Raw genomic sequence first — 57,416 nt, forward strand, 5'->3', positions numbered from 1 at the left:
CAATGACGGTGCTCAGCCCGCCGACGATCAGGCTGCGCAGGGTCTCCGCGCGCACTGGCTCCGGATGGGCGTCGTATTTGAAGCTCTTGAAATAGTCGCGCTCGGCGATGTTGAGCTTGGCCGGCGGCGTCGAGTCGGCGGACCAGACGATGGCCTTGCCGTCGGCATCGAACAGCACGAGGTGGCCGAGGAACGAGACGCCCTTGGCCTTCAGCATCTGATGGACTTCCGGCGTCGACATCCGGGCGCGGAACTGCTCCGGCGAGGTGATGCTGGATATTTGCAGCTTGTCGATCATGTTCGAGGCGATGGTGTCGGAATCCTCGAACTGCTGGTCGAAATGGCGGGCGAGCAGCAGCACGGTGTTTTCCAGCTCGCGCTCGCTGTTGGCCAGCGCCCGCTCGCGGAATTCGCCGATCATCATGGTCGTGCCGACGAAGATCGCGGCGACCAGCAAGGCGCCGCAGACGGTCAGCCACAGCACCGGGCCGCGGATGGTCGACGCGATCCGCCGCCAGCTCGAAGCCTCTCCGGATAGGACGCCCACCTGCCCCTGCATCGGTCCACGCCTGCCATTCCCCGTTGCAATGCTTACGATGCAGAGTTCGCACAAGGCGTTAGCAAAACCGGTTACTCAACGCTTAATCGGCAGGTTCCTGTGCTGAGCGCGCTGGTTGTGGCTGCATTGGCGGTATCCCGTTGCATCCACCCTGGTCGTGACTAAGCTCGCGCGACCGGCAAGGGCGGCAGAACGTCCGCATCGAAAAAGGGAAGAACGACAATGAGAACACTGCTGACGACAAGCATTCTGGTGCTCATGCTCGCGGCGCCGCCGGCCCGCGCGGAGGAGGCCACCCGATTCGCGCCGCTCAAGGCCGAGGAATTGTCGCCGCCGCAGAAGGCCTGGGCCGACCTGATCTCGGCACCGCCGCGCAACGCCAAGTTCACCGCGCCGCCCTATCGCGCCTATATCCGCGATCCCGACCTGGCACCGAGATTGTCGGCCCTGTCCGAATATCTGCGCTGGAACACCTCGCTGCCGCCGCGGCTCAGCGAGATGGCGATCCTGATCACGGCGCGGCACTGGACCGCGCAATATGAATGGTCGGCGCATTACCCGCTGGCGATGAAGGGCGGGCTCGACCCGAAGATCGCGGACGCGATTGCCAAGGGCGCGCGGCCCGAAGCCATGAAGGATGACGAGGCCGCGCTCTACGATCTCGGCATCGCGCTCTATCGCGACAGAAAGGTCGACGACGCCGTCTACAAGGCGGCGCTGGCGAAATTCGGCGAGCGGGGCATCATGGATATCATCGGCATCATGGGCTACTACGATTTGGTCTCGATGACTCTGATCACGATGCAGGCCGGCGCCGCCAACGACAGCGTGCCGCCGCTTCCCGTGCTGGAGAAGTAATGCGGGCTTAGGCAAGGTAGATTGCGGCGAGCTTGCATACCGGGTGGCGACGCACCGACGGTGTTGCAACGTTTACAGTACTGCGCGTAGCCCCGGAACGCGCCGAGCCAGCAATCCGACGACCAGAAAGCTGGCGACCACGCCGACGAGGCTTGCCAACAGGAATTTCCATTGCGGGGCGACGGTCCAATCGTGCATCACGCGGGTCACCGCGATGAGCACAGGGGCGTGCAGAACGTAAACGCCGAAGGCATTCCGGCTCAGGAACCTGGTCACTGGACCCTGCCAGTCGAACAGGTCGCGATACAGCACCACCAACCCTAGGCTGAGCGAGGCGCACGTTGCCGATCGCCAAAAGTCCATGCCTGCCGCCTGCCAATGCCAACCGCCGCCGTAGTCGGCCAGCCGACCCTCGAGGGCTCCTCCGAAGACGACGATCGCTGCCCACAGCGCAATGCTCCCCACCAGCCCGCAAGCCAGCCAGCGCCGTCCCGCGCCGCTCGAAATCTGTCGCAGCCAATCGCCCCGCCACGCCGCGACCCCAGCGGCGAACATGAAGGGGTACTGCGGCGCGTCGTGAATGGCGATGTTGAGGATGGTGCGGCCTTCCGGCGCCAGCAGCCCCACCGCGAACGTCACGGCGCTCATCACGAGGACAAAGCCCAGCACAAGGGCGAGGCTCGGTACCGACCGGGCGGAGGGCTGGCCGATCGGTCGGAATCTGCACAGCAGGGCAAAGCAGCAGGAAAACAGCAACAGCACCAGGCAGAACCAGAGCGGGCCGGAGCCGTCGAGAAGTTGGCCGTTGGAGAGGTGGCGCAGCCAGTCCTCCGTGAAACTTCGGCGCGGCTGCGACCACCATGATCCCGCTATGTAATACTCTGTCAGCGGTCCAATCAGCCCGATATATAGGAGGAGGGGCAAGCCGAGACGATACAGCCGTTCCTGCATGAAGCCGACGACGCCGCGGCGGGCGACCATACCGGCGGCAAAGTATCCAGCGATGCCGAACAGCAGCCCCATGGAGACTGCGTGCTGAAACGTCTGGTAGGCCGCAAAGGCCACCTCGGTAATCCGGTCCAGCGGCGGATGCTCGCGGTAGTACCAGCTTCCAAACGGCGAGTAGATGACGGCGGCATGCATGACCACAACCATGCTGATCGCCGACCAACGTAGATTGTCGATATAGAGGAGCCTGTGGGTCGTCGGTGAACCGGGTTGCATCATGGGCATCTCCTGTGCGGGCATGCGAACATGATGGCCAGGGCCGAGCCGGTCGCGCCGAAAGTCGCGCTCAGGATCGCCGAAACCCGCAAAATCTGGCCGTTTCCGACAATCGGCGCGTCAGACCAGCTCCGCCAGGGCTCGTCTGCGGAATTCGCTTGGAGTTTCTCCGGCTTGCACCTTGAACGCCCGATTGAACGGGCCGATCGACTCGAAGCCGGCATCCAGCGCAATCGTCAGGATCGGGACACGCACCTGACCGGGATCGGCCAGGGCCGCGCGCGCCTCCGCCAGCCGGAAGGAGTTGATGAAGCGGGCAAAGTTGCCGTACCCGAGCCGCTGATTGATGAGTTGACGCAACCGGTATTCCGGCGTGGCCAGCCGTTTGGCCAGGCTCGCAATGGTCATGCTGCCGTCGCGGTAGGCCCGCTCCACTTCCATGGTCGTCAGCAAACGCTGATACAGCGCCGCTTCCGGCTCCGTCATGCCGAACGTTGATGGGACCGGCTCCGGTGCTGGTGGGGCGGCGGCGACCGCGGAGATCGAGCTTGCCCTATGCATGCGGAGCAGGGCAGCAGCAAGGGCGATGCCCAGCACGCCGGGAAGCGCAGGCGTCATCTCGACATTGCTTGCTCCAATCAGCGTGCAGCCCACGATCGTGAGGCCCAGACCCCATGCGAACACGACCCGATCCCGGCGGCGCGTTTCGATCAGGTCGTTGGCTCGGCCCAGCAGAACGCGACCGATCGCGACCACCACGAGCATCAGGGCGGAGACATGGGTAGCGAGCCAGGCCCATGATGCGTCGGCGACCACGGCCCAGATGGCAGGCAAGGCCATCAAACCCAGGGCTGCCCAACCAATCCATGGCGGCCTGGCCGTGTCGTCGAAGACCTCCTCGCTCCAGAGAACAAAGACAGCGGCCGCCATATTGCTCGCCACCCGCAAGAAGAGGATCCACGCTGCGTGGCTCTCGTGAAATTGCGGAGCCGTCTCAATGAGAAACGCAATTCCGCACAAGTCGAGAAGAAGGGTTATGCGGCCGAGCCGATTCTTGCGCAATTGCAAGAAGGCGTCGAGCGCGAGAAGCACCAGCAAAGCGAGGGCCCCACCGCGAAGACCTATATCCAGGAGCATCTTCATCACCAAACCGGTCGGCAGGCTCAAACTATGATCCACGGGCCCGCCAGGGTCGATGGCAATTTGACCGTTGTGGATCTGGATCGGACTGAGGGCCTTGCCAGGCATCGGCACGATCGAACCCTCGACGGTTGGAAAGCTCGTCACCGCCTCGCACGTCCGTGCGGGCGCATCTGATCCTTTCGAGGCAACGCAGCAATTCGCTATTGGTGCACAGAGGACTCTGGCGACCAGCCCATCCCCAGATTGACGAGTTCACGACCCAGCCCAAGCGAAGCCAACGGATGTATGAGTTCGGAATAATGGAATTGTGTCGCTGATTTGCCCGACGTGTCAAGTCGTCATGTCGGCCGCCGCCGGCGCCTTTGCATGGGGTTGTTTTCGATGTTTTGGCACTGCGCCCCCGCGGATGGCTGGCGGGGCGAGGTGAAGTGACTTACCGCCGGAAGCCGCTGGCGCGGGAATAGCCCTGGCGGCCTTCCTGGGCCGGGCGTGCGGCGAGGCTGGCGCGGCTCTCGCTGGCGACGGGGGTTGCCGGCTTCAGGTCTTCGAGGAAGATCGGCTTGGCGAAGTAGTAGCCCTGCGCGTAGCGGATCTTGGTCGCCGCCTGCAGATAGGCGAGCTCCTCGTAGGATTCGATCCCCTCGGCGATCACGGTCATGCCGAGCGCGTCGCTCAGGGATTCGATCGCCCGCAAGATGCCCTGGCTGCGCGGCCGCTTATGGATGTCGGTGATGAAGGAGCGGTCGATCTTGATCTCGTCGGCGGTGATGTCGGCAAGCGCCGACAGCGACGAATAGCCGATGCCGAAATCGTCGATCGAGATGCCGACGCCGATGCCGCGAAGGATCGGCAGGATCTGGTCCTGGAACTGCGATTTGGTGATGAAGGCGTCTTCGGTCACCTCGATCATGAAGCGCTGTGGGAAACCGGTGTCCTCGATCGCGCGCGCGAAGGGGCGCATGAATTCGGGATTGGCGGCCTGCTTGGCGGCGACATTGATGCTGATCGTGGTGGTCGGGCCGAACGTGTCATTGATCAGGTCGATCGACTTGACGATCTCCGCCAGCACCAGATGCGTCAGCTCATCGATCAGCCCAAGCTCGACGGCGAGATTGATGAAGGTGCCGGGCGCCTGGATCACGCCCTCGTCGTCGCGCAGCCGCACCAGCGCCTCGATGCCCTTGACCTCCTGGGTGCGGATGTCGACCTTGGGCTGGAAAGCGCAGCAGAAGCGCTTTTCGAGGATCGCGAGCCGCAGCGACTGCTCGATCTGCATCCGCGCCAGCGCCTCGCGCTCCATGCTGGCGTCGAAGAATGCGATCGAGCCCTTGCCGTTGTTCTTGACCCGGTACATCGCGATGTCCGCATTCTGGCGCAGCTCGTCGTAGCTCCTGCCGTGCGCGGGATAGAGGCTGACGCCGACCGAGGTCGAGGCGAAGATCTCGGACTGATCGATGAAGAACGGCGCTTTCAGCCGCTCCTGCATGATGTGGATGAATTCGGCGACCTCCTGGTCGCCGTTGATCGGGTTGAGCAGCAGCAGGAATTCGTCGCCGGAGATACGCGACAGGATGTCGGTGTCGCGCAGCGCATGGCCGAGCCGCTTCGACAGCTCGACCAGCAGCGCGTCGCCGATCGCGTGGCCGTAATAGTCGTTGATGTGCTTGAAATTGTCGACGTCGAGAAAGGCGAGCGCAAAATGGCCGCCGGAATCGTCGCGGATCAGGCCGTTGACCCTGTGCTCGATCACCCGCCGCGTCGGCAGGCCGGTGAGTTCGTCATAATAGGCGGAGCGGAACAGCTGGTCCTCGAACGCCTTCTGCTCGCTGATGTCGGTCGAGGCCGAGATCAGCAAATTGCGGCCGGCGATCCGCACCGGCCGGTGCGAGGTGAGGAACACGTGCTTGGCCGCGCCGCAGGTCAGCGCCTCCTCCAGCACCACCGGGCGGCCGCCGCGCAGCAGCTCGAGCGAGGCGGCGTGGCGTTCGTCGGCCGGCGCCTGCGGCCGGATGGCGTTGGCGGCGAGCTGCAGTTGCGCGGCGGCCGCCTCGTTCACCAAGATGAATTCGCCGTGCTCGTCCTGGACGGTCACACCCGCGGGCAGCAGCTGCAGCAGGTCACGCAAAACGCGCAATTCACTGCGGAAATTGTCGTCATGATCGGACGTTGGTGCGTCGGTTCGGAAATCGTCTTTGGTGAGATTATGCATCCGCGAAGCTTGGCAAAGTCCCTTGTAGTTTTGGTTAAGCGGACCTCTGAAAAGCCGTGACAGGGTGAGACGAAGGCGCGTTGCGCAGACGGTCGCAGCAATCGTCATTAACAGAGTATCAATGCCGCGCGGCATCGCTTGCGAAAATGATTGCGTTCGGTGCGGTTGCGATCTCGCGTCCGAAAATGGAACGCGGTCGCGTCAGCCGTTCGGAAGCTTGCACTGCATGGTGCAGTGGACGCCGGTCTTCAGGTAGCTGATCTCGGTCCTGCCTTCGAACGGCCGCAGCGCCGATTTCAACAGCTTGGTGCCGAAGCCGGCATCGCCGATCGCCTCGACCGCCGGTCCCTCGGTTTCATCCCAGATCACATTGAGCCGGCCGTCATCGACGGTCCACGACACCTGCAGGAATCCGCGCGGCGAAGAGAAGGCGCCGTATTTCCCGGCATTGGTCGCAAGCTCATGGAAGATCAGCGCCAGCGAGACTGCAAGCTTGGCCGGCAGGAACAGCTGCTCGCCATTGAGGTTGAACCGCACATGGCCGTAAGGCCCGAGCTCCGAGCGCAGCAAATCCCTGATATCGCAGCCATAGCCATCGACCCGCGCGATCAGATCGTCGGTTGCCGAGAGCGCGCGGATGCGATGGTCGATGCGCTGCCAGACATCGGGCCGATCCTGCAATACCTGATGCAGCACGGCATGAATGGTCGACGATTTGTTCTTCAGCCGGTGCTGCAACTCGTCGACCACGAGCTTGCGGTACTGCTCCTCCTCGATCAGGCGGCGGGAGACCGCGCGCTGCTGCGCGACCAGGGAACGGTAGTGCTCGACGCCCCAGATCGCGATACCGCACACCACCCAGTAGATGATCAGCAGCGCGAAGCGGGCCGGATCGACCGTCGTGCTTGAGAAATTGATGATGACGCCGAGCAGGCCGCTCGCCAGCGCGGTGGCGATCCCGATCCTGTAGCCGCCAAGCGCGGCCGCAAAGAACACGGCCGGCAGATACGGCGTAAAGAACACATCCGGCCTGATCTGGGCGAGGGCGAACCGTGCGGCCGTGGCCAAAACGAGACACAGCAGCGCGAAGCTGGTCGCAAGCAGCGCCGATGGCTGCGAATTGCCCTGCCAACCCTGCTTGAACTCGTCGATCCACTTCGCCATGGGTCGTTTCACTTCACGTGATTACACGACCCAAAATAAGGCCGCTGCGACCGAAAAACCCCAGTTGTGTCCTTCTGGCCACAGGCGGACCTCGAAGCCCGCCAGCCGGTGTGAGCTTGCGTTGTCCGGAGCGGACGGGGAATATCCGTGCAGACCATCGACGTGGATGGGGGATCGGCATGGGACGGCTGGACGGCAAGGTCGCGGTGATCACCGGGGCGACCAGCGGCATCGGGCTGCGCACGGCGGAAGTGTTTGTCGCGGAGGGCGCGCGGATCGTGATCGCGGGCCGTCGCGCGGCGGAGGGCGAGGCGCTGGCGCAGCAGCTCGGGCCGGCTTGCGTGTTTCGCCAGACCGACGTCACGGTCGAGGACCAGATGCAGGCGCTGATCGCGCTCGCGGTCGAGACATTCGGCCGGATCGACTGCCTGTTCAACAATGCCGGCGGTCCGGCGCAGACCGGCGGCATCGAGGGCCTCGAGGTCGAGCGGTTCGACGCCGCGATGGCCACGCTGGTGCGCAGCGTGATGCTCGGCATGAAGCACGCCGCACCCTATATGCGCGAGCAAGGCTCCGGCAGCATCATCAACAATGGCAGCATCGCCGGCCGGCTCGCCGGGTTCTCGTCATCGATGGTCTATGGCGCGGCCAAGGCCGCCGTCGTTCACTTCACCAAATGCGTGGCGATGGAGCTCGGCGAATCCGGCATCCGCGTCAACTCGATCTCGCCCGGCGCGATCGCCACCGGCATCTTCGGCAAGGCGCTCGGGCTGCCGACCGAAGCCGCGGAGAAGACATCCGAAGTCATGCGCGAGGTCTACAAGGCGGCGCAGCCGATCCCGCGCGCCGGGCTGCCCGACGACATCGCGCACGCCGCGGTGTTCCTGGCGAGCGACGAATCGAGCTTCATCAACGGCCATGATCTCGTCGTCGACGGCGCCATCACCGGCGGCCGCAACTGGAGCCAGCAGCAGGCCGGCTATGTCGCGCTGCGCAAGGCATTCGATCGGGGAGGCGGTTAGCCGCCCCGGAATGACGGCACAACGGAATCAGCTTCGCTAACGCTGAGGGCGAGTAGAATGAACGCGAAGCTCGAGCGACAACTGCACTATCTCGTTGCGATCATCGTGGCCGGCGCGCTGGCGAGCATTGCGATCAATCTCGTGCAAGGCCGCCACACGGCGCCGCAATTGATCGCGGCACTTGCCTACGCCTTCGTGACCTGCGTGGTGATCGGGGGCATCGAGTTGTTCGTCCTGCAGGATTCGGAGCGGCTGCGCCGCCTGCCGCTCGTTGCCCTTCTTGCCGTCCGCAGCGCGGTCTATGCGGTTTTCATCATCGCGATCCAGTTGCTTCAGGTCGGCGAGCGCGCCGCCGGCTTGCAACTGCAGACGTCGATCGAGGACTTCTGGCGCAGCATCGCCTATTCGGCGGTGATTTCGGTGATCATGAATCTTGGATTCAGCATCGCCAATCTGATTGGTCCGCGCGTTTTCTTGAACTTCGTCTCCGGCCGCTACCATTCGCCGGTCGAGGAAAACCGCTTCGTGCTGTTCGTCGACATCGCGGGATCGACCGGGCTCGCCGAGCGGCTCGGCGGCATCGGCATTCACCGCTTTCTCGACCGCACCTTCCGCCTGCTGACGGAATCCGTGGTGGATTACCGCGGCGAGGTACTGAACTATATCGGCGACGAGGTCATCGTGACCTGGCCGGAGCAATCCGGCGCGCTCGATTGCCGCCCGCTCAAATGTTTCGTGGCGATGCGCCGCGCGCTCCAGAAGGCTGCGGCGCAGTTCGAGCGCGAGTTCGGCGCTGTGCCGCAGATCCGCGGCAGCCTGCATTTCGGATCGGTGATCGTCGGCGAGATCGGCGACGTCAAGCCGGCGATCGTGTTCAACGGCGACGTCATGAACACCGCGGCGCGGCTGGAGGAACTGAGCCGCAAGGTCGATGGCGGCTTCCTTGCCTCGCGTGCGGCGATGGCGCGCTTTGCATCGACACCGCCATTTCCGATGCAGGAGCTCGGCACGCTGCCGATCCGCGGCCGCGTCGACGGCATCGAGGTGGTCGGCATCGGCGCGGTGGCCGCGCCGGCGTGAGCCCACCTCCAACCACTTGTCGTCCCGGGCTTGACCCGGGACCCATAACCACAGGGTTGAGTTGTTAGTGCAGGCTGCGGCCCCAGCGCAGCAATGCAATAGCCTTCGGTGGTTATGGGTCCCTGCTTTCGCAGGGACGACAGTTGTGTTGTGGCAAGAGCGCTGCGAGGAGCAGATGCAGTCACGCCTTCTGCTTGGCCGCCGCCTTCTGCAGGTCCGGCGCGTTCACCGCGGGGATGGCGACGCGGCCGGGGCCGGTTTGCTGGAGCGCGGCGGCGGCCTTGTCGTTCTCCATGATCTTGGCCATCACGGCCTGGCCGGCGCGCTCGAACACCGCGCGGTTGTCGATCACGAATTGGCGCGACTTGCGCAGGCCGTCGATATAGCCGTTGATCTCCGGAATCACGTAGCGGGCGACCATGTCCCAGCTGCGGCGGGTGTTTTCCGGATTGGCCCAGTCGTGCACGAAGCCGATGATCGAGCCGACGCCGCCGGAGACGTCGACCAGGTTCTTGATCATCTTCACGAGATCGTCGGGCGTGCCGATCGTCGATGCCGCGCCTTCGACGAACGCGGTCTTGTCGACGGCCTCGTCCGGCGAGGCGAACGGCGACAGCCCCGGCCGCATCAGCGTGCCGACATTATATTCGTTGTGCCAGCGCATCAGGCCGGCGCCGGCCTCGCGCCGCGCCTGCTCGCGGCTCTCGGCGACGTGCCAGGACAGCAGCACGCGCCAGTTGGCGCGGCTGACCGTGGTGCCGGCCTTCTTCGCGGCGTCCTCGGCGAACTGCCATTGCTGCGGCAGCGCCATCAGGCCCTGCGTCGACATGGAGCCGAGCGAGATGATGCCGATGCCGTATTTGCCGGCGAGCGTCATGCCCGACGGCGAGATCTGGGAGGCGACCACGAACGGCATGTCCTCCTGCAGCGGCAACAGCTGCAGCGCGGCGTCATGCATCTCGAACCAGGCGGTCTTGGCGGTGACGCGCTCGCCGTTGAACAGACGGCGGATCACCGCGAGCGCCTCGTCCTGGCGGTCGCGCTGGGTCATCGGGTCGATGCCGAGCGTGTGGGCGTCGGAGGCGAGCGCGCCGGGGCCGGAGCCGAAAATCGCGCGGCCCCCGGTCATGTGGTCGAGCTGCACCATGCGCTGGGCGACGTTGAACGGATGATGGTAGGGCAGCGAGATCACGCCAGTGCCGAGCTTGATGCGCTTGGTGCGCTCGCCGGCGGCGGCCAGGAACATCTCCGGCGAGGCGATCATCTCCCAGCCCGAGGAATGGTGCTCGCCGCACCAGAATTCGTCGTAACCGAGCGCATCGAGCTGCTCGACGAAATCGAGGTCGCGGCGGAATTGCAGCATCGGATGCTCGCCGATCGGGTGATGCGGGGCGAGGAAGGCTCCGAATTTGAGGCGCGCCATGGGTCGTTCTCTCCGGCTTATTGTTGTTGCAGGGCTTGGCGTCAAACTACGGGGTGGGCCCGGGCATAGCAATGCTCCGGGCTTGCAGCGCCCGCATGGACGTTGCGCAAACCGGCGGTGCTTGCCGCCATCCGGAATGTTTTCCAGCGCGTCAACGCAAGTCGCGCGGTAGCGCGCCGGCCGGGCGAAGCCGGGATCCGGATGACGCAGCCGTGAGCACGCGCTTACGTCCGAGGTAATCGCAGCGATGACCACGATCTGCTGATGTCGGATGCAGCCAATTCTCCAGCAGGACCTTCCCGCATGCATCAGATCGTTTCGACACCGGTGGACGCATCCCGCCGCTGGTGGGTGCTCGCGATCGTCGTCGCCGCACAATTCATGTTCGGCGTCGATGCCTTCATCGTCAACGTCGCGATCCCGACGATCGCGGCGGAGCTGCGGGCGACGCCGGCGCAGATCGAGGCTGTCATCGCGATCTATCTGATCGGCTATGCCACGCTCGTGGTCACAGGCGGCCGGCTCGGCGACATCTACGGCACCAGGAACGTGTTCGTCGCGGGCGTCGCCGGCTTTTCGATCACCTCGCTGTGGTGCGGCCTGGCGCAATCCGGTCCCGAGCTGATCACCGCGCGGCTGGCGCAGGGGGCGACCGCGGCGCTGATGGTGCCGCAGGTGCTGGCCACGCTGCACCTGTTGTTCGCAGACGGCGCGCGGGCGCGGGCGTTCGGCATCTACGGCATCGTGCTGGGGCTCGCCGGCGCCGCCGGCTTCGTGCTCGGCGGCGTGCTGGTGACGCTCGATCTCGCCGGGCTCGGCTGGCGTGCGGTGTTCTTTGTCAACGTGCCCTGCGGCGCCGTCATCATCGTGGCCGCGCTGATGATCATGCCGATGGCGCCGCGTCGCCTCGGCACGCGGCTGGATATTCTGGGCGCGGTGGTGCTGTTCGCAGGCTTGTTGTGTCTGATCGGCCCGCTGCTGTTCGGGCGTGACCTCGACTGGGCGGCACCGGTTTGGCTGGTGATGGCAATCGGCATCGCGATCATCGCCGCGTTCCCGCGGCTGGAGCGTCGCGTCGCGCGCGGTGGCGGCATGCCGCTGATCGATCTCACGCTGCTCGCAGATGCGGCCTTCATGCGCGGCCTGGTCGCGGTGTTCTTCTTCTTCTTCGCCAATCTGTCGTTCTATCTGATCATGACCATGTTCATGCAGAAGGGCCTGCAGATCGCGCCGCTGCAGGCCGGACTGGTGTTCGTGCCGCTGACTTTGACGTTCGTGATTGCCTCGCGCCACAGCGGGGGGCGCGCGCGACATCGCGGCACGCTGGTGCTGCTCGAAGGCTGCGCCCTGCAGCTCGTCGGCCTTGCCGCGCTCGTTGCGACGATTCAAGCCACAGCAGCGCCGTCGGCGCTGCTGCTCGCGCTGGTGCTGATGATCTTCGGCTACGGCCAGGGGCTGGTGATGGCGCCGCTGTCGAGCGCGGTGCTCGCGAGTGTGAAGCCGGCGAGCGCCGGCGCCGGCTCCGGCATGTATGGCACGACGACACAGATCGGCAACGCGGCCGGCGTCGCCGCGATCGGCGCGATTTTCTTCGCGGTCGAGAGCGCGACGTCGGCACGCGTGGCGTTGTTCACGGCATGCGCATTGTTTGTGCTGTCGCTCTCGATTTCGGCCGCATTTCTGTCATGGATGCGCCGCGCTGAAGCATGAATCCGAAGCGATGCGGCGTGCTTTTCTCGAAAAGTTCACACCCAAACAAGGTGCTACGGCAACTATTTCGACCGGGACGCCGCGCGATCACGCGTTAACTCCGATTCTCACATTTCCGCGGGGAAAGACAGCACACAGTCTTTTCATTTCGCAGTGCAGCAATTATCTGATCGGGTGACACGGAAGACGAAATCACCCCAGGAGTTGCTGTTGTCACTCGTCAACAACGTCGAATTTCTGCGTCATCTGCCGAAGATGAACGCGTTTAGCGGCTTGGGCGCGCTCGCGCCGGCCGTGCCGACGCCGCTCGTCGAGACGACGGAATTCGGCGCCAACCCCGGCGATCTGAAGATGTTCTCCGTCGTGCCCGCGCAGCTCGCGCGGTCACCCGCACTTGTCGTCGTGCTGCACGGCTGCGGTCAGACAGCCGCGGGTTATGATCTCGGCGCCGGCTGGTCGACGCTCGCTGCGCATTACGGTTTTGCACTGTTGATGCCGGAGCAGCAGGCCGCCAACAATGGCAACACCTGTTTCAACTGGTTCAATCCGCAGGATATCGCGCGCGGCGAGGGCGAAGCCGCCTCGATCCGGCAGATGATCGCGCATATGGTCGCCGCGCACGACATCGATCCCAGGCGCATCTATGTGACCGGGCTGTCCGCCGGCGGCGCGATGGCCTCCGTCATGCTCGCGACTTATCCGGATGTGTTTGCAGGCGGCGCGATCGTCGCCGGCCTGCCGTTCGGCATCGCTGCCGATCTGCGCGAAGCGCTCCAGGCCATGATGCAGTCGACGACGCTGTCCGCGCCGGAGCTCGGCGATTTCGTGCGTCACGCTTCGAAGCACAAGGGTCCTTGGCCGAAGATTTCGGTGTGGCACGGCAGCGCCGACCGCACAGTCAGCCCCGCCAATGCGGACGCGATCGTCCGGCAGTGGCTCGATGTACACGGCCTGCCGCTGACCGCGATGTCGACGAGCGATGTCGACGGTTATCCTCGCGAGGTCTGGTGGAACGCCGACGGCGAGACGCTGGTCGAATCCTACAGCATCGTCGACATGGCGCATGGCACGCCGCTTGGGCTCGCCGCCAATGACGAGCGCTACGGAGTCGAGGGCGCGTTCCTGATCGAGGCCGGGATCTCCTCGTCCTATCAGATTGCCGAGTTCTTCGGCCTGACCGGTCAACTGCGTCAGCCGCAGATCGCGCCGACCGGAATCCCGCGCGAGCGCGCCGATACCGTCTCGATGACCCTCTCGGTGCCGTCGGCGGAGCCCGATGCCGGTGCAGTGTCGGGCGGGCGCAGCACCGTGCCGCAAGCGGCGCGCAGCAACCGCGTCGATGTCGGCCGCATCATCACGCGGGCGCTGACGGCCGCGGGACTGATCAAGTAGCGACGGGCCGCGCCTCTCACATCTCGCCGGTCAGGAACGGATTCGTCATCCGCTCCTGCCCGATGCTCGATCCCGCGCCATGGCCGCAGATGAAGCCGACATCGTCGCCGAGCGGCAGCAGCTTCTCCTTGATCGACTGGATCAGCATCGGATGACTGCCGCCGGGCAGGTCGGTACGCCCGACCGAACCGGCGAACAAGACGTCGCCGACATGGGCGAAGCGCAGCTCCTTGTTGAAGAACACCACGCTGCCGGGCGAATGGCCGGGGCAATGCAGGATGTCGAAGGTGAGGTCGCCGATCGAGACCTGGTCGCCCTCGTCGAGCCAGCGGTCGGGGCCGAAATTGCGCACGTCCGTCATGCCAAACCGCTCTCCGCTCGAGACGACGTTCTCGAGCAGGTACTTGTCCGCGATATGCGGACCTTCGATCTTGACCTGCAGCGCGTCGCGCAACTCCGCGGCGCCACCGACGTGATCGATATGGCCGTGGGTCAGCCAGATCTTCTCGACCGTCACGCCGGTCTGCTTGATCGCAGCCTGGATCTTCGGCACATCGCCGCCGGGGTCGATCACCACGGCCTTCTTGGTCGGCTCGTGCCAGATGATGGTGCAGTTCTGCTCGAACAGCGTTACCGGCACGATGATCGCGCCGGCTTTCGGTTTGTTCTCGGGTTTGGTTTCGGTTGTGTCATCCATGCGGTCACCATAGGCTTCCCAAAACGGCCGTCAACACGGGGCAGCGCGCAAGCACCCGGCGTGTGTTCCCAAAACAGACCATGATAGACTGATGACAGAACAATCGGTGCTCCCCGTTCGGATTGAGATGACCCAGGCTTCCAAATCGCCGCTTGCCGGGCCCCGCACCACTGCCCGCGCCTTTTTCGTCGCGGATCGCATCAGCACGTCCGGCCTGGAGCGCGGCGACGTCCTGGCCACGACGCCATTGGCGTTCCGCGTTAACGACAATGGCGTGGCGATCCTGTTTCGTTACGGCGTCGTCGTCCTGATCGGGCTCAACGCGCTGGAGGAGGACGAATTCCTGCGTAGCCTGCAATCGCGCATGACGGGTCAGTTCACCCGGCGCGAGGAGGAGATTGCGATCATCGAGCTGGCGCCCGAGAAGGACGACCAGATTCCGCCGGGCGGTCCGATCTATCTGCAGAGCCTGTCGCCGGAGCGGCTGATCCTGGTCGGCGAAGCGCTGGCCAAGAGCGTGGTGCTGGCGCGACACGAGCGCGAGGTCGCGGCCGTGTTCGACACCACCGAGCCATTCGCGCGCGGGCTCGCCAAGAATGGGCAGATCAGCGGCGGCCGCGTCGCGATCCTCAAGCACATCGGCAATGCATTGTCGGTCCGCCACCGTGTCGCCGGCCCGGTGGAGATCGCCGAGAAGCCGGACATCCTTTGGGACAAGCCGCAGCTCGAGCGGCTCTATTCCCGGCTCGAGGATGAATACGAGTTGAAGGAGCGGGCGGAATCCCTGAACCGCAAGCTCGCCGTCATCTCAGAGACCGCGCAGGTCCTGACCGACATCATCGACACCAGCCGCTCGCTGCGGCTGGAGCTGATCATCGTCTTCCTGATCCTGTTCGAGGTGCTGATCACGATCTATCAGCTCGCAATGTCGAGACATTGACGGCGAAAATCCCTGATTTCGCTGCGGTGCATCCGGGCTACGCGGCCATTTTTCCGTCCCGAATTGTGCGTCATCCCTGAACTGATCTGCGGGGCCTGGGCGTTGGGCCGCATGACGAGGGGAAGCGATGGATCACGACGACAGGGACTGGTGGCGGCACGGCATCTTCTATCAGGTCTATCCGCGCTCCTTTCAGGACAGCGACGGTGACGGCGTCGGCGATCTCAGGGGCATCATCACGCGGCTGCCCTATCTGACGCGGCTTGGCGTCGATGCGGTCTGGCTGTCGCCGATCTTCCCGTCGCCGATGGCCGATTTCGGCTACGACATCTCCGACTACACCGGCATCGATCCGTTGTTCGGGACGATGGAGGATTTCGACGAACTGGTTGCGGCCGCGCACGATGCCGGCCTCAAGCTGATCCTCGATCTGGTGCCGAACCACACCTCAGACCAGCATCCCTGGTTCATCGAAGCGAAGAGCGGGCGCGATGACCCGAAGCGCGATTGGTACATCTGGCGCGACGGCGCGCCCGACGGCGGTCCGCCCAACAACTGGCTGTCTGAATTCGGCGGCAGCGCCTGGGCCTATGACGAGGCCTCGGGCCAATATTATTATCACGCCTTCCTCGCCGAGCAGCCCGATCTCAACTGGCGCAATCCGCAGGTGCGGGAGGCGATCTACGAGGTGATGCGCTCCTGGCTGCGCAAGGGCGTCGACGGCTTCCGCGTCGACGTGATCTGGCACCTGATCAAGGACGCGGATTTCCGTGACAATCCGCCGAACCCGCATTATCGCGAGGGTCGGCCGCCGCATGAAAGGATTCTCACCCAATATTCGACGGATCAGCTCGAGGTGCACGAGGTCATCAGCGAGATGCGCCGCGTCACCGAGGAGTTCGACGGCCGGGTGCTGATCGGCGAGATCTATCTGCCGCTGCACCGGCTGGTCGCCTATTACGGCAACGATCTGCGCGGTGCGCAGATGCCGTTCAACTTCGCACTGCTGTCGACCTTGTGGAGCGCGCGCTCGGTCGAGAAGATCATCGCCGACTACGAGAAGGCGCTGCCGCCCGGCGCGTGGCCGAACTGGGTGCTCGGCAATCACGACCGGCCGCGGGTGGCGAGCCGGGTCGGGCCGGCGCAGGCGGGCGTCGCGGCGATGCTGCTGCTGACCTTGCGCGGCACACCGACGCTCTATTACGGCGACGAGATCGGCATGCGCCAGCTCACCATCGCGCCGGACCAGGTACGCGATCCCTTCGAGAAGAACGTGCCCGGCATCGGCGTCGGCCGCGACGGCTGCCGCACGCCGATGCAATGGAGCAGCGGGCGCAATGCCGGTTTCTCGATGGCAAAGCCGTGGCTGCCGCTGGCGCATGATTTCGCCGCCGACAACGTCGCGAGCCTCGAGGCGGAGCGGGCGTCGATCCTCAATCTCTACAAGGCGTTGATCGCGCTGCGCCGCGAGCTGCCGCAGCTCGTCCATGGCAGCTACGAGCCGGTGACGGCGCATGGCGACGTGCTGCTCTATCGCCGGCGCAGCGCGGCCGGCGCAATTGCGGTGATCGCGCTGAATTTCGGCGGTCAGCCCGCTGCGATCACCTCGAGCGCAATCGGCTTCAGCAACCAGATCCTGCTGTCGACCTTCATGGACCGCGAGGGCGAGAAGGTCGAAGGCATGCTCGATCTGCGCGCCAATGAGGGCGTGATCCTGGGGCCGCCGCGGGCAGGCTTGGAGCCGTCCCGGGAAGACTAACGTAGCGTGCGCGGCGTCTTGGTGTCGATGTCGCTGCGCTTGAGCAGATAGTCGAGCCCGCCCACCCGGTACCAGCGGTAGCCGTAGCCCTCGATCAGGAGCTTGTGGCGGCCGCGGTCGTCGGCGTGGCTGTGGTCCTCGCTCAGCAGGTTGATCAGATGCTCTCCGGCATCGTCAGGCAGTCCGACGGAGAAAGCGACCTCGCGCGGCTGCTCGGCGAGATTGTGGATGAACAGCACCGAGTTGTTGCGCCAGTCGTAGCGGACAATCAGTACCGCCGGATCGCGGGTTGCAATCACCTTGAAGTCGCCCCAGCCGACCTCGGGGACCTCCTTGCGCATCCGGATGACGCGTTCGGTCCAGTTCAGCAGCGAATTCGGGTCGCGCCGTTGCTTGGCCGCGTTGACGTGCTCATAGCCATACGCCCCCTTGTCGATCACCGGCAGGCATGGCCGATCGCTTTCGGTGAAGCCGGCGTGCGGTTCGGTCGACCACTGCATCGGCGTGCGCGCGCAGTGGCGTTCGGGCAGGGCAAGGTCATCGCCCATGCCGATCTCGTCGCCGTAGCGGATCACGGGCGTGCCGGGCAGCGTGCACATCAGGCTGTAGGCGAGCTCCAGCCGCCTGCGGTCGCCGCCCAGCATCGGCGCCAGACGGCGTCGGATGCCGCGGTCATAGAGTTGCATGCTCTTGTCTGGGCCGAACGCCTTGAACACCGTCTCGCGCTGCGCCTTGGTGAGGCGGCCGAGGTCGAGCTCATCATGGTTGCGGAGGAACAGGCCCCATTGCGCCGTTGCCGGCCGCGGCTTTGTCGCGACCAGCGCTTTTGCCAACGGCCGTGTATCGGCGGACGCCAGCGCGTAGAACAGATGCTGGTTGACATGGAAATTGAACATCATCTGCATCCGGTCGCCGTCGCGGCCGAAATACTCCATGTCGGTCTCGGGCAGCACGTTGGCTTCGGCCAGGATGATCGCATTGCCCTGGCGCCATTGCAGGAATTCGCGGAACGACCGCAGCATGTCGTATTGCTCGACCGGCTTGCGAACCGAAGCGCCCTTGGTCGCGATCACGAAAGGCACGGCGTCCATGCGGAAGCCGGAAACGCCGAGCTGGATCCAGAATCCCATGATCTTGAGGAGCTCGGCCTGGACATGCGGGTTTGATGTGTTGAGGTCGGGCTGGAAATCGTAGAAGCGGTGGAAGTACCAGGCGCCTGCCTTCTTGTCCCGCGTCCACGTCGATTTCTGCACGCCGGGAAACACCATGCCGGTATTGGCGTTGGCGGGCCGCTTGTCGGCCCAGACATACCAGTCGCGATAGGGCGAATCCTTTGCGCTGCGCGCCGATTGAAACCAGGCGTGCTGGTCCGAAGTGTGATTGACGACGAGGTCGATGATCACGCGCATGCCACGCTGCGCGCAGCCATGGGTGAATTCGACGAAATCGCCGAGCGTGCCGTAGCGCGGATCGACGCCGTAATAATCCGAGATATCGTAGCCGTCGTCCTTGCCGGGCGAGGGCTGAAACGGCATCAGCCAGATCGTGGTGATGCCGAGCCCGTGCAGATAGTCCAGCCGCCGCAGCAGGCCCCCGAAATCGCCGATGCCGTCGCCGTTGGCGTCCATGTAGGTGCCGACGGAGAGGCAGTAGATCACGCCGTTCTTGTACCAGAGGTCGTCGATCACCGGGCAGGTCCTCGCGGCCAGCCCAGGGGTGGCGGCCGTGAGATAAGCGGCGAGGCGGCGGCGGGTTCCGGCCGATTCCGGCGCTGCCGCTCGTGAATGGAATCGGCTAGTCTTGTCCGGATGGAATCGCCCGCCCGCCAGATCGCGCTCGTGCCCGCGCCCGACCGACGCCAGTCGGAGACCGCGCTCGCGATCGCGCGCGGTACCGCGAGGCTTCTGAGATCGCTGGGATTTTCCTGCATCAGCGAACTGCCGCTGCCGTCCGGCCGCAGGGCCGATCTGGTCGCGCTGAACGAGCGCGGCGAGATCTGGATCGTCGAGATCAAATCGTCGGTCGAGGATTTGCGTGCCGACCAGAAATGGCAGGACTACCGGATGCATTGCGACCGGCTGTTCTTCGCCTTCACGCAGGACCTGCCGTGCGAGATCTTTCCCGAAGACACCGGCCTGATCATCGCGGACGCCTACGGCGCGCATCTGCATTGCGAGGCGCCGGAACATCGCCTGCCGGCGGCAAGGCGCAAGGCGATGACGGTGCGTTTTGCGATGGCGGCCGCGCAGCGGATCAATCGGCTCGTCGACCCGCAGGGGCACGAGTTTTAGAAGCTGCTCTGCGTAGGGTGGGCAAAGGAGCGTCAGCGACGTGCCCACCACTCTCGGCGTACTCGTGATGGTGGGCACGCTCCGCTTTGCCCACCCTACGAAATATCAGAAACGCAAATGGCCGGGACGAGCCCGGCCATTACAAAGAAATATGAACTTTGCTTACCTCGGCGCGCGCTTCGCCAGGATGCGCTGCAAGGTACGCCGATGCATGTTGAGCCGGCGTGCAGTCTCCGAGACGTTGCGGTTGCACATCTCGTAGATGCGCTGGATGTGCTCCCAGCGGACGCGGTCGGCCGACATCGGATTGGTCGGCAGCTCGGACTTCTCGGTGCCGGTCGCCAGCAGTGCGGCCACCACGTCATCGGCGTCGGCGGGCTTCGAGAGATAGTCGACGGCGCCCATCTTCACCGCGGTGACCGCGGTGGCGATGTTGCCATAGCCGGTCAGCACGATCGCGCGCGCGTCGGGGCGCTTGCGCTTCAGCGCCGAGACGACATCGAGGCCATTGCCGTCGCCGAGCCTGAGGTCGACGACCGCAAAGGCGGGCGCGGCGCGGCCGATCTCGGCGAGGCCGTCGGACACCGTGTCGCATGACTTCACCGCGAAGCCCCGCGTCTCCATGGCGCGCGACAGGCGCTCCAGGAACGGCTTGTCGTCCTCGACGATGAGAAGCGACTTGTCGGCGTGGTCATTCAGTTCAGCGATGGCGTTCACGGTCCATTTTTCCCTGTGGCAGACCCCAAACATATGGGGGCCTAGTGCGGCGCTGCCAAGGCAGCCAAAAGTCGTGGTGGCTGCATCCGATATGCCAGCGACTGAGAACCGTTCTTAAGATGCGGGCTCGTTCGTCTCGTCCTCGAAACGTTCGCGCGGCCAGACGATCTGCACCACGGCGCCGTGATCGGGAAAGATGCGATTGGTAAACGAGACTTTTGCGCCGGTGCGTTCCAGCAGCGTTCGTGCGATGAAAACCCCAAGACCGAGGCCGCCGCGGTCATTTTGCGCCTCATCCACGGCTTTCCGCCGCGACAAATACGGTTCGCCGATCCGCTTCAGCATGTCGGGCGCGATTCCCGGGCCGTCGTCGGAGATCACGATCTCGACGGTTTCTGCATTCCACCAGGCATTCACCTCAACGGTCTGATGCGCGAAATCGACGGCATTTTCCAGGATGTTGCCGACGCCATAGAGGATCGCCGGATTGCGCGCGACGACCGGCTCGGACGTGGCTGCGACAGCAAGCCGCACCTTGATGTTGACGCCGAAGTCGCGATGCGGCGCCACCGACTCCTCGATCAGGGTCGACAGCTTCATGTTGTCGAACGGCGCGCCGCTCGCGGACAGTTGCGCGATCTTGCTCAGGATGTCGCGGCAGCGCTGCGCCTGCTCGCGCACGGTCTTGAGGTCGCCGGCGATAGCCGGATCATGCACCGTCTTCTCGAGCTCGCGCGAGATCAGGAAGATCGTCGACAGCGGCGTGCCGAGTTCGTGCGCGGCAGCGGCGGCGAGACCGTCGAGCTGGGTCAGATGCTGTTCGCGCGTCAGCACCAGTTCGGTCGCGGCCAGCGCATTGGAGAGCTGGCGCGATTCCTCCGTCACCTGGAAGGCATAGAGGCTGGTGACGCCGATCGCGAGCAGGATCGAGAGCCAGACGCCGACCAGGTAGATCGGCGGGAGCACCAGCGGGTCGTCGCCATCCCATGGCAACGGCAGATGATAGAAGAACAGCGCCGAGGCCGAGGCGACCGCGAGGCAGCCGAGCGCGATGGTGAGCCGGATCGGCAGCACGGTCGCCGAGATCAGCACCGGCGCCAGGAACAGGAACGAGAACGGGTTCTGCAGGCCGCCGGTGAAATAGAGCAACCCGCCGAGCTCGACGATGTTGAGCGCGAGCAGCGCCGCCGCATAGGACGGCTCCAGCCGCTGCATCGGGTTGAAGGCGATCTGCAGCGCCAGATTGAGCATCGCCGAAAAGGCGACGATGCAGACGCACTCCACGATCGGGAGGTCGAATTCCAGCCCCTGGGCCACGACGAAGATCGCGACGAGCTGGCCGAGCGCGGCGAGCCAGCGCAGCCGCAGGATCGTATCCAGGCGGACCGAGCTGCGGGGCTGGCGAAAATCGGAGGCGACGACGTCGGTCATGTCAGGACTTTAACTGTGCCGTGGGCGGCGCACAAATTGGCGAACAGAAGCGTTTTCGAGCGAAGTGGATACCGGTTCGCGTCAACAAAACGCGTCGAAACGACAATCCAGAGCGCCGATCCGATTCTACCGGATCGGGGCTCTAACCCAGGATTTCGGTGCAAGCCTTGCGCTTATTGTCGCAATGGCTCAATTAACGGCCACATGCAGCAGAGTGAGACAGGTCAGGGGCAAACCCCCGCCGCCGATCCGAGCGGACCGGCGGCGATCGATGTCGCGCATCTGGTCAAGCTCTACAAGACGACGCGCGCGGTCGACGACATCTCGTTCCGCATTGCGCGCGGCAGCATCACCGGCCTGCTCGGCGGCAATGGCGCCGGCAAGACCACGACGATCGCGATGATCATGGGCCTGGTGCTGCCGACCTCAGGCACCGTCCAGGTGCTCGGCGCAAAAATCCCCGAGCAGCGCTATGCCGTGCTCGGCCGGATGAACTTCGAGAGCCCCTATGTCGATATGCCGATGCGGCTCACGGTGCGGCAGAACCTCACCACATTCGGACGCCTGTATTCCGTCAGGCATCTGCGCAAGCGGATCGAGCAGCTCGCCGCCGACCTCGATCTCGGGGATTTTCTCGATCGTGCCAACGGCAAGCTCTCGGCCGGACAGAAGACCCGGGTCGCGCTGGCCAAGGCGCTGATCAACGAGCCGGACCTGCTGCTGCTGGACGAGCCGACCGCCTCGCTCGATCCTGACACCGCCGATTGGGTGCGGCAGCATCTGGAGACTTACCGCAAGACCCACAATGCGACGATCCTGCTTGCGTCGCACAACATGCTGGAGGTCGAGCGTTTGTGCGACCGCGTCATCATCATGAAGCGCGGCAAGATCGAGGACGACGACAGTCCCGAGGCGATCATGGCGCGCTACAACCGCGACACGATGGAGGAGGTGTTCCTCGACGTCGCGCGCGGCCGGGTGCGGGAGGGCGCACCATGAGCGAGATCGTCAGCCATCAAGCGCGCGGCATCTCGCTGCATCGCATCAGTGCGATGGTGCTGCGCTATTGGTATCTCCTGATGTCGTCCTGGCCGCGGCTGCTGGAGCTCGTGTACTGGCCGGCGCTGCAGATCATCACCTGGGGCTTCCTGCAGAATTACATCGCACAGGCCTCGGGGTTCTTTGCCAAAGCGGGCGGCACGCTGATCGGCGCCGTCATCCTGTGGGACATCCTGTTCCGCGGCCAGCTAGGCTTCTCGATCTCGTTCCTGGAAGAGATGTGGGCGCGCAATCTCGGCAACCTGATGATGAGCCCGCTGAAGCCGATCGAGCTGTTGCTCTCGCTGATGATCATGAGCCTGGTCCGGCTCGCCATCGGCGTGATCCCGATGACGCTGATGGCGCTGTTCTTTTTCGGCTTCAACTTCTACGCCATCGGGCTGCCGCTGATCGCCTTCTTCTGCAATCTGATCTTCACCAGCTGGTCGGTCGGCGTGTTCGCCTCCGGCCTCGTGCTGCGCAACGGATTGGGCGCCGAAAGCATCGTCTGGACGCTGATGTTCGCCGTGATGCCGCTCGCGTGCATCTATTATCCGGTCGCCGTGCTGCCGGCCTGGCTGCAATATGTCGCCTGGGCGTTGCCGCCGACCTATGTGTTCGAAGGCATGCGGTCGCTGTTGATTGATCACGTCTTCCGCGCCGACCTGATGCTGTGGGCACTCGTCATCAACGCGATCCTGTTCGCTGCCTCTTTTGCGATCTTCCTTGCCCTTTTGCAGAGCGCCAAGCGCCACGGTTCGCTGCTCTCGGGTGGTGAATAAATGTCACTTTCACGTGGATTCACGGTGTTTTAGCCGGCCACGGCCCCCAAATTCGGTGAGCGGCGCATTGACGCATTGTTACGCAGTTGACAGTATGCTGCGGCGCAAAACAGGGGTCTGAAACGAAATGCCCATCGGTGAATTTGGCGGCGTCCCGCCACTGGCGACAGACGGCGGTCCGGCACTCACGACGCCGTTGTACTGGATGTACGAGATGGCGCAGGCCTCGCTCAATCCGGCGCGCGCGGTGACCGACGCCACCAAGATCCTGTTTCAGAATCCGCTCAATCCCTGGACCCACACCCAGTTCGGCAAATCGGTCGCGGCGGCCTGCGAGGTGTTCGAGCGCACCACCCGCCGCTACGGCAAGCCGGAATGGAACCTGCCCACGACCGAGGTCAACGGCGTCCGTACCGCGGTCGAGGTTCGCTCGATCTGGGAGAAGCCGTTCTGCCGTCTGCTGCATTTCGATCGCAAGCTGACCCGGCCGTTGCGCTCACCGCAGCCGCGGGTGCTGATCGTCGCGCCGATGTCGGGCCACTATGCGACGCTGCTGCGCGGCACGGTCGAAGCGTTCCTGCCGACGCATGAGGTCTACATCACCGACTGGGCCGATGCGCGCATGGTGCCGCTCGCCGCCGGCCGCTTCGATCTCGAGGACTATGTCGACTATCTGATCGAGATGCTGCACGCGCTCGGCGGCAACATGCACATCATCGCGGTGTGTCAGCCTTCGGTGCCGGTCGTCGCGGCGGTTTCCGTGATGGAGGCCAACAACGACCCGTTCGTGCCGTTGTCGATGACGCTGATGGGCGGCCCGATCGACACCAGGCGCAATCCGACCGCGGTCAACAACCTCGCCGCGGAGCGCGGCATCGACTGGTTCCGCAACAATGTCATCACCAAGGTGCCGTTCCCGCATGCCGGCGTGATGCGCGACGTCTATCCGGGATTCCTGCAGCTCAACGGCTTCATCAGCATGAATCTCGACCGCCACATGGACGCGCACAAGGCGCTGTTCTCCAACCTGGTGAAGGGCGACGGCGATCTCGTCGACAAGCACCGCGAATTCTACGACGAATATCTCGCCGTGATGGACCTCACCGCGGAGTATTATCTGCAGACGGTCGACCTCGTGTTCGTCAAGCACGCGCTGCCGAAGGGCGAGATGACCCATCGCGGCAAGCCGGTCGATCCCTCAAAAATCCGCCGTGTCGCGCTGATGACGGTGGAAGGCGAGAAGGACGACATCTCCGGTCTCGGCCAGACCGAGGCAACGCACGGCCTCTGCACCTCGATTCCCAACCATCGCCGCGTGCATTACGTGCAGAAGGGCGTCGGGCATTACGGCGTGTTCAACGGGTCGCGGTTCCGCTCCGAAATCGTGCCGCGGATCTCCGATTTCATGGTCTCGGCGGCAAATACGCGGCTTTCGCTGGTCGCTGCGGCCGAATAAGTATCGTTTCGGCAAGGATTTCGGCGGTTGCATAAGTCGCTGATTTAGCTCAAAAATTCTCAAATCAGGCAAAGCGCAAGGGGTGAATTTATTTTCATCTCTTGCGCCTTATTCTCAGTCCTGATTCACTCAAAAAAAATCGGTTCCGACCCCAGCCGGTAGAGGTTCAGAAACCGCCAGCCCCTGTATATTGGGCAAATGATTTGTTTTTGCGCCGAGCGATTTCCCTTTCGGTGGATGTGGCAGACTTCGGGCGAACTCCTACTCCCCGGACTCTCAGAAATGGCTACTCGCGCGCTCCTCTATCGGCGGCCTGCCGAACCCTCGACTCTTTTGGTCCGCCACGGCTCCCAGTTCTTCACCATTCGGCTGCGTCGGCACAGGCGCGCGCGCCGTTATACGCTGCGGATACATCCGACCGACCGCGAAGCGATCCTCACCATGCCGCCGCGCGGCACGATCGCTGAAGCCAAGGAGTTCGCGCACCTGCATGGCGGCTGGATTGCCGCTCGTCTCGGCCGATTGCCGAAGGCCGCGCCGTTCCAGCCTGGCACGGTGGTGCCGTTGCGCGGCGTTCCGCATCGTCTGGTGCATCGCGCCGGCGAGCGCGGCACGGTCTGGACCGAGACGCGCGACAGCGGCGAGAAGATTCTATGCGTCGCCGGCGGCGTCGAGCACATGGATCGTCGGGTGCACGACTTCCTCAAGCGCGAGGCGCGCAAGGATCTGCAGAAGGCGGCGCAGCTCTATGCCGCGGAACTCAATGTGCGAGTGCGCCGGGTCTCGATCCGCGACCAGTCCAGCCGCTGGGGCTCCTGCACCTCGGCCGGCTCGCTGTCGTTCTCCTGGCGCCTGATCCTCGCGCCGCCGTTCGTGCTCGATTACCTCGCCGCCCACGAAGTCGCGCATCTCGTCGAGATGAACCACTCGGCGCGGTTCTGGCGGGTGGTCGACAAGGTCTGCGCATCGGTGACGCGCGCCAAGAACTGGCTCGACACCCACGGCAACGACCTGCACCGCTACGGGATCCAGGAGTAGCGGGCGTAGGATGGGTAGAGCGCAGCGAAACCCATCATCGTCGCTTCCACGGCAGCAATCGATGGGGATCGCTGCGCTCCACCCATCCTACGGATCGCGCTAGAGCCTTTCCCGTTCCGATGGAATCGGAACGGGGCTCTAGGTTTTTGTTTTGACGCGTTTTCTTCACGCGAACCGGTTTCCACTTCGCTCGAAAACGCTCTAGCGGAATAGCCGATCAACCAGCCAGCCATCCAATCCCGCAGCCGCCTCCGGCCGTGCGTTCGGGTTCGGCGGTTGCGCCGAGGTGCGCACCGGAGGTGGCTGCCGATAATAGCCGCCGCCCGATGGCGCCGGCGGCGGCGCCTGCATCTGCATTTGGGGTTGCGTTTGCGTCGGCGCGGACGGCGGGCTGATCTGCGACGAGATCTGCATCAGGTTCGCCGGTCCCCAATTGCCTTGCGAATTCGGGATCGCCACGACCGGCACGCCCTGATGCGCGGCCTTCATGAACCGGGTCCACACTTCCACCGGCAGCCCGCCGCCGGTCGCCTTCTTGGTCGGCGAGTTGTCGTCATTGCCGAGCCAGACGCCGGTGACGAGATGGCCGGTGTAGCCGATGAACCAGGCGTCGCGATAATCCTGGCTGGTGCCGGTCTTGCCGGCGGCGGTCCAGCCGGGGATCTCCGCCTTGCGCGCGGTGCCCGAGATCAAGGTCTCGCGCATCATGCTGTTCATCATCGCGTCATAGCGCGGCTCGATCACCTGGTTCGGCGGATCGGTCGGACGATCGTAGAGCAGCTTGCCCGAGCTGGTGCGGATCTTGGTGATCACATGCGGCGACACGGCGAACCCGCCATTGGCGAACGGCGTATAGGCGCCGACCATCTCGAGGACGGAGACTTCGGAGGTGCCGAGCGCGATCGAGACGTTGGGTTCGAGCTTGGAGGAGATGCCGAGCCGGTGCGCGGTGCGCACCACATTTTTAGCGCCGACCTCGACACCGAGCCGCACCGCGACCGTGTTCAGCGACATCGCGAGCGCCTGGGTCAGCGTCACCGAGCCGAAATATTCGTGGGTGTAGTTCTCCGGCTTCCAGCCCTTGATGTCGAGCGGGCCGTCGGTGCGAATGGTGTCCGGCGTCAGCCCTGACTCGACCGCGGTCAGATAGACGAACGGCTTGAACGATGAGCCGGGCTGCCGCTTGGCGGTCACCGCGCGGTTATACTGGCTCTCGGCATAGTTCCGGCCGCCGACCATGGCGCGCACCGCGCCGTCGGGCGACATCGCCACCAGCGCGCCCTGGCTGACATTGAATTTCACGCTCTTGGCGGCGAGTTCGTCGATCACGGCGGCCTCCGCCATGTTTTGCAGCTTCGGATCGATGGTGGTCTGCACCGTGATGTCCTGGTCGATCTGGCCGACCAGATCGTCGAGCACCTCGCCGATCCAGTCGGCGACATAGTTCACGGTGCCGGCGCCGGCCGGCTTCACGGCGATCGAGGCCTGGCCGGTCGAGGCCTTGGCCTGCGCTTCGGTAATGAACTTGGCATCCACCATCGCTGCCAGCACGATTTGCGCGCGCTGCTCGGCGCCCTCCGGATTGCGGTTCGGTGCAAGACGCGACGGCGACTTGACGAGACCCGCGAGCATCGCGGCCTCGGCGATGGTCACGTTCTTCGCCGACTTGCCGAAATAGCGCTGCGCCGCCGCCTCGACGCCATAGGCGCCGGAACCGAAATAGACGCGGTTGAGATAGAGCTCGAGGATCTCGTCCTTGGAGTGTTTGCGCTCCAGCCACAGCGCGAGCTCGGCCTCCTGCAGCTTGCGCTGCATGGTGCGCTCCTGGGTCAGGAACAGGTTCTTGGCGAGCTGCTGCGTCAGGGTCGAGCCGCCCTGCGAGACGCCGTGATGCAAAAGGTTGGTCACAGCCGCGCGCAGGATGCCGACGGGATCGACGCCGAAATGCGAATAGAAGCGGCGATCCTCAATGGCGATGAACGCTTTCGGTAGATAGGGCGGCAGGTCCTTTAGCGCGACATTGGCGCCGGCCATTTCGCCGCGCTGCGCCAGCACGCTGCCGTCGAGGCCGACGATCTGGATCGTCGGCGGGCGTTTGGGGATTTCCAGCGACTGGATCGGCGGCAGATGCGCGCCGACCCACACCACGACACCGATCACGGCGATGCAGGCCCACAGCCCGAGCACCGCGGTCCAGTAGAACAGCCGGCCGATGCCGAAGCCGCGTGATTTGCCGCGGCGCTTGCCGCTGCTCTTTGCGGGCCGCGGCTTCTCGCCGCCGGACTCGCTGCTTTTCGATTTGGATTTGGCCGGCTTGTCGTCGTCGCCGCCGGGAATGCGATCGGCAACCGACAGCCTGAGGTCGGCAAGCGCGGCCGGAAGCCCGAACAGCGGCTCCTTGCGCGCACCGCCCTTTTTGTTTCCCCACGCCATCCGCAACGCTCACACCCTGATCGGGCCGCACGCTAGCGTTCCCGGTTTAAGGGGCGGTTACGCAAAGCTTAACGCGGGATTAGGAGGTTGGGCGGTGCGTGCTAAATAACAACGGACCCGACAACAAAAGGAGCCTTCGCATGGGCCATATCGATCCGACCAAGGACGTCTTCGCACAGTTCCGGGACAACAACCGGCCGGGACCGATCCACATGCTCAACCTCGTCCGCCTGCGGGAGCACGCCGCCTATCCGGACGGCCGCAAGGCGAGCGGCGCGGAAGCCTATGCGGCCTATGGCCGCGAGAGTGGCCCGGTGTTCGAGCGGCTCGGCGGCCGCATCGTCTGGCAAGGCCGCTTCGAGTTGATGCTGATCGGCCCCGAGGCCGAGCGCTGGGACCACTGCTTCATCGCCGAATACCCAAGCGTCGCCGCTTTCGTCGAGATGATCCGCGATCCGGTCTATCGCGAGGCCGTCAAGCACCGCCAGGCCGGCGTGGAGGATTCGCGGCTGATCCGGCATGCGGTGCTGCCCGTCGGGAAGACGTTTGGGGAGATTCCTAGATAGCTGCGCTCAAAGCCACGAGCACTCTCCATCCCCGTCATCCTGAGGTGCGAGCGGAGCGAGCCTCGAAGGATGAAATCGGCCCCACTTGTGGCCGTCGACCCTTCGAGGCTCGCTTCGCGAGCGCCTCAGGGTGACGGGGATAGATTTGAATGTGCGTATCCAAACAAAATCGGCGGCCCTAAGGCCGCCGATCGCATCTCAAATCCAGCAAAAAACCACTAACCCGCCGGACCCGCATCCTCCAGAATCGGGCCGAACAGTTCCCAGCGCTCGCCGTTGAACTTCATCATCTGCAACTGCTTGTTGACGCGGTAGTCGTTCGGCGAGGTGTTGCCCTTGATGCCGGGCAGCGCCATGTCGAGCTCGACATTCTTCAGGTTGGTGGCCTGTTTCAGCACGTTCTCGCGCGTCAACTCGTCGCCGCACTGCTTCAGCACGTGCACCATCAGCTGCGCGGTCGAATAGCCGTAGGTGTTGAAGTTCGAGTTCTTGTCGCCGTCGGGATAGTACTTGGCCATGAAGTCGAAATAGCGCTTCATGCCGGCATCATCCTTCCACTGCGGGTCGGCCGGATCCTTGCCGTAGTTGGTCGAGATCAGGCCCTTGGCGGCTTCGAGACCTGCCGGCTGCAGCACGGCGCCGACCGACGTGGCGTTGATGTCGACGATCTGGACCGGATGCCATCCGAGTTCGAAGATTTTCTTGATCCCTTGCGCAGCCTGCTTCGGCGTCGTCGCCGAGAAGAACAGGTCGGCTCCGGAATCCTTGATCTTGATGATCTGCGAATCCACCGTCGGATCGGAGACTTCGTAGGAAGCTTCCGACACCACCATCTTGGCGGCCTTGTCGCCGAGGCCGGCCTTGAGGCCGTTCAGATAGTCCTTGCCGAGGTCGTCGTTCTGGTAGAGCACGCCGATCTTGGCATTGGGGTGCTCCTTCAGGATGTACTGGCCGTAGATGCGGCCTTCGACGAAGTAGTTCGGATTGAAGCCGAGCGTCCAGGGGAAGTTCTTCGGATCGGTGAACTTCGAGGCGCCGGTGGCGGCGAACAGCTGCGGGACCTTCTTGGCGTTGAGATATTTCTGTACCGCGGCGTTCGACGGCGTGCCGACGATCTGGAACGTCAGCAGCACCTCGTCGCTCTCGACCAGCTTGCGCACCTGCTCGACCGCCTTGGGCGGCGAATAGGCGTCGTCATATTGAATGAGGTTGATCTTGCGGCCGTTCACGCCGCCCTGGTCGTTGATCATCTTGAAATAGGCCGCCTGGGTCTTGCCGATCGAGGCATAGGCGGAGGCCGGTCCGGAGAACGGGACGGTCTGGCCGATCTTGATTTCGGTATCGCTCGCGCCGGGATCGTATTTCTTCTGCGCGAAGGCCGACGTCGCGGATAGCGCCATTGCGAGCGCCGTTGCGGTGGCCAGATGGAAAATCCCATTCCTCATACTGCTGCTTCCTCACGTGATTAATGGTTCGCCGATGATCTTGTCGCGGGTTCACACCCCCGCAGCCGCCATCGATTGGGCCGGGATACTGGAGGAACCGTTGCTGCGATGCAAGACGAACGGTGCTGAAAAGACGAGCGATTTCAATCAACGAAAGTAGGGGGCGGTGCGGAAAGGAAGGTGACGCGGTTTCTGATCCTGCTGCGTCGTAATCCCGGCACTATTCGGCGTCGTCCTGGCGAAAGCCAGGACCCTTTACCCCAGTAGCTTGGGGTTGCGCGACACTGGAGCCACGATCCCGCACGCGATCAAATTCGGTGGTTATGGGTCCTGGCTTTCGCCAGGACGACGGGGGTGGACAGGCCGCGCGCCAAAAATCCACCCCGTTATGCTTCGAGACGGCAGCGTTGGGCCTCCTCACCGTGACGGGTCCCCTTTAGCCCGCCGGCCCTGTATCCTCGATGATCGGGCCGAACAGCTCCCAGCGCTCGCCGTTGAACTTCATCATCTGCATCTGCTTGTTGATGCGGTAATCGTTCGGTCCCGTCGTGATCGACATGCCCGGCAGCGCGAGTGACGGCACGAAATGCTTCAGGCTGGTCACCTGCTTCATCAGGTTCTCACGGGTGAGGTCGTCGCCGCATTGTTTCAGCACCTGGATCAACAGCTCGGCGGTCGAATACCCGTAGGTGTTGACGGTGTTGAGCTTGTCGCCCTCCGGATAATATTTGTCCATGAAGGCGAAATAGGCCTTCAGGCCGGGATCGTCCTTCCACTGCGGATCGGCGGGTTCCTTGCCGTAATTGGTCGAGATGATCCCCTTGGAGATGTCGAGGCCAGCCGGCTTCAGCGTTGCCGACACCGGGCTCGCATTGATGTCGAGGATGTGCACCGGGTGCCAGTCGAGGTCGGCGAGCTTGCGGATCGTCTGCGCGGCGAATTTCGGGGTCGACGCGTCATAGAGCAGATCAGCGCCGGCGGCCTTCAGCTTGACGATCTGTGAATCCACCGTCGGGTCGGTCAGCTCGTACGACGCCTCCGCCACGATCATGCTCGAGGCCTTGTCGCCGAGGCCGCTTTTCAGGCCCGTGATGTAGTCGCGGCCGAGATCGTCGTTCTGGTAGAAGATGCCGATCTTGGCGTTGGGGTAGTTGGCCAGGATGTATTTGGCGTAGATGCGGCCCTCCGACTGGTAGTTCGGATTGAATGCGATGGTCCAGGGCGCGTTGACCGGATCGGAGAAGCGCGAGGCGCCGGTCGAGGCCAGCAGCTGCGGCACCTTCCGGGCGTTGAGATATTTCTGCACGGCGGCATTCGACGGCGTGCCGATGATCTGGAAGGTGAACAGCACCTCGTCGCCTTCGACCAGCTTGCGCACCTGCTCGACCGCCTTCGGCGGCGAATAGGCGTCGTCATACTGGATCAGGTTCAGCTTGCGGCCGTTGATGCCGCCCTGATCGTTGATCATCTTGAGATAGGCCGCCTGGGTCTTGCCGATGCCGGCATAGGCCGAGGCGGGGCCGGAGAACGGCACGGTCTGGCCGATCTTGATCTCGGTGTCGGTGGCGCCGATGTCGTATTTCTTCTGCGCGCTCGCTGACGTGACGGACAACGCGATGGCAAACGCAGTCGCAGCGAGCAAATGCACGCTTCTCATGTCGTGACCTCCCATGTTGCCGATGATCTTGTCCGCGAGGCGCTTGCCTCCGGCGGATGTCACCGTTGCCGCGATGATGGCGGCATTGCAGGGCAATGCCAAGCGCAGAATCCCGGCGTCAGGCGAACCAGAGCAGGATCAGGGCGAGGGCCGCAGGCGCCGCCTGCACATAAAGGATGCGCGGGCTGACGGTCGCCGCGCCATAGACGCCCGCGACGATGACGCAGAGCAGGAAGAATGTCTTGATCTGGAACGCGAAGGCGGGATTGCCGTGCACCAGGCCCCAGATCAGTCCGGCGGCCAGGAAGCCGTTGTAGAGCCCTTGATTGGCGGCGAGCACCGCGGACTCCGTTGCCTTTTCGATCGAATTGCGAAACGTCTTCAGCCCCAGCGGCTTGGTCCAGAGAAACATCTCCAGCACCAGGAAATAGACGTGCAGCGCGGCCACCACCGCGACCAGGACATTGGCAAGCAGATACATGATGCGGTCCCCCAACCGGAATTCGGGTGGACGCTAGCATGCCGGCGTCGGATTGTATGCGTAACGATCCGATTCCCGAGTGACCGTCATGTCCGACCGCAAGACGCCGCAAACCTTCAACCTTGACCGTCTCACGACGCCGATCGGCGTCGCGCTGCTGATGACCGACGACGACGGCGTGCTGCGCGCGCTCGACTGGGACGACTATGAAGCGCGGATGCGCGATCTGCTGCGGCTGCACTATGGCGCGGTGACGCTCAGGGACGGCCGCGCGCCGGCGGCGTTGCGCAAGGCGCTCGACGGCTATTTCAGGGGCGATCTCGATCGGCTCGGCGACGTCGCATGGCGCGTCGCCGGCACGCCGTTCCAGCAGAAGGTCTGGCACGCGCTGCCGAAGATTCGTGCCGGCACCACCATGAGCTACGGCGCATTGGCGGCGAAGCTGCACGCGCCGAACGCGATGCGCGCGGTCGGCCACGCCAATGGCTCCAACCCGATCAGCGTCGTCGTGCCCTGCCACCGCCTGATCGGCGCCAACGGCTCACTGGTGAAATATGGTGGCGGCCTGGAGCGGAAGCGCTGGTTGCTGCGGCATGAGGGGGTACAGCTCTGATCCCGCGCATCCTTCAATCGAGGTCTTCGCCGGGCATGTTGCGCAGGTCGCGCACGATATAGAAGAACACGATCAGCGAAGGTACCCACGCCAGGATCGCTCCCACCAGCATCGCATCGACTGTCGCCATGGTCGTTCCTATCGAGGTCGCTCAGTCCGACCGCTGGATCAAATTCTTTCGACGGGCTGCCGGCTCGGGGGCGTAGCAGAGCCATTTCCAATAGGCGCTGTTGCGCTGGAGCTGCCGCTTGTAGGTCTCGCAGCACTTGGTCGAGCAGAACTGCTCGAAATGCCAGCTGCGCCGGATCAGTCCGAAGGGACGCCCGCATTCCGAATTGCTGCACCGGTTGGTCATGACACGGCCTCGGTGTCGACTGGCGGAAGCCAGCGAATCAATTTCTGCTGACCCTTGTAGAAGCAGAGGCGTCCGCAGAAACGGGCGGCCGCCGGATCACGCAAGGAGACGATCTTCGGGTCTTCGCTCTCACACTCCGAGCAGCGCGGTTCCGTACGCATGGCGACCTCCCTCCTGAGGAATTGCCATTGCCGATCAAGCTGGTTGATACCGTCCTTGCCTCTCGGGCAGGAGGACGGCGCGAAGTCTCGCGTCGTCACGGCCTGCCTTCAACTGTCCAGATGTTTCGCCGGATCATCCTTGCGTATAATCCGCACGCGCGGGGGTCGGGTTGGGCCTATTCCGCCGTCGTCGCGCCGTTTCGCGTCAGTGCGGCATCGAGACATTTGATCAAAGCCTCCCCGTCGAACGGCTTGATCAGAAAGCAGGTCGCCCCGGCCTTCATGGCTCGCACGCGGTCGCTTTCGACGGAGAACGCCGTGACGAATATGAACGGAAAGCTCTGCCCGCTGGCTAGCAGGTAGGTCTGCAACTCGAGCCCGCTCATGGACGGCATTCTGACATCCGTGATCACGCAGGATGTGTCCTTCCGGTGGGGGGAACACAGGAATTCTTCGGCAGACGCGAATGTATGGACCACGTAGCCAAGCGACCGAACGAGATTGTGGGTCGCGGCGCGAACCGACCCGTCATCGTCGATGATTGATATGACCGGCGGGTTGGACAAGGGGGCCTTCTTGCGGACGACGAGAGGGTGGCTGTCGATGCGATCACGTCGGGGCAGAGTGCGTCGCAAATCGGGACCGGAGAATCATACTTAGGTTTGCGGCCCACCCGATCCGGGCCCGATCCCGAGCAGCTGTGCCATCCTCACCAGATCCGGCAACGACTTCGCCGCCATTTTCCGCATGATGTGCCCGCGGTGGATCTTCACGGTGATCTCGGCCACGCCGATTTCGGCGGCGACCTGCTTGTTCATCAGCCCCGCGGTGACGAGCGTCATCACCTGCCGTTCGCGCGAGGTCAGCGTCACGAAAACGGCGCGCAGGTTTGCAAGGACCTTTGCCTCATCGCGACGGTTTCTGTCGCGTTCGATCGCCGTCGTGACGGCGTCCAGCATGTCCTGATCGCGGAACGGTTTGGTCAGGAAGTCGACGGCTCCCGCCTTCATCGCCCTCACCGTCATCGGGATATCGCCATGGCCGGTCATGAAGATGATCGGAATATGAATCCCGGCTTTGGCCAGCTCGGCCTGAAAGTCCAGGCCGCTCAGCCGGGGCAGCCTGATGTCGAGGATCAGGCAGCTGGGGACATTCGGAAGCTTGCTTTGCAGGAATTCGTGGCCGGATCCAAACACCTCGGTCCGCCAGCCGACCGACCGGAAAAGATTGCTCAGCGCGTTCCGCACCGATGCGTCGTCGTCGACCACAAAGACGATCGGTTCCCCGGCGCCCGTGGGAGTGGCAGGCGATGCCGTGCGGGCGGTCATCATGCGCGGTCCTCTTGATGCAGCGGCAGCGCGAACTGGAATGTCGCACCGCGGCCGACATCGCCGGCCACGGAGAGGCGGCCGCCATGGGCCTCGACGATCGAGCGACAGATCGACAGTCCCATCCCCATGCCGCCGGACTTGGTGGTGAAGAAGGCGTCGAACAGCCGGCCGGCAGTTTCGGCGGCGATCCCGACGCCGCAGTCGCTGACCGAGACCAGGATTTGCCGGGCCTCATCCTGCCATGACCGGATCGCGAGTTCACGCGGCCGGTCGATGACCGGCTGCATCGCCTCGATACCGTTGATGATCAGGTTCAGCAAGACCTGTTGCAGCTGGACCCGGTCGGCGAGCACCAGAGGGAGATCGGGAGTGAGGTCCAGCCGCAGCGACACGCGATGGCTCAGCAGTTCATGCTGCACCAGGCCGATCACCTCGTTGATCGCCTCATTGACGTCGAGTGGCGCTTTCTGATCGGACGTCTTGTTCACCAGCGCGCGGACGCGCTGGATGACCTCGCCCGCCCGGTTGCCGTCGCTGATGATCGACCTCACCGCCCCGCGCGCTTCGTTCAGATCGGGAGCCGACCGGTCGAGCCAGCGCAGGCAGGCCGCGGCGTTGGCGACAACGGCAGCGAGCGGCTGGTTCACCTCATGGGCGATCGATGCGGCGAGCTCGCCGAGCGCCGTCACCCGCGTGACGTGCGCGAGATTGGCCTGCGCCACATGCAATTCCGCCTCGGCCCGCTTGCGGGACGTCATATCCGTCACCGCTCCGATGAACTCGGTGTCGTCAGACGCGTCCGTCACGGCATGCGCCCTGGCGTGAACGTGCTTGACCGCGCCATCGGGCATCAGCAACCGGTAACCGTGCTCGAAGTCCTTGTGATCGAGGGAAGCGCGGTCGATGGTTCGTTGCACGCGCGCGCGATCTTCCGGATGGATGCGTTGCAGGACCGTGTCGTGCGTGATCGACGGCACCTTGTCGAATCCGAAGATCCTGAAGGTTTCTTCCGACCAGATGATCTCGCCGCTGGCGAGGTGCCAGCCGAAGCTGCCGGTGTGGCTCAGCCGCTGGGCTTCGGCCAGATACATCTCACTCTGCCGCAGCGCATTTTCGGCCTGCTTGCGCTCGGTGATATCCTCGCAGGCGACCAGGACGATCATTTGATCGTCCTGCCGCCGCACGGCCTTGGCATTCTCACGAACCCAAAGCCGCGAGCCGTCCTTGCGGATCTTCCGGATTTCCCAGCTGTGGGTTCGGCCGATATTGTCGAGGCAGGCCGCGACTTTGCCCTGCACCCACGCGCGGTCCTCGGGGGCAAACACCCTCAGCACGGATTGCCCGAGCAATTCGTCGGCGGAGTAGCCGAGTTGCGCCGCGCCGAATGTGTTGACGGACAGCACGGTGCCCGCTTCATCGACCATGAAATACATGACGGGGTTGTGCTCGAACACCTCCTTCCACTGCGCCTCGCTGTTGCGCAGCGCCTCTATCGCGCGCTCTTCGCCCGCGGCGCGCCCGTGCAGAACGGCTTCCATGCGCCTCTGGCTGCGGCGCACGAGGCGCATCATGATCAATGCCGCGGCGAGCGAGGCGACGAGCAGCGCGACGGCAATCAGATCGGCGGGGGTCGCAGGCTGAGGACCAAACGCCAGCCAGATGCATGCCGCGGCACCCAGCGCCAGCACCACGCCGGCGAGCAGCCACTGCTCGACCGACCAGGACTCGGCTGTCGGGCTACGCATCATGGGCGGCACCCCGCATCGGGCCATCACGGGCCGCGCCGCGTCGCTAGGTGATTGGCATCATCAGCGGCGACAACGTCGCCCTTCCAACAAGAACCATATTAGCAGCTTTTTTCGACATTCGGACGGCGGCCTGCGGCGGCTCTGGCGACCCCTTCGCGCCCGTCATTTCGCTCAGGAGGCGAGATGGTCGCGCCTGTTCAGATCCAGGTTGTGACTCAAACCTAGGTATGATCCTCCCTACCGAAGGTACCGGGTGGATCAACCTCCGTTCAATGGTCCGTTCCACCGCGTTCACTACGCTTAGTGGGTAACTCGATGACGGTAGAGGTATCCGAAGCTCAGTAATCGCCAATCACAAATTCAGGTATTGATATGTCGAAAGCACCCCTGCACGTGATCCTTTGCACTGACGATATCGAACCCGACGCAATGCGCCGCCGCAGTGACTTCCAGCCTTTGGCCATCGACGGCGGCAAGCTGACGAATGACGCGCCGGTCGACCACGCCCCCTGGGCAGACCTGCTCGAACTGTTCAATCTGAGCCTGCTGGTGTCCCATGCAAGCTATCTTGCCTGCCTGGCGAGCATTGCGGCGTTGGAGCCCAAGGAAGGGGCCCACCGCCTCGATTAGACCGGCGCGCGTGGACAGAGCCTAAGTGTTACGCTGCCGGCTTCTGTGCGTTGTCCTCGCTCGACAACAGATGCAGCAGCGCGCTCTTGATCGCGGCCTGGCGGGTCGGCGCGGTGATCTGGGCGCCGAGCAGGTCGGTGACATAGAACACGTCGCGGGCGCGTTCGCCGAAGGTCGCGACATGGGCGGAGGCAATGTTGAGGTTGAGCTTCGAGATCGCGGTCGTGAGCTGGTAGAGCAGGCCGGGCCGGTCGAGGCCCGACACCTCGATCACGGTGTAGCGGTCGGACCATGCGTTGTTGATCGACACCTCCGGCTCGACGATGAACGGCCGCGCCTTGCTGCGCACGGTGCGCTTCGCCACCGCTTCGGGCAGGCGGAGCTTGCCTTCGAGCACGTCCTCGATCATCTCGCCGATCCGCGTCGCGCGGCGGCCTTCGTCCTCGTCGCGGTCGTATTCCCTGGATATCGAGATGGTGTCGAGGGCGCGGCCGTCGGTGGTGGTGTAGATCTGGGCGTCGACGATGTTGGCGCCGGCCGAGGCACAGGCGCCGGCGATGATCGACAGCAGCCAGGGATGGTCCATCGCCAGGATCGTCAGCTCGGTGACGCCGCGCAGCTCGTCGAAGCCGACATTGATCGCGAGCTTGTGGCCGGCCTGCTCGCTGGCGCGGATGAAGCGCGCCTGGCGGATTTTTCGCGGCAGCTCGACCTTGAGCCAATAGGCCGGATAGTGCCGGCCGATATAGGCGTTGAGCTCGGTTTCCGGCCATTCGGTGAAGGCCTGGCGGAATTCGGCCTGCGCCACCGCGATGCGTTGCGCGCGGTTGACCTCCGAGAAGCCGCCGGTCAGCACCGGCTCGGTCTCGTAATACAGCGTGCGCATCAGCTGCGCCTTCCAGCCGTTCCACACGCCCGGGCCGACGCCTCGGATGTCGGCGGTGGTCAGGATGGTCAAGAGCTTCATCTGCTCGACCGATTGCACCACGGCGGCAAAATTCTCGATCGTCTTGCGGTCCGACAGATCGCGCGATTGCGCCACCGTCGACATCACCAGATGCTCCTCGATCAGCCATGCCACCAGCTCGGTGTCGGCATGGGAAAAGCCGAGCCGCGGGCACAGCCGCCGCGCCACCTTGGCGCCGGCGATCGAGTGATCCTCGGGCCGCCCCTTGGCGATGTCGTGCAGCAGCGTCGCGACATAGATCACCGGGCGATGCTCCGGGCGGATCTTGCGGAACAGGTCGCTGGCAACCGTGAACTCCTCGTTGCCGCCGCGCTGGATGTCCTGCAGGAAGCCGATGCAGCGGATCAGGTGCTCGTCCACCGTGTAGTGATGATACATGTTGAACTGCATCATCGACACGATCTTGCCGAAGGCACGGATGAAGTGGCCGAGCACGCCGGTCTCGTTCATCCGCCGCAGCACGGTCTCCGCGTTGTCGGAGGTCAGGATCTCCATGAACAGGCGGTTGGCGTCCTCGTTCTCGCGCAGTGCCGTGTTGATCAGCTTCAGCGAGCGCGTCACCGTGCGCATCGCGTCGGGATGGAAGGCGAGGTTGTTCTGCTGCGCGAGGCGGAAGATCCGGATCAGATTGACCGGATCGTGCTTGAAGACGTCGGGCGCGGCGAGGTTGATGCGGTTGTTGTCGACGATGAAGTCGTCGCTGCCGGGCACCCGCCGCCGCTTGGCGGCCGGCCGGAACCGGGCCACCATCCGGCTCAGCACCGGCGCCGGCTTGTTGTGCTCCTCTTCCAGCCTGGCGCACAGGATCGCGGTGAGGTCGCCGACGTCCTTGGCGATCAGGAAGTAGTGCTTCATGAAGCGCTCGACATCCTGCATCCCGGGATGCGAGGTGTAGCCGAGCCGAACGGCGATCTCGCGCTGCATGTCGAACGACAGCCGCTCCTCGGCGCGGCCGGCGAAGAAGTGCAGATTGCAGCGCACCGACCACAGGAAGTCGGCGCAGCGGCGGAACGTGCGGTACTCCTGGGCGTCGAACACGCCGCGCTCCAGCAGCTCGTCGGTCTCGCGCACGCGGTAGACATATTTGGCGATCCAGAACAGCGTGTGCAGGTCGCGCAAGCCGCCCTTGCCGTCCTTCACATTGGGCTCGACCAGATAGCGTGACTGGCCGGCACGGCGGTGCCGCTCCTCGCGCTCGGCGAGTTTGGCGGTGACGAATTCCGATGCGGTGCCCTGCACCACCTCCTTATCGAAGCGCTCGACCAATTCGTCATAGAGCGGCTGGTCGCCGGTCAGGAAGCGCGTCTCCAGGATCGCGGTGCGGATCGTCATGTCGCCGCGGGCCTGGCGGATCGATTCGTCGACCGAGCGGGTGGCGTGGCCGACCTTCAGCCCCATGTCCCACAGGCAATAGAGGATCGCTTCGGCGACCTGCTCGCCCCAGGCGGTCTGCTTGTAGGGCAGGATGAACAAGAGATCGATGTCGGATTCCGGCGCCATCAGCCCGCGGCCATAGCCGCCGGTCGCGACCACGGCCATCCGCTCGGCGCCCGAGGGGATCGGCGAATGGTAGAGATGCCTGGTCGCGGCCGCATAGAGGATGCGGATGATCTCGTCCTGCACGAAGCAGAGCCGCTCGGCGCAGCGGCGACCGTGACGGTCCTTGAGCAGCACGGCCTGTGCCGTGGCGCGGGCTGCGATCAGCTCGGCCTTGAGCAGCTGCGCCATCGCGGCGCGGAACTGGTCCTCGCGGCCGGCATGCTTCTCGGCGAGCGCATTGACTGCCGCGGTGATCCGCGCGGTCTCGAAACGATCATCCGCGTCGGGGCGGTCCTCGGCCACAATGCTGTCCATGCGTCTTTCCGATATCGGACGGCGCCTTTGCTGTCACTGACCAAAGTATGAGGACAGCAGATCCATGCTGTTTACTCGGACCTTTGGGCAAGATCGTTCTCGCGCCGCCTCGCAAAACGTAGAGATTTTCTGGTTGACCGCAAGTCTAACTCATTGAATTAAAAGATTGTTTCTTAAGCACTTCAAGGAGATCGACGAATGCAGAAATTTTCCCGGCGCGCCGTCGCAGCGCTGTTCGCGGTCTCGATGGTGCTGCCCGGCGCGGCGTTCGCCGCCGACGCGGTCAAGGAGATCCGGATCGACTGGGCGACCTACAATCCGGTGTCGCTGCTGCTCAAGCAGAAGGGCCTGCTGGAGAAGGAATTCGCCAAGGACGGCATCAGCATCGTCTGGGTGCAGTCGGCCGGCTCCAACAAGGCGCTCGAGTTCCTCAATGCCGGCTCGATCGATTTCGGTTCGACCGCGGGCTCGGCCGCGCTGGTCGCGAAGATCAACGGCAACCCGATCAAGTCGATCTACGTCTATTCGCGCCCCGAATGGACCGCGCTGGTGACGGCCAAGGATTCCAAGATCGCCTCGGTCGCCGACCTCAAGGGCAAGCGCGTCGCGGTGACCCGCGGCACCGATCCGCACATCTTCCTGGTCCGCGCGCTACTCGGCGCCGGCCTCACCGAAAAGGACATCACCCCGGTGCTGTTGCAGCATGCCGACGGCAAGACTGCGCTGATCCGCGGCGACGTCGACGCCTGGGCCGGCCTCGACCCGATGATGGCGCAGGCCGAGATCGAGGACGGCGCCAAACTGTTCTACCGCAAGCCGGACGCCAACACCTGGGGCATCCTCAATGTGCGCGAAGAGTTCTTGAAGGACCATCCCGACATCGTCCGCCGCGTGCTCGCCACGTACGAGGAGGCGCGGAAATATTCGCTGGCGAATTACGACGAGCTGAAGAAGACCTTCCTTGCGGTGACCAAGCTGCCGGACGCCGTGGTCGACAAGCAGCTCAAGGAGCGCACCGAACTGACCCACAGCCGGATCGGCGCCCCCCAGCGCGAGTCGATCCTCGCCGCCGGGCTTGCGCTCCAGCAGGCCGGCGTGATCGACGCCAAGACCGACGTGAAGGCGGCGGTGGACAGCCTGATCGACGATCAGGTCCCGCTGCCGGCGAACTAGCTCCGCTCCACCTTCTCCCACAAGGGGAGAAGGGAAGAAGGCGCCGGGACGACGTGGGATAGAGTCACGTAGCCCCACCTTGCAATCCCGCTGGAAGAATAGTTCTTGCTATGGCCATGACCGTTGACCTGCCTGCGCTGGAACAAACGGCCGCGTCGGCTGCGACGTCGGCGCGGTGGGTTCGCTATGCGCGGCTGGCGCTCGGGCTGCTGCTGCCCCTGGCGCTGGCGGTAGGCTGGGAGCTCGTCGTCGCTCTCGGCTACTCCAACGGCCGCCTGGTCCCGCCGCCTTCAAAAGTGTTCGCGACCATCGTCGAGCTGGCGCGCAGCGGCGAACTGACCCGGCACATCCTTGCGACGCTGTGGCGGGTCGGCGCCGGCTTCGCGCTCGGCGTCGTCGCCGGCACCATCCTCGGCGCGATCTCCGGCTACTGGAGCCTGGCGCGCCGGCTGCTTGATCCAACGGTTCAAGCGTTGCGCGCGATCCCCTCGATCGCCTGGGTGCCGCTGTTCATCCTGTGGCTCGGCATCTTCGAGACCTCGAAGATCGCGCTGATCGCGGTCGGCGTGTTCTTCCCGGTCTATCTCGGCGTGATGGGCGCGATAGCATCGGTCGATCGCAAGATCGTCGAGGTCGGCCGCGTCTTCCGCCTGTCGGGCTTTGCGATGATCCGCCGCATCCTCTTGCCCGCGGTGTTGCCGGCCTATGTGGTGTCGCTGCGGGTCGGGCTCGGCCTGGGCTGGATGTTCGTGGTCGCCGCCGAATTCATGGGGGCGTCCGAAGGGCTCGGTTATCTCCTGACCGACGGCCAGCAGCTCGGCAAGCCGGCGCAGATCCTGGCGGCGATCGTGATCTTCGCGATCCTCGGCAAGACCACCGACTGGCTGATCGAGATCGCGACCGCGCCGCTGCTGCGCTGGCAGGACGCGTTCGCACGGGGAGCGGCGTGATGCTGGCGCTCAAAGAGGTCAGCAAGACCTATCCCAACGGGGTCCACGCGCTGGAGCGCTTCTCGGCCGAGATCCCGCCGGGCGAGATCGTCGCGATCATCGGCGGCTCCGGCTGCGGCAAGTCGACGCTGCTGCGCGCCATTGCCGGGCTCGACCGTGCGACCACGGGCAGCGTGACGCTCGACAACGCCGTCATCACCTCGCCGCATGCCAAGATCGGCATCATCTTCCAGGAGCCGCGGCTGCTGCCCTGGCTCAGCGTCGCCGGCAATATCGGCTTCGGCCTCGCGGACCTTGCGGCCGACGTCAGGCGCGCGCGGATCGCAGCCGCGCTGGCCCGCGTCGGCCTCGCCGACAAGGCCAATGCCTGGCCGCGCGAGCTCTCCGGCGGGCAGGCGCAGCGGGTCGCAATCGCCCGCGCGCTGGTGCCGCAGCCGGAGGTGCTGTTGCTCGACGAGCCCTTCTCCGCGCTCGACGCCTTCACAAGGCGCGATTTGCAGGATCATCTGCTCGATCTCTGGAACGATACGAGGCCGACCCTGATCCTGGTCACCCATGACGTCGACGAGGCCGTGGTCCTGGCCGATCGCGTGCTGGTGATGCGGCCGCGGCCGGGCCGGCTGTTTCAGGAGATCACCATCAATCTGGCGCGGCCGCGCGACCGCAAGTCCGAGCTGTTCGACAATTTCAAGCGCCGCGTGCTGACCGCGCTCGACCGCTCGCTGGACCGCAAGGTGCGCGAGGCCGCCGACAAATCCAATGCCGGCGAGGCGATGTGGTGGTGACATCGGCGCCGTAACGGCTTACATCGGCAGAAACAACAACGCCGGGAGCACGACCATGGACGCCACCGAACTCCGCGCAATGCAGGCCCCGATCAAGGAGCGCTACAAGAGCGATCCGCAGTCCGCCGTGATCACGCTGAAGGCCAAGGGCTCCACCGACAGCGACAGCATCTCCTGCAAGGTCGAGACCGGCCGCGCGCTGGCGATCGCCGGCCTGCATCCCGCCACCGGCGGCTCCGGGCTGGAGCTGTGCTCCGGCGACATGCTGCTGGAAGCGCTGGTCGCCTGCGCCGGCGTCACGCTGAAATCGGTTGCGACCGCGATCGAGGTGCCGCTCAAGCGCGGCGACGTCTTCGCCGAGGGCGATCTCGATTTCCGCGGCACGCTCGGCGTCGACAAGGAGACCCCGGTCGGCTTCCGCGAAATCCGCCTCCGCTTCGAAATCGGCACCGACGCGCCGCAGGACAAGCTCGATCTCCTGCTCAAGCTCACCGAACGTTATTGCGTGGTCTACCAGACCATCAAGAACGGGCCGAAGGTCTCGGTCACGATGGCGCGGGTCTAGCCCGTCGTCCCGGCCTAGTGCGCAATTGCGCACGGGAGCCGGGACCCATACGCCAAGTCCCTCGTTTCCAGCCGCGCCGTCCGACGGCTTTCGTTCCCGACGAATAGTCGTGGTTATGGGTCCCGGCCTTCGCCGGGACGACGCTGAATGTCCCTCGATCTCCATTTCATCCTCGCCATCATCCTGCGCATGGCCGTTGCGGCGGCCTTCGTGGTCAGCGCGTCCATCATCACGGAGCGCTCGGGGCCGGTGATCGGCGCGCTGATCGCCACGCTGCCGATCTCGGCCGGGCCGTCCTACACCTTCCTCGCGCTCGACCATGACGCCGCCTTCGTCGCCGCGGGCGCGCTGTCGAGCCTGCCGGTCAACGCGGCCACGATCCTGATGGGCCTCGTCTACGCCGTGCTGGCGCAGCGCCGCAGCATGTGGATCTCCGCAGGCAGCGCGATCGCGGTGTGGCTGGTGCTCGCCACCATCATCCGCCAGTTCGAGTGGACGCTGGCCGGCGGGCTGATCCTCAACGCCGTCAGCTTTGCGATCTGCATTCCACTGCTCAAGCCCTATCGCCACGTCGCGAAGATGCCGCTGATCGCGCGGCGCTGGTACGACATCCCGCTGCGCGCCGCGCTGGTCGCCTCGCTGGTCGGCACCGTGGTCACGACCTCCGGCTGGGTCGGCCCGCGCGTCACCGGGGTGATGGCGCTGTTTCCGATCGTGTTCTCCTCGATGATGCTGATCCTGCATCCGCGCATCGGCGGCCCCGCCACCGCCGCCGTGCTCGCCAACAGCGCCTGGGGCCTGCTCGGCTTCGGCCTCGGTGTCGCGGTGATGCATGTCGGTGTGCTGCAATTCGGCTCGGCGATCGGGCTCAGCCTCGCGCTCGCCACCTGTATCGTGTGGAACCTGACGCTATGGTGGAGCGGACGAAGGCGGGCGGCGCGTTCGCAGGTCTGACGGAACGCATGCGGCGTTTCCATCGGACCGGAAATAGCTCTAGGTTGAGGTTGGGACAGAACCGGGGCGCGCAGTGGAGGGATTGTACAAGGTCGAGTACGACATCAACGACGGTTCGGGCCGCAGCGTGCTGTACGCCCAAGCCGGCAAGATGCTTGGCGGCAATACCGCATTCGCGCATTTCGGCACCTACCAGGACGTGGATGGCGAAATCATCGCCCGGCTCAGGACCCGGCGGCACAGCGCATCGCCGCACCCGAGAACGCTGACCAGTTCCGATCAGGTGACCCTCAGCATCCGCGGCCGGCCCGACGGCGATGTCTATCGCTTCGCGGGCGAGGTGGTGGAAGACGCGGGATCGGTGTTTCGCGCGGTCATGACGCCGCTCGGCAACGAAGACGGTCCGCCGCCCGGCGCGGTCGGCGACGGCGGCATTGTCAGCGGGCTCTATTCGATCAACATCCGGATGCTGGACGGCCTGTCCGGCGGACATACCGGCGTGATGCTGCTGCACGACGGCCGCATCCTCGGCGGCGACGCCTTCTTCTATTACCTCGGCGCCTACAGCTCGGCGAATGGCCGCTGGAAGGGCGAGTTCGTCAATCAGGAACACACGCCGGCCAAAAGCGAGCATCCGCTGTTCGGCGGCCACGAGGTCGGCATCGGCTTTTCCGGCCGCTGCGATCTCGACGGTGCCGAGATCGAGGCCATCGCGCTCGCCGGCAAACGCAGCATCCGCCTCGCCGCGAATCTGAAGCTGATCCAGCCGTTCGACGGCGCGGGCTGATCTTGGGATGGAGCATCGTAGGATGGGTGGAGCGCAGCGATACCCATCATCTTGTCAGCCGGCTGGGGATTGATGGGTATCGCTGCGCTCCACCCATCCTACGGCACTGTCTATGTCTTCGGCAGCTTTGCCCGCAGCGCATACAGTGCCTCCAGCGCCTCGCGCGGCGACATCTCGTCGGGATGCAGTGCCTTCAGCGCTTCGATCAGGAGCTCCGCCTCGCTCGGCGGCTTGTCCTCGGCGGCGGCGCGGGAGGGGACGGCGAACAGCGGGAGGTCGTCGACCAGCGCGCGCGCGGTCTGGCCGCGGTCCTGGGCTTCCAGTTTCGCCAGCACCGATTTGGCCCGCGCGATCACCGCGGGCGGCAATCCCGCCAGCTTGGCGACCTGGATGCCGTAGGAGCGGTCGGCGGAGCCGGGCAGCACCTCGTGCAGGAACACGACGTCGCCCTGCCACTCCTTGACCCGCACCGTCGCGTTGAACATTCGCGGCAGCTTGGCCGAGAGCGCGGTCAGTTCATGATAGTGGGTGGCAAAAAGGGTGCGGCAGCGGTTGCTCTCGTGCAGGTGCTCGATCGCGGCCCAGGCGATCGAGAGGCCGTCGAAGGTCGCGGTGCCGCGGCCGATCTCGTCGAGGATCACCAGCGAGCGTTCGCTGGCCTGATTGAGGATCACGGCGGTCTCGACCATCTCGACCATGAAGGTCGAGCGTCCGCGCGCCAGATCATCCGCCGCGCCGACCCGCGAGAACAGCCGGTCGACGATGCCGAGCCGCGCCCGCGACGCCGGCACGTAGGAGCCGATCTGTGCCAGCAGCGCGATCAGCGCGTTCTGCCGCAGGAAGGTCGATTTGCCCGCCATGTTCGGACCGGTGATCAGCCAGAGCTGGCCCGACTTTTGGGCCGGCGCAGGGGAAAGATCGCAGGCATTGGCGATGAACGGCTGGCCGTCGCGCTTCAGCGCCTGCTCGACCACCGGATGGCGGCCGCCCTCGATGGCAAAGCCGAGCGAGCCGTCGACCTCGGGCCGCACGTAATTGTCGTCGATCGCAAGCTTCGCCAGCGCGGTCGCGACGTCGAGCATCGCAAACGCATGGGCGGCGTTGCGCAGATCGTCGCTCGCGGCAAGCGCCAGCGCGCTCAGCCGCTCGAAGATTTCGAGTTCGAGGTTGAGCGCGCGTTCGCCGGCGTTGGCGATCTTGGCCTCGGTCTCGCCGAGCTCCGACGTCGTGAAGCGGACTTGCCCCGCCAGCGTCTGGCGGTGGATGAAGGTCGCGTTGAGCGGCGGCGCGAACAGCTTGTCGCCGTGCTGCGCGGTGACCTCGACGAAATAGCCGAGCACATTGTTGTGCCGGATCTTCAGGGTCTTGATGCCGGTGTCCTCGGCATAGCGCGCCTGCATCGCGGCGACGACCAGGCGCGAGGCGTCGCGCAGATTGCGGCTCTCGTCGAGCGCGGCCTCATAGCCCTCGCGGACGAAGCCGCCGTCGCGCTTGATCAGCGGCAATTGCTCGGAGAGCGCGCGGGAGAATTCCCGTGCCAGGTCGCGCGAGGGGCGCTGCAAGGCCGCCATCACGGCGCCGATCTCGGCCGGCGGATTGTCGAGTTGTGTGAGGAGCTCCAGCGCCTGGTCGGCGGCGAGGATGCCGTCGCGCAGGCTCGCCAGATCGCGCGGGCCGCCGCGCCCGACCGAGAGCCGCGCCAGCGCCCGCGACATGTCGGGTGCCGCGCGCAGCACGGTCCTGACGTCCTCGCGCGCCGCGCTATCGGCGACGAAAGCCGAGACGGCATCGAGCCGCCGCGCGATCACGGCGACATCGGTCATTGGTGCGGCGAGCCGCTGCGCCAAGAGCCGCGAGCCCGCCGCTGTCACGGTGCAGTCGATCGCATCGAGCAGCGAGCCGCGGCGTTCGCCCGCGAGCGTCCGTGTCAGTTCGAGATTGGCGCGGGTCGCCGGATCGATCGCCATCGTGGTGCCGGCGGCCTCGCGCGCCGGCGGCGACAGCGGCGGGCGTTTGCCCACTTGCGTGCGGTCGATATAGGTGACGGCGGCAGCCGCAGCGGTCGCCTCCAGCCGCGACATCGTGGAGAGGCCGTCCATGGTCGCGACCGCAAAATAATCGCACAGCCGCCGCTCGGCGGTGGCGCTGTCGAAGACGTCGCGGGTCAGCGGCGTCACCGACGACAGCTCGCGCAGCGTGGGCGCAAGCTCGCTGTCGCCATAGAGCGCGTCGGTGACAATGGCCTCATTCGGGTTGATGCGCGCCAATGTCGCGGCAAGCTCGGATGTCGCGCACTCCGTCACCATGAATTCGGAGGTCGAGATATCGATCCAGGCGAGCCCCAGCCGGTCGGCGCCGGCCGAGCCGCGGGCCCGCGCGATCGCGATCAAATAATTGTTGGTGCGGGCGTCGAGCAGGGTGTCTTCGGTCAGCGTGCCCGGCGTCACCAGCCGCACCACGCCGCGGCGGACCACGCTCTTGTTGCCGCGTGCCTTGGCTTCCGCGGGATTTTCGGTCTGCTCGCACACCGCGACGCGGTGGCCGGCGCCGATCAGCCGATGCAGATAGTCTTCCGAGCGCTCGACCGGCACGCCGCACATCGGGATATCCATGCCCTGATGCTTGCCGCGCTTGGTCAAGACGATGCCGAGCGTCCTGGAGGCGATCTCGGCGTCCTCGAAGAACAGCTCGTAGAAATCGCCCATCCGGTAGAACAGCAACAGGCCGGGGTGGGCCGACTTGATCTCCAGATACTGCTCCATCATCGGCGTGACGCGCGCCTCGGTGGGAGCGGACTCGGGCGGAACAGGAATGGGCTGCTGAATGGTCATGAGGGTGCGGAAACTACAAAATTTCGCCGCGTGGTCCTATCCAGGAAAAAGGGGTTTTCCACCCTCTCCACGGCCCCAAGAGATGACGAGACCTCACGGCAATGCGCGCTTGACGCGCGCTTCGGTCAATTGACCTGCCGGAGGCACGCTCCTAAAACTCGTCCCAAGTTCCAAGCGATCCAGCGCCTAAGCCACGGCATTCAGGGAGAGATTCAATGCGTGATGTCTATATTTGCGATGCCGTCCGGACCCCGATCGGCCGTTTCGGCGGCGCGCTCGCCAAGGTGCGCGCCGACGACCTCGCGGCCGCCCCGATCAAGGCGCTGATGGCCAAGCACCCGACGGTCGATTGGACAGCGGTCGACGAGGTCTATTTCGGCTGTGCCAACCAGGCCGGCGAGGACAACCGCAACGTCGCGCGCATGGCGCTGCTGCTCGCAGGCCTCCCCGATTCGGTTCCCGGCCAGACCCTGAACCGGCTCTGCGCCTCCGGCTTAGATGCGGTCGGTGCGGCCGGCCGCGCCATCCGCGCCGGCGAGATCGATCTGGCGATCGCGGGCGGCGTTGAATCGATGACGCGCGCGCCGTTCGTGATGGGCAAGGCACCGGAGGCTTTCGCGCGCTCGGCCGATATCTACGACACCACGATCGGCTGGCGCTTCATCAATCCCTTGATGAAGGCGCAGTACGGCGTCGATGCGATGCCCGAGACCGGCGAGAACGTCGCCGAGGAATTCCAGATCTCGCGCGGCGACCAGGATGCGATGGCGATCCGCTCGCAGCAGCGCGCCGGTGCTGCGATCGCCTCGGGCTATTTCGCCGAGGAGATCGTCCCGATCCAGGTGCCAGGCGGCAAGGCCGGTCCCATCACCGTCGACAAGGACGAGCATCCGCGGCCGGAGACCACGCTCGAAGGTCTGGCCAAGCTGAAGCCGATCGTGCGCAATCCGGGCACGGTGACCGCGGGCAACGCGTCGGGCGTCAATGACGGCGCCGCCGCGATGATCCTCGCCTCCGAGGCTGCCGTGAAGAAGCACGGCCTGACCCCGCGCGCGAAAATCCTGGGTCTTGCGTCGGCCGGCGTGCCGCCGCGCATCATGGGCATCGGCCCGGTGCCGGCGACGCAGAAGCTGGTCGCGCGGCTCGGCATCAAGGTGTCGGATTTCGACCTGATCGAGCTCAACGAAGCTTTCGCCTCGCAGGGCATCGCCGTGCTGCGCCAACTCGGCGTCAAGGACGACGCCGATTTCGTCAATCCGCATGGCGGCGCGATTGCGCTCGGCCACCCGCTCGGCATGAGCGGCGCGCGGCTGGTCTTGACCGCCGTGCACGGCATGGAGAAGCGCGGCGGGAAGCTTGCCTTGGCAACTATGTGCGTCGGGGTCGGCCAGGGCGTTGCGGTCGCGATCGAAAAGCTGAACTAATCCAATCGTTTGGAAGGGCTGAAATCAGCCCTTCCCCGAATTGGTTATGTTCGATAATGGTCTGCGGCAAGGCCTGCGGGCGCGCGGGCCACGGAGGTATCAGCCATGACCTTACAGTATCCGCTGCAGTCGCTTGCGGCGCATCCGGCGCGGCTGTCGCCGGGCTACCGCTCGACCGTGAAGCGTTCGCCGCAAAAGCCGTTGATCCCGATCCGCCACACGCTCTCGGAGCTCACCGGGCCGGTCTACGGTCATGAGACCGTGCGCGAGCACGACAACGATCTCACCATCCAGGCCACCGGCGAGCCGCTCGGCGAACGCATCATCGTGCACGGCCATGTGCTCGACGAGGACGGCCGCGGCGTGCCGAACGTGCTGGTCGAGCTGTGGCAGGCCAATGCCTGCGGCCGCTACATCCATGTCGTCGACCAGCATCCGGCGCCGCTCGATCCGAATTTCACCGGCGCCGGCCGCACCCAGTCGGATGCTGCGGGCTACTACAAGTTCATCACCATCAAGCCCGGCGCCTACCCGTGGGGCAATCACCACAACGCCTGGCGGCCCGCGCACATCCATTTCTCGGTGTTCGGCCATTCCTTCATCTCGCGTCTCGTCACGCAGATGTATTTCCCGGGCGATCCGCTGTTCCCGTTCGATCCGATCTTCAACTCGGTGACCGACGAGAAGGCGCGCCTGCGGATGATCTCGTCGTTCGATCTCGAGAACACCCGGCCGGAATGGGCGCTCTGCTATCGCTTCGATATCGTGCTGCGCGGGCGCAACGCCACGCCGATGGAGACCAGGTAAGTGTCGAACCAGCGTCCTGACGGCATCACGCCGTCGCAAACCGTCGGCCCATACTTCAAATACGGCCTGACGCCGAACGGCGAATACGCGTGGAACGACGCCTTCACCAACAATCTGCTGACGCCTGATGTTTCCGGCGAGCGCATCCGCGTCGCAGGCAAGGTCTATGACGGCGACGGCGCGATTGTGCCGGATTGCATGCTGGAGATCTGGCAGGCCGATGCCCAAGGCCGCTTCTCCGATCCGCAGGACAAGCGCGCGCTGCCCAATTCCTCCTTCAAGGGTTTTGGCCGCGTCGGCACCGACAACAGCGGCGCCTACGCCTTCGACACCATCAAGCCGGGTTCGGTGCCCGATCCCGACGGCAAGCCGCAGGCGCCGCACATCCTGCTCGCGGTGTTCGGACGCGGCATGCTGCTGCAACTCTACACAAGGATCTATTTCGACGATGAGGCCGGCAACGCCGGTGATCCCGTACTGGCGCTGGTGCCGGCCGATCGCCGCGCCACCCTGATCGCGAAGAAGGCGGGTAACGTCTACACGCTCGACATCCACCTGCAGGGCGACAACGAGACGGTGTTCTTCGACGTGTGACGCGAGAGGGTCCGGGAATGACGCGCAACCGCTTCCTCACCGGCCTCGTTGGATATCCGATCGCGCATTCGGCGGCGCCTGCGATGCATGAGCAGGCCGCCGCAGCGCTCGGCCTGCACTGTCACTATCAGCTCATCGAGGTGCCGGCTGCCGGACGCGACGATCTGCGCGCGATGCTCGATGGCATCAGGCGGCTCGGCTTTGCCGGCATCAACGTCACCTTTCCCTACAAGGAAGCCGTCGTCGATTGGCTCGACGACGTCACAGCCGATGCAAGCGCGATCGGCGCGGTCAACACCATCGTCGTCGATGGCACGCGGCTGATCGGGCACAACACCGATGCAACAGGCTTTGCGCGCGCCATCGCGCCGCTGCTCGCCGCAACGCCGCGTGGTCCGATCGCGCTGATCGGTGCCGGCGGCGTCGGCAAGGCGATTGCCTTCGTGCTCGCCGGCCTCGGTGCCGCCGAGATCAGGATCTTCGACAGCGATGTGGCCCGTGCCGCCAAGCTTGCGGCGCGGTTGCCGCACCCCCATGCCGTTCACGCCACGAGCGTTGCGGCCGCGGTCGACGGCGCGGCGGGCCTCGTCAACGCCACGCCGGTCGGCATGCTGCCGAGCCGCGACCTGCCGGTGCCGGATGCGCTGCTGCATCCGGCGATGTGGGTCGCCGACGCCGTCTACACGCCGTTGTGGACGCCGATGCTGCTGGCGGCCAAGGCCAAGGGCGCGCCCGTGCTCACCGGGCGCGATCTCGCCATCAACGCGGCGGCGGATGCGTTTGCGCTGTTCACAGGGACGACACCGCCGCATGCCGTGATGGGAAATGCGTTCGACGCCGTGATGGCGGCGCGCTACTCTGCCTCCGCCTGAAGGCGCGGAGACATTTCCCAATGACAACAATCAGGATCGGTCTGGCCGGCTGCGGCTTCGTGTCGGAATTGCACATGTATGCCTATCGGCGCGTCTATGGCGTCGACGTCGAGGTGCGGGCGGTGGCGGCGCGCGGCGATCATGTCGTCGAGTTCGCGCGCAAGCATCAGATTCCAAGCGCCCATCGCAGCTTTGCCGAACTCGTCGCCGACGCTGATATCGATGTCATCGACATCTGCACGCCTCCCAACCTCCACGCCGCGATGATCGTCGAGGCGATGCAGGCCGGCAAGCACGTGATCTGCGAAAAGCCGTTCAGCGGCTATTTCGGCCGCGACGGCGACAAGACGCCGATCGGCAGGCATGTTCCGAAGGCGCTGATGTATCAGCGCGTGATGGAGGAGATGGAGGCGACCCGCGCCGCGATCGAGCGGACTGGAAAGCTCTTCATGTACGCCGAGGACTGGATCTATGCACCAGCGATCACCAAGACCGCGGAGATCATCCGGGCCACCCGCGACAAGATCCTGTTCATGAAGGGCGAGGAGAGCCATTCCGGCTCGCATGCGGCGCACGCCGCCGAGTGGGCGATGACCGGCGGCGGCTCGCTGATCCGGATGGGCTGCCATCCGCTGTCGGCGGTGCTCTATCTCAAGCAGGTCGAGGCCCGCGCGCGTAGCGAGGCGATTACGGTTGCCAGCGTCACCTGCGACGTCGGCCACGTCACGGCAACGCTCAGGCCGGAAGAGCGCGCCTTCATCAAGGCAAAGCCGGTCGACGTCGAGGATTGGGGCACGCTGACCGCAACCTTCTCCGACGGCACCAAGGCCACGGTGTTCTCCGGCGACATGATCATGGGCGGCGTGCGCAATCTGATCGAAACCTACACCTCGGGCGGCTCGCTGTTCGCCAACATCACGCCGAACACGCATCTGACGAGCTACCAGACGAGCGAGGAGAAGCTCGCGAGCGTCTACATCACCGAGAAGGTCGATCGCAAAACCGGCTGGCAATACGTCTGCCTCGAGGAGGAATGGACGCGGGGTTACCTGCAGGAGATCCAGGATTTCATGGAATGCGTCGCGACGGGCCGGCAACCGCTCGCCGACCTTACGCTGGCGTATGAGACGACGAAGGTGAATTACGCCGGCTACTGGGCCGCGGATGAGGGCAGGCGAGTGGTGCTGTAGCGGCAAGCTCTCTTCCCTTCTCCCCTTGGGAGAAGGTGCACCGCCGCCTCGGCCGCGGGGTGATGACACTGGACGGGATTGCGAGCAGTCGATCGTAGGGTGGGCAAAGCGAAGCGTGCCCACCATCGCGAGCATCGTGTGGATGGTGGGCACGTCGCTGCGCTCCTTTGCCCACCTACGGCTCCGCCGGTGCCGCGAGAGGACCTTACGCCCCGTACACCGAACCCTTCGGCAGCGGAAACACCGGATCCTGCGTCTTTATGTTCGTCGGCCACACCACGGTGATGCGCTCGCCGGCGTTTTGCATCACGACCGGCGTCGAGCGTTCGTTCTGGCCGGCCATCGGTGTGCCCGGCGGATAGAATTTCACGCCATAACCCTGGATGGTGCCGCCCGGCGGGATGTCGACGTCGAGCGCCGCCTTGCGGATCGCCTCGGGATCGAAGCCGCCATATTTCTCCTTGGCGACCGGCAGCACGTTGTTGAGCAGCACCCAGGTCTGGTTGAAGCCCATCGAGCAGTGCGGCGGCACTTCGGTGGCGTTGGTCTTTTCGCGGTAGCGCGCGACCATCACCTTGGTGAGATCGCCGACGCCCGGCGCGAGCTTGGCGGGATCGAGCAGCTGCGCCGGGACCGGATCGATGTTGCAGAAATTGTCGATGTCGGCGCCGAAGGTCGTGCGCAGCTTGTCGAGCTGGCTGTAGCCGGCGCCGGCGCCGAACAGCATCTTGAATTTCAGCCCGCTCTCGCGCGCCTGGCGCAGGAACAGCGTGATGTCGGGGTTGTAGCCGGCATGCGAAATGATGTCGGCCTTGGCGCGCTTCAGCTTGGTCACCAGCACAGAGAGGTCGGGTGCGGAGGCCGAATAGCCTTCCTTCAGCACGATTTGCAGCCCGGCCTCCTTGGCGAACATCTCGTCAGCCGCGGCGACGCCGACGCCGTAGGGACCGTCTTCATGGATCAGCGCGACCTTGACGTCCTTCGGCTCCATGCCGAGCTTGGCCTTGGCGTGCTCGGCGAGGAAGCCGCCGAACGCCTGGCCGTACTGGTCGGAATGGATCTGGGCGCGGAACACATATTGCAGGTTCTTGTCCTTGAACACGGCGGTCGAGACCGCGGTGGTGATCCAGAGGATCCGCTTCTGCTGCTCGACCTTGGCAGCGAGCGGGACTGCGTGCGAGCTCGCGAACACGCCATTGAGGATGTCGATCTTCTCCTGATCGATCAGCCGGTTGGCCTCGTTGATCGCCACGTCGGGCTTGCTCTGGGAATCGACATTGACCGGTACGATCTTGTATTTGCCGCCGACGCCGCCCTTCTCGTTGACGAGATCGATGGCGATCTGGGTGCCGATCGAGGAGGCGACCGATCCGCCCGCCGCGAATGGGCCGGTCAGGTCGTAGATCACCCCGATGCGTACGGTTTCCGCTTGCGCCTGTGCGCGCGTCCAATCGAAGCTGAATGCAGCGGCGGCAGCCGCGGATGTCTTCAGCAGCGTCCTGCGTGACGTCGGCATCGCATCCCTCCCCTGAAGCCGTCATTCGCGACGGGTGTTATTTTTTCGGAGAGTATTGGGAGCGGGCGGCGGAAAGTCAACGCGGCTTGCGGGCGCCGCGGCTCGTGAGTTGGTAGGGGGCGCATCTGTTTCCAGCGTCGTCCCGGCGAAGGCCGGGACCCATTACCCCAAATGCGAATTGTTGGATGACGCTGGGGCCGCAATCTTTCCCGACAACGCAATCCGGTGGTTATGGGTCCCGGCCTTCGCCGGGACGACAACTCAATATTACTCCATCACCGCGGCATGGTCCGGGGGCGCGGACTGCTGGCGCAGGGCGGCCTTGGTCGAGCCGATCATGATGGCGAGCGGGATCGAGACCAGGATGAAGATCATCACCAGCATGTAGTCATGCGAGAAGGCGATGATCTGCGACTGCGCCGCCACCATCTTGTCGGCCATCGCGCGGCCCGCGTCGGTGTTGAGGTTGATCATGCCGGCGACGTCGGGCATCTGCAGCGCGTGGTTGAACGGGTTGATCTGCTCGGAGAGTTTGGCGTAGATCCGCCGCCCGCCCTCGGTGAGCTGCGCGATCACGATCGAGATCCCGGCCGAGCTCGCGACGTTGCGCAGCAAGGTCAGCATCGAAGTGCCGTCGGTGCGCAGCTGTCCCGGCAAGGTCATGAACGCCACCGTCGACAGCGGCACGAAGACGAGGCCAAAGCCGAAGCCCTGGATCACGCTGACCGTGATGATCTCGGGCGCCTGGGTCATGTCGGTCCAGCCGGTCATCCGGAACAGCGAGGCCGCGGTCAATGAGAGGCCGGAGACGATCAGCGTGCGCGCCTCGATATAGCGCATCAGGCGGCCGACCAGCATCATCGCCACGAACGTACCGAAGCCGCGGCTCGCCAGCAGCAAGCCGGCGGTGATGATCGGATAGCCGATCACGTTCTGCAGATAAGGCGAAGACAGCGCCATGGTCGAATACAGCACGAGGCCCATCACCGTCATGAACACGCAGCCGCCGAGGAAGTTCTTGTCCTTGAACAGCGCGAACTGGATGAAGGGCCGGTCCGTCGTCAGCGAATGGGCGAAGAAGAAATAGGCGCCGACGGCAGCGACGATGAACTCGATCATGATCTCGTTGGATTCCAGCCAGCCGAGCTGCTCGCCGCGGTCGAGCGCGAGCTGCAGCGCGCCGATCGACACCGCCAACGCCGAGAAGCCGAACCAGTCGAAGCGCAGATTGAGGTCCTGCCTGGTCTCGTCCATGAAGACGGCGAGGCCGAGCACGGTGAACGCGCCGAACGGCAGATTGACGAAGAACACCCAGTGCCAGGAATAGGTCTCGGTCAGCCACGCACCGAGCGACGGTCCCATGATCGGGCCCATCATCACGCCCATGCCCCAGATCGACATCGCCTTGGCACGCTCATGCAGCGCGTACGAATCGAGCATCACGGCCTGCGACAGCGGCACCAGGGCTGCGCCGAACACGCCCTGCAACAGGCGGAACAGCACCATCTGGTTGATGTCCTGCGCCAGGCCGCACATCACGGACGCGATGGTGAAGCCGGCCGAGCAGATGATGAAGATGCGCTTGCGGCCGAAGCGGTTGGCGATCCAGCCGACCGGCGCCGTCATGATCGCGGCCGCGACGATGTAGGAGGTCAACACCCAGTTGATCTGGTCCTGCGAGGCCGACAGCGAGCCCTGCATATAGGGCAGCGCGACGTTGGCGATCGTGGTGTCGAGCGCCTGCATGATCGTCGCCGTCATGGCGCAGATCGTCACCATGTTCCGGCGCAGGCCAGGGACGGCGGATGGCGACGGTGTGGTCATTCAGAAAGGTCCTATTGGTCTACGCGTGGCTGTCGTCCCCGCGAATGCGGGGACCCAGTATTCCAGAGGCCATGCCGTGAACCGCAAGGCCGCGGCGTACTGGGTCGCCCGGTCAAGCCGGGCGATGACAGCGGAGGATGTGGAGGAAGCGCCCGCATGTCGTCACCTCCTCTACTCCTCCTCGCCACCATGCGCGGCCGCCGGCTGCATCCCGAGCAAGCCCGCCAGCGAGCGGCGGTGGTTGGTGTCGATCGTGGCGTAGACGCTCATGCCGGCCTTCAGCTTCTTCACGAACGGATCGTCCTTGTCGAAGTAGATCCGCACCGGCACGCGCTGCACCACCTTGACGAAATTGCCGGTGGCGTTCTGCGGCGGCAGGATCGCGAACTGCGCGCCGGTGCCCGGCGACAGCGAGCCGATCTTGCCCTTGAAGGCGTGGTTGGGGAACGCGTCGACGTCGAGCTCGACCGGCTGGCCGACCGCGACATAGGTGAAGTCGCTTTCCTTCGGGTTGGCGTCGACCCAGGGATTGTCGACGTCGATCACCGAAAACACCGGCGAGCCGGCGGCGACGAAGCGGCCGAGCTGGATCTGGTCGACCTGGGTCGCCACGCCGTCCATCGGCGCGCGCAGCACGGTGTGGTCGAGATTGCGCTGGGCGTCATCGAGCTTCGCCTTGGCCTGGGCATAGGCCGGGAACTGCTCGATCGGCAGATCGACACTGCCGAGCAGCTGGGTCTTGGCGTTGGAGATCTGCTGCTTGATGTATTGCGCGAGGCTCTCGGCGGTGACTTGCGCGTTGGCGGCGTTGTCGAGGTCGAGTTGCGAACCGAAATTCTGCTTGGCGAGCGTCGATTTGCGCTCGACGTCGCGCTTCTTCAGTTCGACGCTCTGCTGGGCGTAGTCGAGCATCTGGGTGTTGATCTTGATGGTGTCGACCAGATTGTCATAGGTGGTCCTGGTCTGGTCG

Annotated in this window: 50 protein-coding genes (2 of these 50 only partly in view); 26 read left to right on the plus strand and 24 right to left on the minus strand. The window is 64.7% G+C overall.

Annotation, left to right across the window (positions count from 1 at the left end; all coding sequences use genetic code 11):
* Positions 1–559, minus strand: partial view of a bifunctional diguanylate cyclase/phosphodiesterase gene (locus IC762_RS02625; RefSeq protein ID WP_195787106.1) — the beginning only. Its footprint begins 2,537 nt before the window's first position; only the first 559 of its 3,096 coding nucleotides appear in the window; the start codon lies at positions 557–559; the stop codon falls past the left edge of the window.
* A 222-nt stretch (positions 560–781) separates the two neighbouring features.
* Between IC762_RS02625 and IC762_RS02630 the strand changes: the two genes are divergently transcribed.
* Entirely contained in the window at positions 782–1,417 is a 636-nt protein-coding gene (locus tag IC762_RS02630) for a carboxymuconolactone decarboxylase family protein (protein WP_195787107.1), read from the plus strand.
* Between the two features lie 72 nt (positions 1,418–1,489).
* On the opposite strand, the gene IC762_RS02635 is transcribed toward IC762_RS02630, so the two are convergent.
* The 4 genes from IC762_RS02635 to IC762_RS02650 form a co-directional block, all read right to left on the minus strand.
* Positions 1,490–2,644: an acyltransferase family protein gene (locus IC762_RS02635; protein WP_195787108.1), complete on the minus strand. Its 1,155-nt coding sequence runs from the start codon at positions 2,642–2,644 to the stop codon at positions 1,490–1,492.
* A gap of 117 nt (positions 2,645–2,761) precedes the next feature.
* Positions 2,762–3,889, minus strand: a complete 1,128-nt coding sequence (locus IC762_RS02640; protein WP_195787109.1) for an AraC family transcriptional regulator — start codon at positions 3,887–3,889, stop codon at positions 2,762–2,764.
* Between the two features lie 328 nt (positions 3,890–4,217).
* The gene (locus tag IC762_RS02645) at positions 4,218–5,993 is read right to left on the minus strand and encodes a putative bifunctional diguanylate cyclase/phosphodiesterase (RefSeq protein ID WP_195787110.1); all 1,776 of its coding nucleotides are present in this window, start codon (positions 5,991–5,993) and stop codon (positions 4,218–4,220) included.
* A gap of 201 nt (positions 5,994–6,194) precedes the next feature.
* Positions 6,195–7,157: a sensor histidine kinase gene (locus IC762_RS02650; protein WP_195787111.1), complete on the minus strand. Its 963-nt coding sequence runs from the start codon at positions 7,155–7,157 to the stop codon at positions 6,195–6,197.
* A 179-nt stretch (positions 7,158–7,336) separates the two neighbouring features.
* On the opposite strand from IC762_RS02650, the gene IC762_RS02655 reads away from it, so the two are divergent.
* Positions 7,337–8,179 carry an SDR family NAD(P)-dependent oxidoreductase gene (locus tag IC762_RS02655; protein ID WP_195787112.1) on the plus strand — a complete coding sequence of 281 codons (843 nt, stop codon included), beginning with the start codon at positions 7,337–7,339 and terminating at the stop codon, positions 8,177–8,179.
* Between the two features lie 57 nt (positions 8,180–8,236).
* Positions 8,237–9,259 carry an adenylate/guanylate cyclase domain-containing protein gene (locus tag IC762_RS02660; protein WP_195787113.1) on the plus strand — a complete coding sequence of 341 codons (1,023 nt, stop codon included), beginning with the start codon at positions 8,237–8,239 and terminating at the stop codon, positions 9,257–9,259.
* Positions 9,260–9,440: 181 nt separating this feature from the next.
* Here the strand turns inward: IC762_RS02660 and IC762_RS02665 are convergent, their stop codons facing one another.
* Complete coding sequence (locus tag IC762_RS02665; protein WP_195787114.1) at positions 9,441–10,682, minus strand: LLM class flavin-dependent oxidoreductase; 1,242 nt, start codon at positions 10,680–10,682, stop codon at positions 9,441–9,443.
* A gap of 303 nt (positions 10,683–10,985) precedes the next feature.
* Between IC762_RS02665 and IC762_RS02670 the strand changes: the two genes are divergently transcribed.
* A complete protein-coding gene (locus IC762_RS02670; protein ID WP_195787115.1) occupies positions 10,986–12,392 on the plus strand; it encodes an MFS transporter in 1,407 nt (468 codons plus the stop codon).
* Positions 12,393–12,602: 210 nt separating this feature from the next.
* Positions 12,603–13,784 (plus strand): extracellular catalytic domain type 1 short-chain-length polyhydroxyalkanoate depolymerase, encoded by a 1,182-nt coding sequence (locus IC762_RS02675; protein ID WP_195787116.1) that lies wholly within the window; start codon positions 12,603–12,605, stop codon positions 13,782–13,784.
* 16 nt (positions 13,785–13,800) lie between these two features.
* Here IC762_RS02675 and IC762_RS02680 read toward each other — a convergent pair whose 3' ends face one another.
* A complete protein-coding gene (locus tag IC762_RS02680) occupies positions 13,801–14,481 on the minus strand; it encodes an MBL fold metallo-hydrolase (RefSeq protein ID WP_195787117.1) in 681 nt (226 codons plus the stop codon).
* 127 nt (positions 14,482–14,608) lie between these two features.
* Between IC762_RS02680 and IC762_RS02685 the strand changes: the two genes are divergently transcribed.
* A complete protein-coding gene (locus IC762_RS02685) occupies positions 14,609–15,421 on the plus strand; it encodes an RMD1 family protein (RefSeq protein WP_195787118.1) in 813 nt (270 codons plus the stop codon).
* Positions 15,422–15,548: 127 nt separating this feature from the next.
* The gene (locus IC762_RS02690) at positions 15,549–17,180 is read left to right on the plus strand and encodes an alpha-amylase family glycosyl hydrolase (RefSeq protein ID WP_195787119.1); all 1,632 of its coding nucleotides are present in this window, start codon (positions 15,549–15,551) and stop codon (positions 17,178–17,180) included.
* Here IC762_RS02690 and IC762_RS02695 read toward each other — a convergent pair.
* Positions 17,177–18,868 carry an alpha-amylase family protein gene (locus tag IC762_RS02695; protein ID WP_195787120.1) on the minus strand — a complete coding sequence of 564 codons (1,692 nt, stop codon included), beginning with the start codon at positions 18,866–18,868 and terminating at the stop codon, positions 17,177–17,179. The genes IC762_RS02690 and IC762_RS02695 overlap by 4 nt on opposite strands.
* Positions 18,869–18,988: 120 nt before the next feature.
* Here IC762_RS02695 and IC762_RS02700 point away from each other — a divergent pair, with 120 nt between their 5' ends.
* Positions 18,989–19,471 (plus strand): MmcB family DNA repair protein, encoded by a 483-nt coding sequence (locus IC762_RS02700; protein WP_195787121.1) that lies wholly within the window; start codon positions 18,989–18,991, stop codon positions 19,469–19,471.
* Between the two features lie 162 nt (positions 19,472–19,633).
* Here IC762_RS02700 and IC762_RS02705 read toward each other — a convergent pair whose 3' ends face one another.
* Positions 19,634–20,188 carry an ActR/PrrA/RegA family redox response regulator transcription factor gene (locus IC762_RS02705; RefSeq protein WP_195787122.1) on the minus strand — a complete coding sequence of 185 codons (555 nt, stop codon included), beginning with the start codon at positions 20,186–20,188 and terminating at the stop codon, positions 19,634–19,636.
* 114 nt (positions 20,189–20,302) lie between these two features.
* Positions 20,303–21,619, minus strand: a complete 1,317-nt coding sequence (locus IC762_RS02710; RefSeq protein WP_195787123.1) for an ActS/PrrB/RegB family redox-sensitive histidine kinase — start codon at positions 21,617–21,619, stop codon at positions 20,303–20,305.
* A gap of 204 nt (positions 21,620–21,823) precedes the next feature.
* On the opposite strand from IC762_RS02710, the gene IC762_RS02715 reads away from it, so the two are divergent.
* The 4 genes from IC762_RS02715 (at position 21,824) to IC762_RS02730 (ending at position 25,933) form a co-directional block, all read left to right on the plus strand.
* Entirely contained in the window at positions 21,824–22,618 is a 795-nt protein-coding gene (locus IC762_RS02715; protein WP_195787124.1) for an ABC transporter ATP-binding protein, read from the plus strand.
* Positions 22,615–23,439, plus strand: a complete 825-nt coding sequence (locus tag IC762_RS02720) for an ABC transporter permease (protein ID WP_195787125.1) — start codon at positions 22,615–22,617, stop codon at positions 23,437–23,439. Before IC762_RS02715 ends, IC762_RS02720 begins: the two co-directional genes overlap by 4 nt.
* A gap of 127 nt (positions 23,440–23,566) precedes the next feature.
* Positions 23,567–24,895 (plus strand): polyhydroxyalkanoate depolymerase, encoded by a 1,329-nt coding sequence (locus IC762_RS02725; protein ID WP_195787126.1) that lies wholly within the window; start codon positions 23,567–23,569, stop codon positions 24,893–24,895.
* Between the two features lie 198 nt (positions 24,896–25,093).
* Entirely contained in the window at positions 25,094–25,933 is an 840-nt protein-coding gene (locus IC762_RS02730) for a M48 family metallopeptidase (RefSeq protein ID WP_195787127.1), read from the plus strand.
* Between the two features lie 201 nt (positions 25,934–26,134).
* Here the strand turns inward: IC762_RS02730 and IC762_RS02735 are convergent, their stop codons facing one another.
* A complete protein-coding gene (locus IC762_RS02735) occupies positions 26,135–28,366 on the minus strand; it encodes a transglycosylase domain-containing protein (protein ID WP_195787128.1) in 2,232 nt (743 codons plus the stop codon).
* Between the two features lie 140 nt (positions 28,367–28,506).
* Here IC762_RS02735 and IC762_RS02740 point away from each other — a divergent pair, with 140 nt between their 5' ends.
* The gene (locus IC762_RS02740; RefSeq protein ID WP_195787129.1) at positions 28,507–28,932 is read left to right on the plus strand and encodes a DUF1330 domain-containing protein; all 426 of its coding nucleotides are present in this window, start codon (positions 28,507–28,509) and stop codon (positions 28,930–28,932) included.
* A 218-nt stretch (positions 28,933–29,150) separates the two neighbouring features.
* On the opposite strand, the gene IC762_RS02745 is transcribed toward IC762_RS02740, so the two are convergent.
* The 3 genes from IC762_RS02745 to IC762_RS02755 all read right to left on the minus strand — a co-directional run bounded on the left by IC762_RS02745 (position 29,151) and on the right by IC762_RS02755 (position 32,515).
* Positions 29,151–30,377, minus strand: coding sequence for an ABC transporter substrate-binding protein (locus IC762_RS02745; protein WP_195787130.1), 1,227 nt, complete (start codon positions 30,375–30,377; stop codon positions 29,151–29,153).
* Between the two features lie 436 nt (positions 30,378–30,813).
* Positions 30,814–32,034 (minus strand): ABC transporter substrate-binding protein, encoded by a 1,221-nt coding sequence (locus IC762_RS02750; protein WP_195789968.1) that lies wholly within the window; start codon positions 32,032–32,034, stop codon positions 30,814–30,816.
* 118 nt (positions 32,035–32,152) lie between these two features.
* Positions 32,153–32,515 (minus strand): DUF1304 domain-containing protein, encoded by a 363-nt coding sequence (locus tag IC762_RS02755; RefSeq protein ID WP_195787131.1) that lies wholly within the window; start codon positions 32,513–32,515, stop codon positions 32,153–32,155.
* An 88-nt stretch (positions 32,516–32,603) separates the two neighbouring features.
* Between IC762_RS02755 and IC762_RS02760 the strand changes: the two genes are divergently transcribed.
* A complete protein-coding gene (locus IC762_RS02760) occupies positions 32,604–33,128 on the plus strand; it encodes a methylated-DNA--[protein]-cysteine S-methyltransferase (RefSeq protein ID WP_195787132.1) in 525 nt (174 codons plus the stop codon).
* Positions 33,129–33,279: 151 nt separating this feature from the next.
* Here IC762_RS02760 and IC762_RS02765 read toward each other — a convergent pair whose 3' ends face one another.
* The 5 genes from IC762_RS02765 to IC762_RS02785 all read right to left on the minus strand — a co-directional run bounded on the left by IC762_RS02765 (position 33,280) and on the right by IC762_RS02785 (position 36,720).
* Positions 33,280–33,483, minus strand: coding sequence for a hypothetical protein (locus IC762_RS02765; protein ID WP_195787133.1), 204 nt, complete (start codon positions 33,481–33,483; stop codon positions 33,280–33,282).
* Entirely contained in the window at positions 33,480–33,644 is a 165-nt protein-coding gene (locus tag IC762_RS02770) for a hypothetical protein (RefSeq protein ID WP_195787134.1), read from the minus strand. Before IC762_RS02770 ends, IC762_RS02765 begins: the two co-directional genes overlap by 4 nt.
* Positions 33,645–33,820: 176 nt before the next feature.
* The gene (locus IC762_RS02775) at positions 33,821–34,210 is read right to left on the minus strand and encodes a response regulator transcription factor (RefSeq protein WP_195787135.1); all 390 of its coding nucleotides are present in this window, start codon (positions 34,208–34,210) and stop codon (positions 33,821–33,823) included.
* A gap of 90 nt (positions 34,211–34,300) precedes the next feature.
* Positions 34,301–34,972, minus strand: a complete 672-nt coding sequence (locus tag IC762_RS02780) for a response regulator transcription factor (RefSeq protein ID WP_195789969.1) — start codon at positions 34,970–34,972, stop codon at positions 34,301–34,303.
* Positions 34,972–36,720, minus strand: coding sequence for a PAS domain-containing sensor histidine kinase (locus tag IC762_RS02785; RefSeq protein ID WP_246801404.1), 1,749 nt, complete (start codon positions 36,718–36,720; stop codon positions 34,972–34,974). The genes IC762_RS02780 and IC762_RS02785 overlap by 1 nt, the downstream gene beginning before the upstream one ends.
* A 375-nt stretch (positions 36,721–37,095) precedes the next feature.
* On the opposite strand from IC762_RS02785, the gene IC762_RS02790 reads away from it, so the two are divergent.
* Positions 37,096–37,353, plus strand: coding sequence for a hypothetical protein (locus tag IC762_RS02790; protein WP_195787136.1), 258 nt, complete (start codon positions 37,096–37,098; stop codon positions 37,351–37,353).
* A gap of 28 nt (positions 37,354–37,381) precedes the next feature.
* Here IC762_RS02790 and IC762_RS02795 read toward each other — a convergent pair whose 3' ends face one another.
* Entirely contained in the window at positions 37,382–40,174 is a 2,793-nt protein-coding gene (locus IC762_RS02795) for a [protein-PII] uridylyltransferase (RefSeq protein WP_195787137.1), read from the minus strand.
* 198 nt (positions 40,175–40,372) lie between these two features.
* Here IC762_RS02795 and IC762_RS02800 point away from each other — a divergent pair, with 198 nt between their 5' ends.
* The 6 genes from IC762_RS02800 to IC762_RS02825 all read left to right on the plus strand — a co-directional run bounded on the left by IC762_RS02800 (position 40,373) and on the right by IC762_RS02825 (position 45,388).
* Positions 40,373–41,347, plus strand: a complete 975-nt coding sequence (locus IC762_RS02800; RefSeq protein WP_195787138.1) for an aliphatic sulfonate ABC transporter substrate-binding protein — start codon at positions 40,373–40,375, stop codon at positions 41,345–41,347.
* Positions 41,348–41,463: 116 nt separating this feature from the next.
* Positions 41,464–42,297, plus strand: a complete 834-nt coding sequence (locus IC762_RS02805) for an ABC transporter permease (RefSeq protein WP_195789970.1) — start codon at positions 41,464–41,466, stop codon at positions 42,295–42,297.
* Positions 42,297–43,082 (plus strand): ABC transporter ATP-binding protein, encoded by a 786-nt coding sequence (locus IC762_RS02810; protein ID WP_195787139.1) that lies wholly within the window; start codon positions 42,297–42,299, stop codon positions 43,080–43,082. The genes IC762_RS02805 and IC762_RS02810 overlap by 1 nt, the downstream gene beginning before the upstream one ends.
* 55 nt (positions 43,083–43,137) lie before the next feature.
* Positions 43,138–43,647: an OsmC family protein gene (locus IC762_RS02815; protein WP_195787140.1), complete on the plus strand. Its 510-nt coding sequence runs from the start codon at positions 43,138–43,140 to the stop codon at positions 43,645–43,647.
* A 147-nt stretch (positions 43,648–43,794) separates the two neighbouring features.
* Complete coding sequence (locus tag IC762_RS02820) at positions 43,795–44,601, plus strand: hypothetical protein (RefSeq protein WP_195787141.1); 807 nt, start codon at positions 43,795–43,797, stop codon at positions 44,599–44,601.
* Positions 44,602–44,674: 73 nt separating this feature from the next.
* Positions 44,675–45,388, plus strand: coding sequence for a hypothetical protein (locus tag IC762_RS02825; RefSeq protein ID WP_195787142.1), 714 nt, complete (start codon positions 44,675–44,677; stop codon positions 45,386–45,388).
* A 110-nt stretch (positions 45,389–45,498) separates the two neighbouring features.
* Here IC762_RS02825 and mutS read toward each other — a convergent pair whose 3' ends face one another.
* Positions 45,499–48,219 carry a DNA mismatch repair protein MutS gene (gene mutS / locus IC762_RS02830; RefSeq protein WP_195787143.1) on the minus strand — a complete coding sequence of 907 codons (2,721 nt, stop codon included), beginning with the start codon at positions 48,217–48,219 and terminating at the stop codon, positions 45,499–45,501.
* A 215-nt stretch (positions 48,220–48,434) separates the two neighbouring features.
* Here mutS and pcaF point away from each other — a divergent pair, with 215 nt between their 5' ends.
* From pcaF to IC762_RS02855, 5 genes are all read left to right on the plus strand, one after another.
* Complete coding sequence (pcaF, locus tag IC762_RS02835; RefSeq protein WP_195787144.1) at positions 48,435–49,643, plus strand: 3-oxoadipyl-CoA thiolase; 1,209 nt, start codon at positions 48,435–48,437, stop codon at positions 49,641–49,643.
* A 105-nt stretch (positions 49,644–49,748) separates the two neighbouring features.
* Complete coding sequence (gene pcaH, locus IC762_RS02840; RefSeq protein ID WP_195787145.1) at positions 49,749–50,450, plus strand: protocatechuate 3,4-dioxygenase subunit beta; 702 nt, start codon at positions 49,749–49,751, stop codon at positions 50,448–50,450.
* A complete protein-coding gene (gene pcaG / locus IC762_RS02845; protein WP_195787146.1) occupies positions 50,451–51,044 on the plus strand; it encodes a protocatechuate 3,4-dioxygenase subunit alpha in 594 nt (197 codons plus the stop codon). It begins immediately after the preceding gene.
* Between the two features lie 17 nt (positions 51,045–51,061).
* Positions 51,062–51,916: a shikimate dehydrogenase gene (locus IC762_RS02850; RefSeq protein ID WP_195787147.1), complete on the plus strand. Its 855-nt coding sequence runs from the start codon at positions 51,062–51,064 to the stop codon at positions 51,914–51,916.
* A 20-nt stretch (positions 51,917–51,936) separates the two neighbouring features.
* A complete protein-coding gene (locus tag IC762_RS02855) occupies positions 51,937–53,106 on the plus strand; it encodes a Gfo/Idh/MocA family protein (protein WP_195787148.1) in 1,170 nt (389 codons plus the stop codon).
* Between the two features lie 205 nt (positions 53,107–53,311).
* Here the strand turns inward: IC762_RS02855 and IC762_RS02860 are convergent, their stop codons facing one another.
* The 3 genes from IC762_RS02860 to IC762_RS02870 form a co-directional block, all read right to left on the minus strand.
* On the minus strand, positions 53,312–54,622 hold the full coding sequence (locus IC762_RS02860) for an ABC transporter substrate-binding protein (RefSeq protein ID WP_195787149.1): 1,311 nt from the start codon (positions 54,620–54,622) through the stop codon (positions 53,312–53,314).
* 267 nt (positions 54,623–54,889) lie between these two features.
* Entirely contained in the window at positions 54,890–56,446 is a 1,557-nt protein-coding gene (locus tag IC762_RS02865) for an MDR family MFS transporter (RefSeq protein WP_195787150.1), read from the minus strand.
* Between the two features lie 171 nt (positions 56,447–56,617).
* A protein-coding gene (locus IC762_RS02870; RefSeq protein ID WP_195787151.1) for an HlyD family secretion protein crosses the window boundary here: on the minus strand, positions 56,618–57,416 show its 3' portion. Its footprint extends 362 nt past the window's final position; 799 of the gene's 1,161 nt are visible here — the last part of the coding sequence; its start codon lies off the right edge, out of view; it ends in the stop codon at positions 56,618–56,620.

The organism is Bradyrhizobium genosp. L (assembly GCF_015624485.1).
GTDB lineage: Bacteria > Pseudomonadota > Alphaproteobacteria > Rhizobiales > Xanthobacteraceae > Bradyrhizobium.

Excerpts from the sequence above, each read along its gene's own strand:
- IC762_RS02755 (WP_195787131.1), bottom strand. The coding sequence starts at position 32,515 with ATGTATCTGCTTGCCAATGTCCTGGTCGCGGTGGTGGCCGCGCTGCAC.
- IC762_RS02700 (WP_195787121.1), top strand. The coding sequence starts at position 18,989 with ATGGAATCGCCCGCCCGCCAGATCGCGCTCGTGCCCGCGCCCGACCGA.
- IC762_RS02865 (WP_195787150.1), bottom strand. The coding sequence starts at position 56,446 with ATGACCACACCGTCGCCATCCGCCGTCCCTGGCCTGCGCCGGAACATG.
- mutS (WP_195787143.1), bottom strand. The coding sequence starts at position 48,219 with ATGACCATTCAGCAGCCCATTCCTGTTCCGCCCGAGTCCGCTCCCACC.
- IC762_RS02785 (WP_246801404.1), bottom strand. The coding sequence starts at position 36,720 with ATGCGTAGCCCGACAGCCGAGTCCTGGTCGGTCGAGCAGTGGCTGCTC.
- IC762_RS02710 (WP_195787123.1), bottom strand. The coding sequence starts at position 21,619 with ATGACCGACGTCGTCGCCTCCGATTTTCGCCAGCCCCGCAGCTCGGTC.
- pcaH (WP_195787145.1), top strand. The coding sequence starts at position 49,749 with ATGACCTTACAGTATCCGCTGCAGTCGCTTGCGGCGCATCCGGCGCGG.
- IC762_RS02730 (WP_195787127.1), top strand. The coding sequence starts at position 25,094 with ATGATTTGTTTTTGCGCCGAGCGATTTCCCTTTCGGTGGATGTGGCAG.
- IC762_RS02765 (WP_195787133.1), bottom strand. The coding sequence starts at position 33,483 with ATGACCAACCGGTGCAGCAATTCGGAATGCGGGCGTCCCTTCGGACTG.
- IC762_RS02640 (WP_195787109.1), bottom strand. The coding sequence starts at position 3,889 with ATGCCTGGCAAGGCCCTCAGTCCGATCCAGATCCACAACGGTCAAATT.
- IC762_RS02645 (WP_195787110.1), bottom strand. The coding sequence starts at position 5,993 with ATGCATAATCTCACCAAAGACGATTTCCGAACCGACGCACCAACGTCC.
- IC762_RS02630 (WP_195787107.1), top strand. The coding sequence starts at position 782 with ATGAGAACACTGCTGACGACAAGCATTCTGGTGCTCATGCTCGCGGCG.
- IC762_RS02660 (WP_195787113.1), top strand. The coding sequence starts at position 8,237 with ATGAACGCGAAGCTCGAGCGACAACTGCACTATCTCGTTGCGATCATC.
- IC762_RS02760 (WP_195787132.1), top strand. The coding sequence starts at position 32,604 with ATGTCCGACCGCAAGACGCCGCAAACCTTCAACCTTGACCGTCTCACG.
- IC762_RS02715 (WP_195787124.1), top strand. The coding sequence starts at position 21,824 with ATGCAGCAGAGTGAGACAGGTCAGGGGCAAACCCCCGCCGCCGATCCG.
- IC762_RS02810 (WP_195787139.1), top strand. The coding sequence starts at position 42,297 with ATGCTGGCGCTCAAAGAGGTCAGCAAGACCTATCCCAACGGGGTCCAC.
- IC762_RS02780 (WP_195789969.1), bottom strand. The coding sequence starts at position 34,972 with ATGACCGCCCGCACGGCATCGCCTGCCACTCCCACGGGCGCCGGGGAA.
- pcaF (WP_195787144.1), top strand. The coding sequence starts at position 48,435 with ATGCGTGATGTCTATATTTGCGATGCCGTCCGGACCCCGATCGGCCGT.
- IC762_RS02740 (WP_195787129.1), top strand. The coding sequence starts at position 28,507 with ATGGGCCATATCGATCCGACCAAGGACGTCTTCGCACAGTTCCGGGAC.
- IC762_RS02745 (WP_195787130.1), bottom strand. The coding sequence starts at position 30,377 with ATGAGGAATGGGATTTTCCATCTGGCCACCGCAACGGCGCTCGCAATG.
- IC762_RS02805 (WP_195789970.1), top strand. The coding sequence starts at position 41,464 with ATGACCGTTGACCTGCCTGCGCTGGAACAAACGGCCGCGTCGGCTGCG.
- IC762_RS02685 (WP_195787118.1), top strand. The coding sequence starts at position 14,609 with ATGACCCAGGCTTCCAAATCGCCGCTTGCCGGGCCCCGCACCACTGCC.
- IC762_RS02735 (WP_195787128.1), bottom strand. The coding sequence starts at position 28,366 with ATGGCGTGGGGAAACAAAAAGGGCGGTGCGCGCAAGGAGCCGCTGTTC.
- IC762_RS02720 (WP_195787125.1), top strand. The coding sequence starts at position 22,615 with ATGAGCGAGATCGTCAGCCATCAAGCGCGCGGCATCTCGCTGCATCGC.
- IC762_RS02655 (WP_195787112.1), top strand. The coding sequence starts at position 7,337 with ATGGGACGGCTGGACGGCAAGGTCGCGGTGATCACCGGGGCGACCAGC.
- IC762_RS02820 (WP_195787141.1), top strand. The coding sequence starts at position 43,795 with ATGTCCCTCGATCTCCATTTCATCCTCGCCATCATCCTGCGCATGGCC.
- IC762_RS02850 (WP_195787147.1), top strand. The coding sequence starts at position 51,062 with ATGACGCGCAACCGCTTCCTCACCGGCCTCGTTGGATATCCGATCGCG.
- IC762_RS02770 (WP_195787134.1), bottom strand. The coding sequence starts at position 33,644 with ATGCGTACGGAACCGCGCTGCTCGGAGTGTGAGAGCGAAGACCCGAAG.
- IC762_RS02665 (WP_195787114.1), bottom strand. The coding sequence starts at position 10,682 with ATGGCGCGCCTCAAATTCGGAGCCTTCCTCGCCCCGCATCACCCGATC.
- IC762_RS02725 (WP_195787126.1), top strand. The coding sequence starts at position 23,567 with ATGCCCATCGGTGAATTTGGCGGCGTCCCGCCACTGGCGACAGACGGC.
- IC762_RS02790 (WP_195787136.1), top strand. The coding sequence starts at position 37,096 with ATGTCGAAAGCACCCCTGCACGTGATCCTTTGCACTGACGATATCGAA.
- IC762_RS02635 (WP_195787108.1), bottom strand. The coding sequence starts at position 2,644 with ATGATGCAACCCGGTTCACCGACGACCCACAGGCTCCTCTATATCGAC.
- IC762_RS02690 (WP_195787119.1), top strand. The coding sequence starts at position 15,549 with ATGGATCACGACGACAGGGACTGGTGGCGGCACGGCATCTTCTATCAG.
- IC762_RS02860 (WP_195787149.1), bottom strand. The coding sequence starts at position 54,622 with ATGCCGACGTCACGCAGGACGCTGCTGAAGACATCCGCGGCTGCCGCC.
- IC762_RS02670 (WP_195787115.1), top strand. The coding sequence starts at position 10,986 with ATGCATCAGATCGTTTCGACACCGGTGGACGCATCCCGCCGCTGGTGG.
- IC762_RS02680 (WP_195787117.1), bottom strand. The coding sequence starts at position 14,481 with ATGGATGACACAACCGAAACCAAACCCGAGAACAAACCGAAAGCCGGC.
- IC762_RS02815 (WP_195787140.1), top strand. The coding sequence starts at position 43,138 with ATGGACGCCACCGAACTCCGCGCAATGCAGGCCCCGATCAAGGAGCGC.
- IC762_RS02650 (WP_195787111.1), bottom strand. The coding sequence starts at position 7,157 with ATGGCGAAGTGGATCGACGAGTTCAAGCAGGGTTGGCAGGGCAATTCG.
- IC762_RS02800 (WP_195787138.1), top strand. The coding sequence starts at position 40,373 with ATGCAGAAATTTTCCCGGCGCGCCGTCGCAGCGCTGTTCGCGGTCTCG.
- IC762_RS02855 (WP_195787148.1), top strand. The coding sequence starts at position 51,937 with ATGACAACAATCAGGATCGGTCTGGCCGGCTGCGGCTTCGTGTCGGAA.
- IC762_RS02795 (WP_195787137.1), bottom strand. The coding sequence starts at position 40,174 with ATGGACAGCATTGTGGCCGAGGACCGCCCCGACGCGGATGATCGTTTC.
- IC762_RS02750 (WP_195789968.1), bottom strand. The coding sequence starts at position 32,034 with ATGAGAAGCGTGCATTTGCTCGCTGCGACTGCGTTTGCCATCGCGTTG.